Source organism: Diplocloster hominis (genome assembly GCF_032380655.1).
In the GTDB taxonomy this organism is placed as follows: domain Bacteria; phylum Bacillota; class Clostridia; order Lachnospirales; family Lachnospiraceae; genus Diplocloster; species Diplocloster hominis.
Genome location: NZ_JAWDIY010000016.1, coordinates 1 through 57,671 on the forward strand (window position 1 = coordinate 1; position 57,671 = coordinate 57,671).

Genomic DNA, 57,671 nt, shown 5'->3' on the forward strand with positions numbered 1-57,671 from the left:
CCCCGGATAAGCCAACATCCGGGGACAGGCCCCTTTCTCCACGCAGTTACTTGAAGATTTAGCTTTCCTACCGAAAGGTGCCAGTCCCCTCTCAAAATCCCCATTTACCAAAGATGGCCATGAATCGTAACGCCCCTGATTTACCGCCCGCTTCCGCCCCTAAAAATATTTTACATTTCACAGCGATTAGGTTATAATAAATATACAACAAGGAGCGGCTTTAACATTGGTAATCAGACATCCTTCGGGAAAGAAGATGCCGAAGCCCAAAAGGAGAGTGAATCGTATGGGTAATACTATAATTACGATCGGAAGGCAGTACGGCAGCGGTGGCCGTGAGATTGGAAGAAAAGTAGCGGAAAAGCTCGGAATCAAATGTTACGATAAAGAATTGCTGGCAGTTGCAGCCAAAGAGAGTGGGATCTGTGAAGAATTATTTGAAAATCATGACGAAAAACCCACCAACAGCTTCTTATATTCCCTGGTTATGGATACATATTCCTTGGGATATTCTTCCGCGGCATTCTCAGATATGCCCATCAACCACAAGGTATTCCTGGCACAATTCGATGCCATTAAAAAAATCGCTGACGAAGGTCCCTGTGTATTAGTTGGCCGCTGTGCGGATTACGCGCTGGCGGATTATCCGAATATGGTAAGTGTATTTGTTCACGCGGACATTCAGGCTCGAATCCGTCGTATTGCGCGAATCTATGATCTGACGGATGCGAAGGCAAAAGATATCATCCATAAGACCGACAAAAAGAGAGCCAGCTATTATAATTACTATTCCAGTAAAAAATGGGGCGAGGCCACCGGATATAACCTGGGTATCGACAGCGGAGTCCTGGGTATCGACGGAGCGGTCAAAATGATCCTCGACTTCGTAGAAGTCAAAGAATCCACTCCAGACCCCAAACTATAGCGAGGAGCAAAATTTTCAAATAGATGATAGAACCGCCGGGTCAGCTTTTGTATATGCTGACGGCGGTTCTATTTTGCTTGGGACTGGGGGGCTAATATCAAATCTATTGGTAATTTTATGAAAGAGGTGTTATAATAGTTGGGAAGTGCGCTTGCGCTTTATCAAGTAACGGAGGCTGTTAATTCATGGCAAAAGACAATAGAGATACTGAAAACAGAGAAGTGAGTATAGGGAGGGAGATCTTAAGCTGGGTTGGAGTTATCGTATTTGCAGTGGCGCTGGCGTTGTTTTTGAACGCGTTTATTCTGGTTAATGCGGAAGTCCCTACCAAATCGATGGAGAATACGATCAAGGCCGGAGACCATATTATGGGCCTGAGAGTGTCTTATTGGTTCAAAGGACCGGAACGGGGGGACATCGTTGTGTTTAAGTTCCCGGATGACGAGTCTCAGAACTTTGTGAAAAGAGTGATTGGGCTTCCCGGGGATTCTATTGAGATTGTGGACGGAAAAGTCTATATCAATGGCAGCGATACACCTTTGGATGAACCTTATCTGAAAGAGACTCCTTATGGGTCTTTTGGTACCTTTACCGTACCGGAGGGGTGCTATTTCATGATGGGGGATAACCGGAATGATTCCCATGACTCTAGATTCTGGAATCATACTTATGTGACCGAGGATGAGCTGATCGGGAAAGCTTATTTTAAGTATTATCCGGGCTTTCAGATGCTGCATTGACGGAGGGATGAGATGGCTACCTGGAATTCAAGAGGCTTAAGGGGTTCTACCCTGGAGGAGCTTATTAACCGAACCAATGATATGTACCGGGAGAAGGGGCTGGCTTTGATTCAAAAGGTTCCGACTCCTATTACCCCGATTAAGATTGATAAGGATAACAGGCATATTACCCTGGCGTATTTTGAACAGAAAAGTACAGTGGATTATATTGGGGCTGTTCAGGGGATACCGGTCTGCTTCGACGCGAAAGAGTGCACGACCCAGACATTTCCGCTTCAGAATATTCATGCGCATCAGATGCAATTTATGAACGAGTTTGAACATCAGGGAGGAATCGCATTTCTCCTTCTTTTTTATACTTCTGAGAACTTTTTTTATTATCTTACTTTTCGGCAGCTGCAGAAGTTCTGGAACAGGGCTGAAAACGGGGGCCGTAAGAGCTTTCGCATGGAGGAACTGGAACCGGGGTTTCAGATACATCCGGGAAAGGGAGTTATGGTCCCGTATCTGGAAACACTGCAGAAAGATCTGGATCAAAGGGATTGACAAGTGTGCGGATTGTCTATTATAATAAATGGGATTTATTTAGCTACCAAATTAGAGAATTACCACTTTAAAGCAATAAAGTAAAGCCGGATGTATCGGGTGGCAAGGGTCAGGAAACGGAGGCAGTTATGAGACAGCAATTATTACATACGCCGGAGGGAGTCCGGGATATTTATAATGAAGAATGTGCCAGGAAGAATGTGCTGCAGGAAAATCTGCACCAGGTTATGCAGTTATACGGATACCGGGATATTCAGACGCCTACCATTGAATTTTTCGATGTGTTCAGTAAGGAGATCGGGACCACGCCGTCCAGGGAGTTGTACAAATTCTTTGACCGGGAAGGGAACACTCTGGTTCTGCGGCCGGATATCACGCCGTCCGTGGCCCGTTCCGCGGCCAAATATTTTATGGATGAGAAGCTTCCGCTGCGCATGTGCTATATGGGAAATACATTCATTAATCATTCCAGCTATCAGGGCAGGTTAAAAGAGACCACCCAGATGGGCGCGGAGCTGATCGGGGACGGAAGTGTGGATGCTGACGCTGAGGTGATCGCGCTGGTGGTGGAAGCGCTGCTGAAGGCAGGGTTAAAAGATTTCCAGGTAAGTATCGGACAGATTGATTTCTTCAAAGGTCTTTTGGATCAGGCCGGAATCGAGGAAGATACCGAGGAAATGCTGCGGGAACTGATCTCCAATAAAAATCATTTCGGAATCGAGGAGCTGGTGGAGGAACAGCAGCTCAGTGAGGAACTGAAAAAAGTATTCCTGAAAATGCCGGAGCTGTTCGGCGGCGCTGCCGTGCTGGATGAGGCGAAAGAATTGACCCGCAATGACAGATCCTTACAGGCGCTGGAACGGCTGCGGGAGCTGTATGAGGTATTGTGCTGTTATGGCTATGAACCGTATATTTCCTTTGATCTGGGGATGATCAGTAAATATCATTATTATACCGGGGTGATTTTTAGGGCTTATACCTATGGAACCGGAGACGCGATTGTGAAAGGCGGCAGGTATGATAATCTGCTGGGGCATTTTGGCAAGGAAGCACCCTCCATCGGCTTTGCGATTGTGATTGACCAGCTGATGATGGCATTGTCCAGGCAGAAGATCGATATTCCCCTTTCGAACAGCACGACTCTTTTGCTCTACGAAGAACCGCTGCGGCAGGCGGCGATTCCGTTGGCTGTGGGGCTTAGAAAGACGGGGGCTCAGGTGGAAATGATACGGAAAAGCCCGGACCATGGGATGCATGAATATCTGGAGTACGCAAGGCAGAACCGGATCGGGGGAATACTGGTCCTAAGGCCTGATGGGCAGATTGAAATGATACATATGTCGGATGGAAGCAGGCAGACCGTGAACCTGAAAGATCTGATTGAAGGAGTGTAAGAATGAGATATTTGACATTTGCATTGGGCAAAGGACGGCTTGCCAGCAAAACGCTGGAGATGTTTGAAAAAATCGGCATTACCTGTGAAGAGATGAAGGACAAGGGTTCCAGAAAGCTGATCTTTGTCAACGAGGAGCTGAAACTTAAGTTTTTCCTGTCCAAGGGACCGGATGTACCCACTTATGTGGAGTACGGCGCTGCGGATATCGGGATCGTAGGCAAGGACACCATACTGGAAGAGGGCCGGAGAATGTACGAAGTACTGGATCTGGGCTTTGGAAAATGTACGATGTGTGTGTGCGGACCGGAATCTGCCCGGGAGTTATTAAAACATCATGAGCTGATCCGGGTGGCAACAAAGTATCCGAATATCGCAAAGGATTATTTTTATAATAAGAAACATCAGACGGTGGAAATTATTAAGCTGAACGGCTCCATCGAGCTGGCGCCGATCGTGGGGCTGTCGGAAGTGATCGTGGACATAGTGGAGACCGGCTCCACGCTTAAGGAAAACGGCCTGAAGGTATTAGAAGAGGTATGTCCGCTGTCCGCGCGGATGGTGGTGAATCAGGTCAGCATGAAGATGGAAAATGAGCGGATCAGCCGGATGATTCAGGAGTTGAAGAGTATCCTGTAACGTAAATGCGGCATACAGAAGAATGCGCATGTGAAAATAATTCAATAATACAGAAGCACGGCAATAAGAAGCGCAGCAATTCAGAAATGAAACAATACAGAAATGAAACAATACAGAAAGTACTATATACAGGAGGCAAGGTTACCATGAAGACCATACAGATTACGGAAGAATCCAGAAAAAACCTTCAGGAACAGCTGCTCAAAAGAAGCCCTTCCAGCTACGGAGAGTTTGAGGAGCGGGTGGCGCAGATCGTAGACGATGTAAAGCAAAAGAAGGATCAGGCATTATTTTCCTTTACTGAAAAGTTTGACCATACTGTAGTTACGGCTGATAATATTCTGGTTACAAAAGAGGAGATCGAGGAAGCCTATACGCTGGTCGATCCGGAGCTGGTAGAGATCATCCAGAAGGCCAAGGCCAATATCGTGGAATACCACGAGAAACAGCGCCAGTACAGCTGGTTCGACAGCAAGCCCAACGGTTCCATGCTGGGACAGAAGGTGACTCCGTTAAAGCGGGTCGGCGTCTATGTACCCGGAGGGAAAGCGGCATATCCTTCTTCCGTGCTGATGAATGTGCTTCCGGCCAAGGTCGCGGGTGTGGATGAGCTGATTATGACGACTCCTCCGATGAAAGATGGAAAAATCTATCCCGTTACCCTGGTAGCGGCTAATGAGGCAGGCATCGACCGGATTTACCGTGTGGGGGGAGCGCAGGCGATAGCCGCACTGGCTTTTGGAACGGAAAGCGTACCGAAGGTAGATAAAATCGTAGGGCCCGGAAACATCTATGTAGCTTTGGCCAAGAAGGCCGTATACGGTCATGTAAGCATTGATTCTATCGCGGGTCCCAGTGAAATCCTGGTATTGGCGGATGAGACGGCCAATCCCCGTTATGTGGCGGCAGATCTGCTGTCCCAGGCGGAGCATGATGAGATGGCGTCCGCCATCCTGGTAACGACCAGCAGGGAGCTGGCCGAACAGGTGTCCAAAGAGGTGGAGACCTTCACAGCGGAGCTTTCCCGAACGGAAATCATGCAGGAATCGCTGGATAATTACGGCTATATTCTGCTGGCGAAGGATATGGAAGAAGCTGTCGAGACGGCAAATGAGATCGCATCGGAACATCTGGAGATCATCACAGCCAATCCCTTTGAGGTAATGACAAAGATCCGGAACGCGGGAGCGATATTTATCGGTGAATATAGCAGTGAACCGCTGGGCGATTATTTCGCGGGACCGAACCATGTGCTTCCCACCAACGGGACGGCTAAGTTCTTCTCCCCCTTAAGCGTAGATGATTTTATCAAGAAATCCAGTATCATCTACTATTCCAGAGAGGCGTTAGAACCGGTTCATGAGGATATTATCAAATTCGCTGCGGCGGAACGTCTGACGGCCCATGCCAATTCCATCAGAGTCCGCTTTGAAGATTAACTATTTGGGAATACCCCTTTGAAAGAATAGGAGAGTGTCATGCAGCAGAGAATCGGAAGAGTTGAGAGAAATACCAGTGAGACAAAGATAAAAATGGAGCTGAATCTGGATGGGAGCGGTAAAGCCCAGATCGATACCGGGATCGGTTTCTTCGACCATATGTTAAACGGCTTTGCCCGGCATGGATTGTTTGACCTGGATGTGAAAGCGGAGGGCGATCTGATCGTGGACTGTCACCACACAGTGGAAGATACGGGGATCGTGCTGGGGAACGCGATTCGCAAAGCTGTGGGGAACAAACAGGGGATCAAACGGTATGGAAGCCTTATGCTTCCCATGGACGAGTCGTTGGTCCTGTGCGCGGTAGATTTGTCCGGGCGGCCGTATCTGGTCTATGACGCAGAATTTACGTCGGACAGAGTCGGTTATCTGGATACGGAGATGGTACGGGAGTTTTTCTATGCCGTCAGCTATGCGGCCGGAATGAACCTGCATCTGAAGCTGATGTACGGCAGCAACAACCATCATATCATTGAGGCTATGTTTAAGGCTTTCGCCAAAGCATTGGATGAGGCAACCGTGTATGACAGAAGAATACAGAATGTACTGTCTACAAAAGGAAGTCTGTAAATAAATAGACTGTAGATAGAAAGTCTGTAAAATAGAAAGCCTGTAAATTGATAGCCCGTAAAATAGAAAGTCTGTAAATAAATAGACTGTAGATAGAAAGTCTGTAAATTGATAGCCCGTAAATAGAAAGCCTGTTAATAGAAAGCCCGTATATAAAAAGCACGTAAAAATTATCACATATAAAAGAATTTATAAAAAAGGTCAACTGTAAGGAGTGTAAGGCAAATCTTATGAATAAGAAGAAACTCATACCATATATAAGAATCCACGACCGTTCGGACAATGCGCTTGCGCAGGCTCAGAGCTTCGCAGACCGGGGAGCCGACGCGCTGCTGATCCTGGACTGTTCCGCAGACGATATCCGTCACGATGAAGTGATCGGGGAAATAAAAGAGATCTATCGGAAGGTGGATCTGCCCATCATCGCGGGTGGGAATATCAAACGGCTGGAGGATGTGAAGAAACTTCTCTACGCCGGCTGTGATAAAGCGCTGCTGGAGCTGTCCAATGAAGCACACACGGCACTTCTTAAGGATGCTTCCAAACGTTTCGGGAAAGATAAAATCGCTGTGTCGGCAGATGATCTGGAATCTCTGATGAAACAGCGGGCCGATATTCAGGAAAACGCCTCTCTGGTCGTCTATTATGGTTCGGAAGACGCTGGCTTAGTGGAACGGAATATGGTGGTGCCCTGGATTATTTTCCTGACAGTGGACGTGGAGGCTGCGATCCCTGCTTATCTGGAACAGTCCGGGCTGACCGGTGTATCCAGCGTGTCATTGAGTCGGGATACGGTGGATTATATGGAATTAAAGGAACAGTTCCGGGCCAAAGGATATCCGATGGATGTCATGGAGAGCGCAATAGCCTGGGAGGAGTTTCAGTTAAACAGTGACGGCCTGATTCCTGTGGTGGTTCAGGATTACCGCACGGACCAGGTCCTGATGCTGGCCTACATGAATGAAGAAGCATTCCGGATGACTCTGCGGACAGGACGAATGACTTATTGGAGCAGAAGCCGCAGGGAACTGTGGGTGAAGGGCCTGACATCCGGACATTTCCAGTATGTCCGCTCACTGAGCGCGGACTGCGATAAGGACACGATTCTGGCAAGGGTATCTCAGGTGGGAGCGGCATGCCATACGGGAGCGGTTTCCTGCTTTTTCAACGAACTGGTTAAAAAGCAGTATGATGAGACAAATCCCCGGAAAGTGTTCGAGGATGTCTATGGCGTTATCATGGACCGCAAAGAACATCCGAAGGAGGGTTCCTACACGAACTATCTGTTCGATAAGGGAATCGACAAGATCCTGAAGAAGGTGGGGGAAGAAGCGACGGAGATCATTATCGCCGCTAAGAATCCCGATCCGGAAGAGATAAAATATGAAATATCAGATTTCCTGTATCATGTTATGGTTTTGATGGCGCAGCGGGGCGTGACCTGGGAAGATATCATGAGAGAACTGGCCAGAAGATAGAAACGAAAGGCAGATATTACCAGTCGGGCGGCATAAACCTCATATTTCTCACATATAGTATACAAAAGGATGGATAAGTTATTCCGAATGAACGGGATGCGCTGTCCAAAGTGAGAATAAGGAGGAAATAAGATGCCCAAAAACCCGATGGAATACCGGCAGCAGCTGTTGGCAGAAGCCAGAGCAACCATGTCTTCCAGCCACGGGGAGTCTGCGTTTCGCAATCCCGGCCTGATTCATCCCAGATACGCAAGAACGCAGGAACAGCAGGAGACAGAAGGAAAGGTTAGCTTTTTCAAAGTGCGCTGTGTCATTGCAGTTGTTCTTTTCCTGGGATTCCTCGTATTATACACGACGGGGGCTTCTGTGTTTCAGTATGACAGCCAGAAAATTGTTTCCACGTTTTCTGATACGATTGAAGCAGAAGATGTATCCGCTTATATCCAGGATGTGAAAAATCAATTATTCCCGGAGGATTCCTGATCCTTCGGGAATTACTTTTTTCAACCGTGCCAGTTCTCTGTGCAGCTGGTTATCATTTAAAAAACTCCGTAATTTTATCCAGGCGGGAAGTCATACTCTGGAACAACATATCGATCAGAGTAACAGCGGCCATAGATTCCACCACCACTACGGCCCTGGGGACGATAATCGGATCGTGACGCCCTTTGATGCAGATTTCCTGAGTCTCCTGACTGCGGTTGACCGTCATCTGCGGGGCTGCGATCGATGGTGTCGGCTTGACCGCGGCCCGGAAAATAATGTCGGAACCGTCGCTGATACCGCCCAGAATCCCTCCGGCGTGATTTGTTGCTTTCGTGATATTGCCGGAAGCGTCGATACTGTATGGGTCATTATTGTCCAGTCCGGTAGAGCGGGCAGCAGCAAAGCCGTCACCGATCTCAAACCCTTTCACGGCGCCAATGGACATAATAGCTTTGGCCAGGTTAGCATCCAGTTTTTCAAAAACAGGTTCACCGGCTCCCTGGGGGAAATTCCGGATCACACATTCGATGACGCCGCCGGAAGAATTCTGATTATGCATACATTCCTGCAGATAGGCGGCAGCCTCCCCGGCAGCGACCGGGTCAGGCATATGAAACGGGTTTCGGTTGATTTCTTCCGGGTCAAAACGCTCGGGTTTTACATCCACCGGTCCGATGGACTTCGTGTAAGTTGTCAAAGTGACACCCAGCGTCTGGAGAAGCTTACATGCAACGGCGCCTGCGGCCACCCGGGCGATCGTCTCCCTCCCGGAAGAACGTCCGCCGCCGCGGTAATCCCGGAAGCCATATTTTACGTCAAAATTCAGGTCTGCGTGACCCGGACGGTAATAATTGGCGATCTCACTGTAATCCCTGGAACGCTGATCCGTATTACGCACCAGCATAGCGATGGGCGTCCCGGTAGTACGGCCCTCAAAAACTCCGGAGATAATCTCGACCTGATCCCCTTCCTTGCGCTGTGTAGCGAATTTGGACGTTCCCGGTTTACGCCGGTCCAAATACACCTGAATATCTTCTTCCGTCAGCAAAAGGCCGCTGGGGCAGCCATCCACCACCACGCCGATACCGTTACCATGAGATTCGCCCCAGGTAGCTATTTTAAATACTGTTCCATATGTAGATCCGGACATTTGAAGTCAACTCCTTATCGTATTCGAATATTTTTTCACATAAGTTCAGGCATAAGAGTTCCGCAAGCCTATGCATAGAGGACGAGAGCAACCACCACCATATCCCGGCTTCCGGTATTCATAAGTCCATGATACTGACCGGGCCGGATCAGTCCGGCTTCCCCGGCCTGAATAGGCTTCTCCTCCTCCTGATCCTGAAAGATCCCTTCTCCGGAGAGAATATAATAAACCTCGAAGTTCCCTAAATGCTGGTGATAACCGATAGACGATCCAGGCGGCAGTACCATGCGCAGCATGACCTCGCCTTTTCCCATCAGATCCTCCTCATTCAACACCGGATACAATTCGATCTCGCCTTTTCCGCCAAAACGGTTCGAAACGCGTCTGCCTTTTTCCCGCCGAATCATGTTATTTTCCCCCTGCTTAATCAGAATAAACCGCGCCGCAAAAAGCGCCTCTTATTATTTTTAATCCCTGCATGTATGCGGACTCATAGTAACCCCTGAGTGTATAATATCGTACACTTTCCGATTCCTGCTGTCAATAAAAAACACTGGAAAGTTGTGATTCAGGAGCAATTATAGGAGGGGACAGGCCCCCTTCTCCACACGGTTGCTTGAAAGCCTGGATCTACAGCCGAAAGGGGTGTCCCCCTCTCTTTTCAGCCTTCACGAAACGCCTATGGAAGAACCTTCGGAGCAGCAGAGTTCTGCCGTTTCCGATTACGGAAGTAAGCAGTAATTTTCCGGTACAACCGTTTCCCATAATTCAAAATCTCATAAATGGTATCTATCAAATGCGGAGTAAAGAGCACCAGCCCCAAAACCACGATGATCTCCCGGAACTTAATGTCCACCATATTTAACATATCCGGAACCAGGAGCAGGCTGACCAGGAAAAGGAAAAACATTACATAATAAATGACTTTCCGAATAACCGATTCCAGCGGATACACCTTTCGGATCATATACAGGCTTGTGATGCCGGTAGTAAGGACACACATGGTAGAACGCACGGACACAGGGGTGTCAAACAGCCGGCAGAACGCGGTGATGCAGATAATCTCCAGTACGATAGTCAGTGCGCCGGTCAGAGCATTTTGCAATACGTTCTTTAAAAAGCTTCCGCTGACCCGGTTGAAATTCGGTTCCAATGACAGCACAAAGGTGGGGATACCGACGGCCCACATACTGATAATCGACAGCTGGATGGGAATGAATGGATAGGAGGCGCTGATCAGTAATGACATAATGGTCAGGATCAGGGAAAAGATCGTCTTGACCAGAAAAAGGGATGCGGCGCTCTGGATATTGTTGATGACGCGGCGGCCTTCCCGTACGATATAGGGCATGGACCCGAAGTTGGAATCCAGCAGTACCAGATTGGAACAGTTTTTGGCGGCATCGCTTCCGGCCGCCATGGCGATACTGCAGTCGGCCTCCTTTAACGCCAGTACATCATTGACGCCGTCGCCGGTCATGGCAACGGTATGTTTGGCTTTTTTCAGAGCAAGCACAATCTCTTTTTTTTGCTCCGGTGTGACCCGGCCGAATACCTGGTATTTTTCAACAGCTTCCTGAATCTCTTTTTTTGTTTTTAGTTTCGTGGCATCCACATAAGCATCCGCCCCGGTAAGACCTGCCTTTCTCGCTATATTGGCTACGGTGGCGGGATTATCCCCGGAGATGACCATCAGCCGGACATCGCGCTCGGCAAAATAGCGAAGTGTGTCTTTGGCATCGCTGCGGATGACATCGCTTAACAGGATGATAGCGCAGGCTTTTAAGCCCTCCGGCAGACCGGTACCATCGGTCATAGCGGGACTGTGGGCCAGTACAAGGACCCGGATTCCTTTGGAGGTGTGCATATCTATTTTCTGGCGAAGGAATGAATCCTCCTGGGGGAACATAAACTCATAAGCGCCCATGATATATGTCCCTTTCCCCTCAAAGGAGACACCGCTGTACTTCCTGGCCGAAGAGAAGGGGATCGTATGGACAGCCCGGTAGTTCTGATATTCCGGGAAATGTTCCTTCATCGCCATAAAGGTGGCATTGTCATCCTGAAGGCTGTACATGATATTTCCGATGATTTCTTCCGCGGGGACATTTTCCTCAAGCAAAATCAAGTCCTCCACCTTCATGGTACCTTCTGTCAGCGTACCGGTTTTGTCCAGGCACAGAACATCCACCCGGGCCAATGTCTCGATACAGAACAGCTCGTGCACCAGAACCTGGCGTTTACCCAGATGAATGACACCGACGGCCAGCGCGATACTGGTCAGCAGCACCAGACCCTCCGGTATCATCCCCAGAACGGCCGCCACCATATTGACGATGGAGTCGGCAAACGTGGCTTTGCTGATGAAATACTGGCTGGCAAACAGGCCGGCGCCCAGCGGAACGATCAGGATACTGATGATCTTCAGGATAATATTGATGGAACGCTGCAGCTCGGAGGAGTGTTTTTTTAATTTACGTGCTTCGGACATGATTTTAAAAGCGAAATTGTCTTCCCCCACATGCTCCACCTGGACAGCCGCCTGGCCGGATACCACGAAACTGCCGGAAAACAGATGATCTCCCGGACGCTTCACAATGATATCGGATTCCCCGCTGATCAGGGATTCATTCACCTCAAGGGTTCCCTGGCGGACTACAGAGTCGGCGCAGATCTGATTGCCGGTAGTGAGCAGCATGATATCGTCCAGCACCACGTCATCGATGGAAATCTTCTCGGATTTGTGATTCCTGCGGACGGTCACTTTGGAAGCGGTGATTAAGGATAGTTTGTCCAGTGTTTTTTTTGCACGGATTTCCTGGAATATCCCGATCGCGGTGTTGCAGATCACGATTCCCAGAAAGAACAGGTTCTTAAAGGAACCGACGAATATAATCAGGCCCGCTAAGACCGCATTGATTAAGTTGAAAAACGTCAGGAGGTTGTCTCTTATGATCTGTTTGATACTCTTTGCGTTCGCATCCTCCTGATAATTAAAACGGCCGTCATTCAGCCGCTGTTCGACCTCCTCAGAGGTCAGGCCGCCGCGGATATCAATCCCTTTTTCCAGTTGTGTATTCATTTGGATAATCTCCATTTTTCGTATTGTTCCTATCTTCTATGTAATCTATTATAACGCTATTTCACATATTGTCATTTAAAAAAGTATAAAATTTCTCTTATAATATTCTAAATATTACAAGAGGTACAAGAGGGGACTGGCATCTTTCGGCAGTAAAGAGAAACCTTCCGGCGACTGCGTGGAGAAAGGGGCCTGTCCCCGGACGCCGGCCTGTATGAGGAAAAAAGACGCCTGCCCCCCTGGATGCCTGTCTATTCGAGTCAACATCCGGGGACAGGCCCCTTTCTCCACGCAGTTGCCGGAAGGTTTCCCTTTACTGCCGAAAGATGCCAGTCCCCTCCCAAAATTTTCTGCACATACATTGACAATCGTATTATACACTTGTATAATATGATTATAATTATACATGTGTATAAATAGAAATTCTGCCGGAAAAGGAGGGACTATATCGGTATGGGAACCAAAGAATCAAATCATAACAGGGTATGCGGGAAGCATCTGCCGGAAGCGGAGCTGGAGATTATGCAGGTCGTGTGGAAATGTAAGGAACCGGTAAGCGCAAGCTATATCCTGTCTAAGCAGACGGGCCGGGCCTGGGCGCTTCCCACATTGATGACCGTGCTGTCCCGGCTGACACAGAAAGGGTTCCTGATCTGTGATAAACAGGGGCGCAATAATTATTACCGCCCAGCCGTATCAGAAGAAGCGTATAAGGCGGCAGAGGGGAAAACCATGCTGAAAAAGCTGTACCGAAACTCCTTTCCGGATATGGTAGCATCCTTATACAATGGCAGAGCGATACAAAAAGAGGATCTGCTGGAACTCAGAAAGATGATCGATGAGCTGGCGGGAGAGGAGGATATCCATGACTGAACTTTTTCTGAACATGGCGGCTGTGTCTGTTACCGCTGGAGCACTCCTTCTGCCGCTGCTGCTGTTTTCCGGATTCCTGAACCAGCGGATCCGCATGAGCTGGAAAAAAGGAATCTGGTTCATGCTGGCCGTCCGCCTGCTGATTCCGATTCCGTTTCCGGAGGCGGTATTTCACGTGCGGATTCCGGATGGAGAAATGCGGACCGCCGCCGCGGCAGTCCCGGAAAGGGAACCGGCAGGCCAGGTTATGAAGGGAGACGGAATCGGGCTGTATCAGGCTGGCGAAAGGGAAGCGGAAGGATCGGCCGGCAAACCGGGAAAAGACGCGGCAGCAGCAGGTGACTCCAATATGCTTACAGTTCTGATGTGGATATGGGCGCTGACGGCCATTGTTTTTATCCTGTTCTGCCTGACCGGATATCTCTCGTTCTCACAGAAATTAAAGAAGAGTGCCGGAGAGGTCACCGACCCTGTGGTCCGGAACACTTTTTTAAAACTTTGTGGGCAGCTGGGCTTAGAGCCTGACCGGATCGCGCTGGTTTGGAGCAGCGAAATAAGCCTTCCCTGTGCCTATGGATACATCCGGCCCCGGATCTGCCTGCCGGAACGGAAGATGGAAGAACAGGAGCTGAGCTGCCTGTTAAAACACGAATTGTATCATATCAGGCAGCATGATCTCTGGTATAAGCTTCTGTTCCTGATTGTAAACGCGCTCTACTGGTTCCATCCCCTGGTGTATCTGATGCGCCGGGAGGCGTACAAGGATATGGAGTGCCGCTGCGATGAGCTGGTCATAAAAGATACCGGCCCCTACGGGAAAAAAACGTATGCGCAGGTTCTCCTTTCTGCGGTCTCTTACGCAGAACAGCCGGGCGGTGTGTTTCCTACCGGATTTTCAGAAAACAGGAAATCGCTGGAAGGACGCCTGAGAAATGTGATGAACGGACGGAAAAAACGGCTTGGCACAGCGGTGGCGGCAGCGATAACGGCAGCGCTCCTCCTGCTTTTGACAGGCAGTCTGTTCAAGCTGCAGCAGCCAGGAGCCGGCCGGGATCTTTTGACAAGGCTCGACCTGACGCAGGAGGAAGAAAATGAAATCACCAACAGGGAAATGAGCGGTACTGCCGCCAAATATTCCTATGAAATCGATGGATCATACCGCAGAGTAACGCTGCAGCTGGAGATGTGGGAAAAAGGGGAACTACAGGACATCCTGGGTGAGCAGACGCTGCCCTTAAGGGAGACAAAAGGGGAACTTACAGCTGCCTTTGACTCCGACGCAATCTTTCAGGAAAACCAGGAGATCGGATGGCGCGCCGGTATCCGCCAGATACCGGAGGGATTCTTCCGAAAACGCACGAATCCGGAAGCAGCGGTTACAACCAAGTGGAGTATAAGGCTGCCCCGGGAACCCGAATTTATCGGGGCAGCCTACGGCTGCCTTGGAGAACTACCCACAGAAAAAGAAACGGTCATAGAAGAAGGCCGGCCGATCGTACTGGCCCAGCTGATTATGGATGCAGATAACCGGCTGGAACTAATCTCCATAGATCCCACGGACAAAGAGACACTGCGCACCTACGATCTCGTCTATCTGCTTACCTGCCGTTTTTCGAAAGAGGAAGCGGTATGAGCCGGCAACCCTCTCTATTGAATCTTGACCAGGTATATGGTACACTCTAACAGAATATTAGGAAACACTACAACTTATAAATCATGGAGAATAAAATGTACCGATTACTAAAACAGGACGAAAAAGCAAAAAGAGGGGAGTTCCACACCGTTCACGGCGTGATTCAGACCCCTGTATTTATGAATGTCGGAACCGCGGCGGCTATTAAAGGAGCCGTATCCACGGAAGATCTGAACGCCATCGGCACCCAGGTGGAATTATCCAATACCTATCATCTGCACGTCAGGCCCGGAGATGATGTCGTCTATAAAATGGGCGGCCTGCACAAATTTATGGTCTGGGACAAACCGATCTTGACCGACTCCGGCGGATTCCAGGTGTTTTCCCTGGCAGGGCTTCGGAAAATCAAGGAGGAGGGGGTCTACTTCCATTCACATATCGATGGCCGCAAGATCTTCATGGGCCCGGAACAGAGCATGCAGATCCAATCCCACCTGGCTTCCACCATCGCGATGGCCTTCGACGAGTGTCCGTCCAGTGTGGCGGAGCGCAAATACGTGGAAGATTCCGTAGCCCGGACTACCCGATGGCTTCTGCGCTGCAAAGAGGAGATGGCGAGACTGAATTCCCTGCCCGAGACCATTAATCCCCATCAAATGCTGTTTGGAATCAATCAGGGAGCCATCTTCGAGGATATCCGCATCGCCCATGCGAAAGAGATCGCTGCCCTTGATCTGGATGGTTATGCGATCGGCGGTCTGGCCGTAGGAGAGAGCCACGAAGAGATGTACCGGATTCTGGACGCGACGGTCCCCCATCTGCCGGTGGATAAGCCTACCTATCTGATGGGAGTCGGAACTCCGGAAAATATCTTGGAAGGCGTGGACCGGGGTGTGGACTTCTTCGACTGTGTATATCCCACCCGAAACGGTCGGCACGGCCATGTATATACGAACCGCGGCAAGTTAAATCTGTTCAATGCCAAATACGAACTGGATTCCCGCCCGCTGGAAGAGGGGTGCCAGTGTCCTGCCTGCCGCAGATACAGCCGGGCCTACATCCGGCACCTGCTGAAGGCCAAAGAGATGCTGGGCATGCGCCTATGTGTCCTCCATAATCTCTATTTCTATAACACGATGATGGCTGAAATACGCGACGCGATTGATGCCGGGCGTTACCAGGAATATAAGAGGGAGAAAATAGCCCGCATGCGTGCGGGAGAGTAAATGGGCGGTTCTCAGGGGAGAGTTGTCTTTCTTACCGAAAAGGTGCCTGTCCCTCCCATATATTAAAAAAATATAAAATCTAAGAAAGTACTTGATGAATCTTTGGCAATTGTGTAGAATGGACGTAATGGGTAAAAATACCAGGAGAGATTATAGTGAGATTAGGAGGAACTATTATGTTATTAGCAACACAAAGCGGAGGCAGTCCCTGGGTGCTGTTGATTTTTTATGTTGTTGTATTTGGCGGTCTGATGTATTTCATCGCGATCCGTCCTCAGAAAAAAGAGCAAAAGAGAATGGCCGCACTGCTGTCCTCTGTTGAAATCGGCGACAGCGTCATCACTACCAGCGGATTTTATGGCGTCATTATCGATATTACCGACGAAGATGTGATCGTAGAATTCGGCAGTAACAAAAACTGCAGGATTCCAATGAAAAAATCCGCGATCGCAGATGTGGAAAAAGCGGAAATCGAATAAGATTGTTTTAAAAACAGACAGGCTGCTGCCGCGTCTGCGATGGAATCATCGCAGACGCGGCAGCGTTTTTATATCATAGAAATTTTGTGTAGGATGTAGTTTTTCCGGCTAAAACCGTAGTTATATAGTGAAGCCGGAAAGGAGGAGATATGATTGGCAGGAGATGAAATAATCATTAAATTGTTTTTCGAGCGTTCAGAACAGGCTATACGAGAGCTGGATATAAAATACGGCAAAGTTTGCCATAGGCTCTCACACAATATTTTGAATAGCTGGCCGGACGCGGAAGAATGTGTGAACGACGCTTATTTAGGCGCATGGAATGCAATACCGCCGGCAAAACCGAATCCTTTACAAGCATACATCTGCAAAATCGTTCGGAACATTTCTTTGAAACTCTATTACCGAAAGGAAGCGGCGAAAAGGAACAGCACCTATGATATTGCGATGGAAGAACTGAACTTCCAGCTATCCTCACCGAACACAGTTGAAATGGAGATTGAAGCAAGGGAATTAGCCCGTATCATTGAAAGTTTTCTAGATACGCTTACAGTAGAAAACCGCGTGATCTTCATGCGCCGCTATTGGTTTTCCGATAGTTACAAGGACATAGCCAAACGTGTAGGACTGACCGAAAAAAACATATCTGTCCGGCTTGCCCGTACCCGTCAGAAGCTGAAACAATATCTGATTGAAAGAGAGGTGTTCGTATGAACACAAAGATTTTTTCTTACGCTATGAGCGAGATTGACGACAAGTATATTGAAGAAGCCATATCTTACGGCAAGAACCGCTCCGCAATAAAATATCCCAGTCCCCAAAAAATAATTATCCTGGCTGCTGCTTTTATCGCATTATTAGCTCTTTGCGGTTTTGCCGCTTATGAACTTGGGCTGTTTGACCCGTGGCTGCAAAAGCCGTCTGCCAATCCAACCGAAACCGTTCAAAGTGCGATTGAAAATCAAATCGGCAAGGAGTATACGATCAGTGTGCGCGTTGAGGAGATTAAGGTGGATTATAATGAAACAGCGCGTGTAACGGCTATGTATTCCGGCAGCGAGCTCGCAGAAGCCCGGGGGTGGACAAACGGGTATCTTGCAGAAAACTTTGTCGTTGTGTGGGCTAAATATTATGTGGAGTACGACCACACAAAGACTTTTATTGATGACGGTTACACGGAACAGTATTTTTACTTAACCCAGGACACAGAAACCGGCGAGTGGACGATTATCGACAACACTTCACCGAATACGGGTACCGAGGAATGAATGTAAGCGCCACGGAACAATCTTCAGGGATGAACGGGAGGGTGATCAATATGGGCACGGTTATAAATGGCCTGCATTTCACCCGGCAGTTTATCCGGCAGCATTTCGTTCAGACGGTCCTCGTTGCCGTCTTTTAGTGCCTGTTCGTAGTACCAGCATTTGAACCGGAGCATATCCAGCACTTTTTCCAGTCTCCTTATTTCAGCTTCCACCACTTCTTTTTGGTTAAGGAAAAGCTCCAGCCGCTGTGGGTAAGTCCGGCTTCCCTCGGAGCACCATTCCATAAATTTTTTAATATCTTTTATTTCCATGCCGGATTTTTTCAGGCATTCGATTACCCGAAGGGCTTCCAGTTCCTTCTCAGAGAATTTGCGGATACCTGAAGAACGCTTTATGTCGGGAAACAGGCCCTCTTTGTCATAGTAGCGGAGGGTGGAAACCGGCAGCTGGAACATCGTCGATACTTGTCCTATCGTATACATAAGATTTACCTCACAGAAACAGATTTAATAGTTTAAAAATAGGTTAATAGTTAATAGATCAAAAACACAAAAATGAAAAAATGGAAAAATGCAAAAATAGATCTTGACCTGAAGTTAGGTTTAGGTATTATCATGATAATATCACAGATTGGTAAAAAGATCAATCTGACATTTAAGGAGGATATACATGACCAGGAAAGTTCTTGTTATCAGCACCAGCTTAAGAAATCACAGCAACTCGGAGATACTGGCAGATTCTTTCATAGAGGGGGCGAAAGCGGCAGGGAATGATGTGGAAAAAATAACGTTAAAGGACAAGTCCATCGCTTTTTGTAAAGGCTGTCTGAACTGTCTGACGCTGCACCGCTGTGTCATAAAAGATGATGCGGTTGAGATCGCGGAGAAAATGAAAACAGCAGATGTAATCGTATTTGTCACTCCGATTTACTATTATGAAATGAGCGGACAGATGAAAACATTGCTCGACCGTGCGAATGCGCTCTACTCGGCAGACTATGCGTTTCGGGATATTTATTTCCTGTCCTCGGCGGCGGAGGATGAGGAGGGTGTGGACGAAAGAGCGGTCCAGGGCCTGGAAGGCTGGATCGCCTGTTATGACAAATGCCATTTATCCGGCAAGGTATTCGCCGGAGGGGTAAATGATGCGGGTGAAATAAAAGACCATCCGTCACTGAAAAAGGCCTATGACATGGGAGCATCCATCAAATAATGGAAGAGGATAAAAATGGAAGAGAAATATCCTGAAAAAATAGGTATTATCGGTATCTGCGGCTGGGGAGGGATGGCGTTAAATGCGGCCGCCATCGATACGAGAATTAAAGCAGTGGCTGCATCTACCATGTATGATATGTGCCGGGTAAACGCAAAAGGGTATTTTGATTCCGAGGACAGCGAAGAGGCCCGTTATGAGAAACGGAAAGCCCTGAACGCGCAAAGAACCAGCGATTACAAAACTGGAGAATATGCAAGGGGAGGCGGTGTTGTGGACCCTCTGCCGGCGGACGCGCCGTTCTATGTAAAAGACTATCATGATTATTATAAGACAAGCCGCGGTTACCACGAGAGATCCTTGAATTCCAATGACGGCTGGAATATAACATCCGCTTTGCCGTTCTTAAATATGCCTATTCTGCAGTATAGCAGCGAAATCCGCAGTGCAGTTCTCCTGATCCATGGTGAAAAGGCCCATTCCTGCTATTTTAGTAAGGATGCCTTTAAAAAACTGAAGGGTGACAACAAGGAACTTCTTATTATCCCCGGGGCCGTCCATACAGACCTCTACGATCAGATGGATATCATCCCATTTGAACAGATGACGGAGTTTTTCAGGGCCAGATTGCAATAAAATGTAAATTATCGATGAGAAAACGGGAGGATACGATTATGGAAAAACAAACAGCGGGCAGAGATGCCTTAAATGACTTCGCACCGAAATTTGCCGAATTAAATGATGATGTGCTATTTGGGGAAGTCTGGGCCAGGGAGGATAAGCTATCCCTGAAGATGCGCTCCATTGTAACAATGACAGCGCTCATCAGTAAAGGAATCGTGGACAGCTCCCTGAACTATCATTTGTCAGCGGCCCGTAAAAATGGTGTTACGAGGACGGAAATGGCGGAAATTCTGACACATCTTGCTTTCTATGCCGGTTGGCCTAATGCATGGGCGGCATTTCGCATGGCAAAGGAGGTGTATGAGGAGGGCCCGGATACCGGGGAGCATGGAGGTTTTTTCGGATTGGGTGAGCCGAATACCGCATACGCCCGGTATTTCATTGGCAACAGTTATCTGAAACCACTGACTGATCCAAAGAAAACCGTATTTGTTGCGAACGTGACCTTTGAACCGGGCTGCCGGAACAACTGGCATATCCATCATGCAAAAACGGGCGGCGGCCAGCTGCTCATCTGTGTGGATGGCGAAGGCTGGTATCAGGAGGAGGGGAAGGACGCACAGTGTTTAAAACCGGGAAGCGTCGTTACGATCCCCGCGGGAGTAAAACACTGGCACGGAGCGAAAGCGGACACTTGGTTCAGCCATCTGGCCGTAGAATGTCCGGGTGTGGATACTTCCAATGAGTGGCTGGAGCCTGTGACGGATGAGCTTTACCACAGCCTTTATACCTCTCAAGCTTAGATGCTTGGGAGGTGTTTTTTGGTTGGGGAAATAAGTACCCTGTCGGATAAAAAAGCCTGCAAAGGGTCTCACAGCAGCGTATTCCTATGACGCTGCTGCATATATAATAGGAAGTTATTAAGTACGGGATTAGAAGATAATAATCTATACTAAGATGATAATAACTTTATTGTAAGAAGATAATAACTCTATTGTAAGAAAATAATAACACTAAACTAAGAAGATAGTAAATCCCGGATATGAATATAGTAAATCATGGATATGAATGTAGTTAATCCTGGAACGAAACGATCTGCGGCAATACCTGCTTTTTCGGGAATAGGAGCATACTGTAACATACCCAACAATCCCAATACCGGCTCGTGACCCTGGTTAATTGAAGAATGTTGGACCCGGTTGGCCCCGGTTATATTGAAGAAATAGTTGAAATCTCGAAAGAAATAGGCTATCATGATACTAATATCGCTTTTTTTCAATAGGTAAGTGTTCCTAATGAATAAAGAGCGCCACCGGGGGGATCGCACTGCGGGAACGGAAAAAGCCGCTTGCACGGCCCGCCGCTGGCAAAGAGTTTCGCAGGCGGAACTCTATTTAGGTGAAAGAAACAAAGGAGAGAGGACAATGAACTATCATATTGCGTTGATTCCGGGAGACGGGATTGGCCCCGAGATTGTAGCTGAGGCCAGGAAGGTATTGGACCGGATTGCTGAAAAATATGGGCATGAGTTTGAATATCAGGAATTGCTGTTAGGAGGCGCCTCCATCGATGCCACCGGAGTCCCGCTGACAGATGAGACTGTAGCCGCCGCGAAGAAGAGTGACGCGGTTTTGATGGGCTCCATAGGGGGGGATACGACCACCTCGCCCTGGTATAAGCTGGCACCGGAGCTGCGCCCGGAAGCCGGACTGCTGAAAATCAGAAAAGAATTAAATCTATTTGCAAATCTAAGACCGGCTGTTCTGTATGATGAATTAAAAGCCGCCTGCCCGCTTCGGGACGAAATCATCGGCGACGGATTCGACATGTTGATTATGAGGGAACTGACCGGAGGTCTATATTTCGGAGAACGTAAAACATTTGAAGAAAATGGTCTCACGACAGCTGTCGATACGCTTACATATAACGAAAACGAAATCAGAAGAATTGCCATAAGAGGATTTGACGTAGCCAGAAAAAGACGCAGGAAAGTGACCAGCGTGGACAAGGCCAATGTGCTGGATTCCTCCAGATTGTGGAGAAAAGTGGTTCAGGAAGTGGCTGCGGATTATCCGGATGTGACTTTGGAGCATATGCTGGTGGACAACTGCGCCATGCAGCTGGTGAAGAATCCGGGCCAGTTTGATGTGATCCTGACGGAGAATATGTTCGGGGATATTCTTTCCGATGAGGCCAGCATGGTGACCGGTTCCATCGGTATGCTGTCATCCGCCAGCTTAAATGATACGAAGCTTGGACTGTATGAGCCCAGCCATGGATCGGCTCCGGATATCGCCGGTAAAGGAATCGCCAATCCGATCGCCACGATTCTGTCCGCGGCGATGCTGCTCCGATACTCCCTGGATCTGGACCAGGAGGCGGATGCGGTGGAAGCGGCCGTGAAGCAGGTGCTGAAGGAAGGATACCGGACGGTGGATATCGCATCGGAAGGCTGCGCTCAGGTTGGGACTGCGCAGATGGGAGATCTGATCGTGCAGAGGATCTGAATGAAACAGGAGGACTGATCGCGCAGAGAATCTGGCTGAAAACAGATGACAAATAGGTATATATGTGCAAAAGAATTGATGTACAAGAAAACAGGTACAGTAAAGGGGAATGGATATGAGAAGTGATTCAGTAAAAACAGGTATGCAGCAAGCCCCGCACCGGTCTTTGTTTAACGCGCTGGGACTTACGAAGGAAGAGCTGGAACGGCCGCTGGTGGGGATTGTCAGCTCGTATAATGAGATCGTCCCGGGACATATGAACCTGGATAAGATTGTGGAAGCGGTAAAAATTGGAGTGGCTATGGCCGGAGGAACGCCCATCGTATTTCCGGCGATCGCGGTTTGTGACGGAATCGCCATGGGCCACACCGGTATGAAATATTCTCTGGTTACCAGGGACCTGATCGCGGATTCCACGGAGTCCATGGCCCTGGCCCATCAGTTTGACGCTCTGGTGATGGTGCCAAACTGCGATAAGAATGTACCCGGACTATTGATGGCGGCCGCCCGGATCAACGTACCCACTGTGTTCGTAAGCGGCGGGCCGATGTTAGCCGGCAAGGTGAGCGGGCAGAAGAGAAGTCTCTCCAGCATGTTCGAAGCCGTTGGCTCCTACAGTGCCGGGAAGATGACGGAGGAAGAGGTGACGGAGTACGAGAACAAGGTATGTCCCACCTGCGGTTCCTGCTCCGGTATGTATACGGCCAACAGTATGAACTGCTTAACCGAAGCGATCGGCATGGGGCTTAAGGGCAACGGTACGATCCCGGCGGTGTATTCCGAGCGGATTAAGCTGGCGAAACACGCCGGAATGAAAGTGATGGAGCTTCTTGAGAAAAATATAAAACCCAGGGATATCATGACGGAAAAAGCGTTCTTAAATGCCCTGACTGTAGATATGGCTCTGGGATGCAGCACGAATTCCATGCTGCACCTGCCGGCGATCGCCCATGAGGCCGGTGTGGACTTAAATGTGGATATTGCCAATGAGATCAGCGCAAAGACCCCGAACCTGTGCCATCTGGCGCCGGCCGGCCCGACTTATATGGAAGATTTGAATGAAGCGGGCGGAGTCTATGCGGTTATGAATGAGCTGGACAAAAAAGGCCTGCTCTATACGGATCTGATGACCGTAACCGGCAAGACCATAGCGGAAAATATTAAGGGATGTGAAAATAAAGATCCCGAGACAATCCGGCCGATCGATCACCCTTACAGCGAAACCGGCGGTATCGCCGTACTGAAGGGAAATCTGGCTCCGGACTCCGGCGTGGTCAAACGCTCGGCGGTGGCTCCGGAGATGTGGGTTCATGAAGGGCCCGCCAGAGTCTTTGACTGTGAAGAGGACGCGATCGACGCGATCAAGGGCGGAAAGATCAACCCCGGTGACGTGGTGGTCATCCGCTATGAAGGCCCTAAGGGGGGACCCGGCATGAGAGAGATGCTTAACCCCACATCTGCGATTATGGGGATGGGACTGGGCTCCTCCGTCGCACTGATTACCGACGGCCGTTTCTCAGGGGCGTCCAGGGGCGCCTGTGTGGGCCATGTATCACCGGAAGCTGCTGTGGGCGGTAACATCGCGCTGGTGGAAGAAGGGGATAGGATCCGGATCGATATCCCGAATAATACGCTGAACTTTGAGGTTTCCGAGGAAGAGCTGGAAGCCAGACGGGCAAAATGGCAGCCCAGAGAGCCGAAGATAACCACCGGATACCTGGCCAGATATATGGCGATGGTAACCAGCGGTAACCGCGGCGCGGTCCTGGAAGTCCCGGGACAGAAGAAATAGAAAGAGAGGTTTCGTCTATGCAGTTAAATGGATCAGAAATCGTCATAGAGTGTCTGAAAGAACAGGGAGTAGACACCGTTTTCGGTTATCCGGGCGGTACGATACTGAATATCTATGATGAATTATATAAGCATCAAAGTGAAATCCGCCATATCCTGACATCCCATGAGCAGGGAGCTGCCCATGCGGCGGACGGATATGCCAGATCCACCGGCAAAGTGGGCGTGTGCTTCGCCACTTCAGGACCGGGCGCCACGAACCTGGTGACCGGTATCGCTACGGCGTATATGGACTCTGTGCCGCTGATCGCCATCACCGCCAATGTGGCGGTACCCCTTCTGGGCAGGGATACCTTCCAGGAGATCGATATCGCCGGCGTGACTATGCCGATTACCAAGCACAACTATATTGTAAAAGATGTAACCAAGCTGGCGGATACGATCCGCAAAGCATTTACCATAGCCAAATCCGGCCGGCCCGGCCCGGTGCTTATCGATATTACAAAGGATGTGACGGCAGCCGTCACGGAGTATGAGCCTGCGGTTCCGGCCCCCATCCACAGGGTTACGGATACGATCGTCCAGGCGCATCTGGAAGAGGCGGTCGACATGATCAACCGCTCCAAACGGCCGTACATCTTTGTGGGCGGCGGCGCGATTATTTCCGGCGCCAGCGGGGAAGTGGAAGAATTCGCGCATAAGATCCACGCGCCGGTAACGGATTCCCTGATGGGCAAAGGGGCATTTCCCGGAACCGATCCGTTATATACCGGTATGCTGGGAATGCATGGAACCAAGACTTCGAATCTGGGCGTAACCGAATGCGATCTGCTGATCGCTCTGGGCGTGCGGTTCAGCGACCGGGTTACGGGCAATATCAAGCGGTTTGCCAGAAACGCCAAGGTGCTGCAGATCGATGTGGATCCGGCGGAGATCAACAAGAATGTGATGACGTCCCTCAGCATCATCGGTGACTTAAAAGAAGTGCTGAAACGGCTGAATGCCCTGATTGAACAGAACCAGAGGCACACCTGGGTATCCCACATTTTGGAATTAAAAGAAAAATACCCTTTAAAATATAACGAAAATGGTTTATCCTGTCCTTATATTATAGAAGAGCTGTATCGGATCACAAAGGGGGAAGCTGTCATTACCACGGATGTGGGGCAGCATCAGATGTGGGCCGCCCAATATTATCAGTATACGAAGCCACGGACGTTCCTGACCTCCGGAGGGCTCGGTACGATGGGATACGGCCTGGGAGCCTGCATCGGAGCCAAGGTGGGGTGCCCGGATAAGCTGGTAGTCAATATCGCCGGCGACGGCTGTTTCCGGATGAATATGAATGAGCTGGCCACAGCGACCAGATATAATATTCCGATTATCCAGATGGTGATCAATAACCATGTGCTGGGTATGGTCCGCCAGTGGCAGACCCTGTTCTATGGGCAGCGGTATTCCTATACGGTCTTAAACGACCCGGTGGATTTTGTGAAGCTGGCGGAAGCCATGGGAGCGGAAGGAATCCGGGTGAGTAAAAAGGAAGAGGTGGCTCCTGCCATCGAGAGGGCGATCGCTTTGAACAAGCCGGTTGTCATTGATTTCCAGATCGACTGTGATGATAAAGTATTCCCGATGGTATCGCCCGGAGCTTCGATTGAAGAATCCTTTGACCAGCAGGATTTGGAAAATAGAGGATAATGCTTGTTTCTGAGTCATATATATTGTGTGGGGGACAGATATCTAAATATCTAAAAAAACCAGAGAGGAGTTTATGAAAAAAAGATAGCAGATTATGGAAGAAAACAAAACCCGAAGAGTGAATAATACCAAGAGAGAAAAAAAAATAAAGACACCCAAAGATCCGGCTGGCGAAACCGCGTCAACTGCGGAAGCGGTCATCCTGGATCTGACTGACCAGGCCAACCGGAGAGTAAAACCAAAGAAGTCGCATAAGAAACTGGTTTTGGGCATAGGAATTCCTTTAGGGGTATTGCTGCTTGCCTATATTGGCATATCCGTTTTTTTCATGAATTCTTTCCTATATGGAACCACGATAAACGGAGTGGACTGCTTCGGCAGTTCTCCGGAGAAGGTTTCACAGCTTTTGGCTGCGAAGTCATCCGAATATCAGTTGACGCTTAAGGAACGCTCCGGTCAGACGGAGACGATCAGCGGTCCTGATATCGGGCTTACCTGGGATTATTCTGCAGAAGTGCAGGAGTTCCTGGATGCACAGAGCGCGTTCGCCTGGCCGGCGCTGCTGATGGACCATAAAAATTTTACCATAGAGCCCAAGGTGCAGTTTGAGGAAGAAAAGCTGGATGAGGTGCTGGATTCGCTTTCCTGCTTTGATCCTTCCAACGTGACCGGGCCGGAGGACGCCTATATCGAGCACACGGATACCGGTTTTGTCTTCGTGGAAGAAGTGCAGGGGAACAAACTGGTAAAAAGCCAGGTGAAAGAGCAGGTCATAGCCGCTGTCAACGCGAATGATACACAGTTATCCCTGGAAGAAACGGACTGCTATGTCAAACCGGAGATTACCATGGAATCCGAAAAGATCAGCAAGCCGAAGGCACAGATTGAGAAATATCTGGAGACGGAGATCACCTATGAATTCGGTTCGGACAAAGAGGTGCTGGATAAAGATACGATACACCAGTGGATCAGCATTGACGAGCAGAATGAAGCGGTTTTAAGCGAGGACGAGGTGGCTTCCTATGTAAAAAAACTGGCCGTCAATTACGATACCGTGGGTAAAAAACGGGAATTCAAGACCAGCGGGGGCTATGTCCAGGAGGTCAGCGGGGGCCCCTACGGCTGGAAGATCAATCGGGCGGAAGAAAGGGAAGCTCTCTATGAACTGATCCAAAAAGGAGCCCGTGAGACCAGAGAACCGATTTATTCCCAGACGGCGGCGTTAAGAGGCGCCAATGATATCGGGAATACGTATGTGGAAGTCAATCTGACCACGCAGCATATGTGGTTTTATAAAAACGGAACCCTGATAAAAGATACCGATATCGTCAGCGGAATGATGACCGAAAAACGGGCTACTCCGCCGTTGGTGGGCTTTATCCATTATAAGCAGCGCAATGCGGTGCTGCGGGGGGAAGACTATGAGACGCCGGTGAAGATGTGGATGCCTGTGGCCGGAGATATCGGGATTCATGACGCCAGCTGGAGAAAATCTTTCGGCGGGCAGATTTATGTGAAAAATGGTTCCCATGGCTGTATTAACACGCCGTATAGCGCGGTAAAAGTTATCTTTGAGAACATTGAGACGGGAACGCCCTGTGTCTTTTACTACGGACCTGAAAATGTCACCCCTCCGGAAGAAGCGCCGGTTCAGGAGACAGGGGAAGAACCAGAGAGCTGATAATAGTTCAGCCGTCCGGGAGCAGGTGAATCTGACTCCCCGGGCGGACATGCGGCGTCATCCGGTGGACAAAACGCCGCGTGAAAAGCCACAACTATTCAGATAAATGAAAATGCAAGGAGGAAATGAAAGTGAGCAGAGTGTATAATTTTTCAGCAGGGCCGGCGGTATTGCCGGAAGCGGTGCTGAAAGAAGCGGCAGAGGAGATGCTGGATTATAAGGGGACCGGCATGTCCGTGATGGAGATGAGCCATCGTTCCAAAGCTTACGAAGAGATCATCAATGAGGCGGAGGCGGACCTGCGGGATCTGATCGGGATTCCGGATCAGTACAAGGTGCTGTTTTTACAGGGAGGCGCATCGACCCAGTTCGCTATGATTCCCATGAACCTGATGAAAAATAAGGTGGCCGATTATATCATAACCGGACAGTGGGCAAAGAAAGCGTTCAAAGAGGCGCAGTTGTATGGAAAAGCCAATGCCATCGCATCTTCCGAGGACAAAGTGTTCTCCTATATTCCGGACTGTTCCGATCTGCCGGTCAGCGAAGACGCCGACTATGTGTACATATGTGAAAATAACACGATCTATGGCACCAAATTCAAAACCCTTCCCAATACCAAAGGAAAAACCCTGGTAGCGGATGTGTCCTCCTGTTTCCTTTCCGAACCGGTGGATATCACAAAATACGGGATTATGTACGGCGGCGTGCAGAAAAATATCGGACCGGCCGGCGTAGCCATCGCGATCGTGCGGGAAGACCTGATCACAGAAGATGTTCTCCCGGGAACACCCACCATGCTCAGATATAAGATTCATGCAGATAACAAATCCCTTTATAATACTCCTCCTTGTTACGGTATTTATATCTGCGGTAAAGTTTTCAAATGGATTAAGTCCATGGGCGGCCTGGAGGCCATGAAAGCCCACAATGAAAAGAAAGCCGCGATCCTGTACGATTTCCTGGACCAGAGCAAGCTGTTCCAGGGCACGGTGCGCAAAGAGGACCGTTCCCTGATGAATGTGCCCTTCATAACCGGAAAGGAAGAGCTGGACGCCAAGTTTGTGAAAGAAGCCAAAGCGGCCGGATTCGAGAACCTGAAAGGCCACAGAAGCGTTGGCGGTATGCGTGCCAGCATCTATAACGCCATGCCGATCGAGGGTGTGGAGAAGCTGGTTGCCTTCATGAAGGAATTTGAAGGAAAGAATCTGTAATCCGAATTTGTCGTTTTAATAGGACAGGTAATGTCCATAGATAAAAGACAGTTTGGATAAAAAACTGATTAGACAGGAGGAACAAAAAAATGTTCAAATATAAGTGTCTGAATCCCATCGCCAAGGTAGGATTGGATTTGTTCAGTGATGATTATGAGAGAGTAGAAGAATTCGCGGAAGCGGATGCCGTTCTCGTCAGAAGCGCAAGCGTACATGACCTGGAGCTTCCGGATACGCTGGAAGCGATCGCAAGAGCCGGAGCGGGTGTCAATAATATCCCGCTGGATAAATGCGCGGAAAAAGGGATCGTAGTCTTTAACACGCCCGGAGCGAATGCCAATGGTGTGAAGGAACTGGTGATCGCCAGTATGCTCCTGGCGGCCAGAGATGTCATCGGCGGCATCAACTGGGTGCAGAAAGAAAAAGAAAATCCGGATATCGCCAAAGCGACGGAAAAAGCGAAAAAAGCGTTTGCCGGAAAGGAAATCGAGGGAAAGACGCTGGGTATTATCGGCCTGGGCGCCATCGGTGTCAAAGTGGCCAATGCGGCGACTCATTTGGGAATGAACGTGTTGGGATATGATCCTTACATTTCCGTAGATGCTGCCTGGAATCTTTCCAGAAGTATCAAGCACATCAAAAAAGTGGAGGACATCTACAGCGAGTGCGACTATATCACGATCCATGTGCCTTTGACCGACGGAACGAGGCAGATGATCAACCAGGATGCCATCGATATGATGAAGGACGACGTTGTCATACTGAATTTTTCCAGGGATGTCCTTGTAGACGAGGACGCAATGCTGTCTGCGCTTGAAAACGGAAAGGTGAAAAAATATATCACCGATTTCCCGAATCCCAAGGTAGCCAACGCAAAGGGCGTGCTGGTCATTCCCCATCTGGGCGCTTCCACAGAGGAAGCCGAGGACAACTGCGCGGTTATGGCGGTCAAGGAACTGGTCGATTATATGGAGAACGGGAATATCAACAATTCCGTAAACTATCCGTCCTGTAACATGGGCGTATGCAACAGTGTGTCCCGTGTGGCGATCAATCACAGAAATGTAAAAAATATGCTGGGACAGTTTACCAACATGCTGGCTGAGGCTGATGTCAATATCACCAACATGGTAAATAAGAGCAAAGGCGACTACGCTTACACGCTTCTGGATCTGGAGACCGCAGTGAACAAAGAGGTCATCGAAAAATTAAGGGCGGTTGACGGCGTGTTAAAGGTCCGTGTAATCAAAAAATAGTGTGTTAATGAAAGATTCATAGTAACAAAGAAAAGACTCATAGTAACGCAAGGTGCATAGAGACGGAAGGGTATCTGCTTTCCGTCTCTTCCCATTCAGCAGGAAATCACGTTGAAAAAGAGCGTTCTATCATGAACAAGGGAGGAAATCGTATGGCAGCTGTGAAACCATTTTGCTGTATCCGCCCCAGATCTGATCTGGCGGACCGGATAGCGGCATTGCCCTATGACGTATATAACCGGGAAGAGGCTTTGGAAGAGGTAAAGCGGGAACCGATGTCCTTTTTAAAGATCGACCGGGCCGAAACTCAGTTCGGGCCGGAGGTGGACACCTATGATCCGAAAGTGTATCAAAAGGCGCGTACCACCCTGCAGAAAATGATCGAAGACGGATATTTTTTGAGAGACTGTGACGAGTGTTATTTTATATATGAACTGACCATGGACGGACGGTCCCAGACCGGAATCGCCGCCTGTTCCTCCATAGATGACTATTTAAGCGGTGTGATTAAGAAGCATGAGAATACAAGGGCGGATAAGGAAGAAGACCGAATCCGGCATGTGGACGCCTGCAGTGCCCAGACAGGTCCCATTTTCCTGGCCTATCGTTCAGATGACCGGATTAATATGATTGTCAAATGGAAAAAGAGGGAAGAACCGATTTATGACTTCGTTTCACCGGACGGGGTGGGACACCGTGTCTGGCGTATCTGTGAGCGGAAACTGGTAGAGGGCCTGCGGGAAGCGTTCGCGGATCAAGACCGGATCTACATCGCGGACGGGCACCATAGGGCGGCATCGGCGGTGAAAGTGGGTTTAATGCGCAGAGAAGCGCATCCGAATTACAATGGGACGGAAGAATTCAATTATTTTCTCTCCGTGTTATTTCCGGATGACCAGCTGATGATCCTGGACTATAACCGGGTGATCAAAGATCTGAATGGTCTGAGCGTGCCGGAATTCCTGCTGAAAGTAAAAGAGACGTTTGAGCTGGAAGAAGTGGGGGCAGAGCCTTATCGCCCAGCCTGCAAGGGCGAGATCGGAATGTATCTGGACAAGAGCTGGTATAAGCTGACCGTCAGGCAGGAGCTTCGTTCCAGGCATCCGGTAGACGGGCTGGATGTGTCTATCCTGCAGCGGGAGCTGCTGCATCCGGTTTTAAATATCCAGGACCCGAAAACTGATAAGAGGATCGACTTCGTCGGCGGTATCCGCGGGTTAAAAGAACTGGAACGGCGTGTAGCGGCCGACAGCCAGGTGGCTTTTGCCATGTATCCCACCTCTATTCAGGAGCTTTTCGCTGTGGCGGACGCAGATCTTTTGATGCCTCCGAAATCCACCTGGTTTGAGCCAAAGCTGCGCAGCGGTTTGTTTATTCATCAGATCTGACGCGTTAGGGAGGAGCCAGTCCCCTCTATACAGAACTTCCTGTCATATCAAAACCCCTTCCATCATATATTGTAACAGCACATATGGAAGGGGTTACTTTTATGGACAGCTTTAACGTATATAAAGACATCCAGGCCCGGACGAACGGAGAAATATATCTTGGGGTCGTAGGGCCGGTACGCACCGGAAAATCCACATTTATCAAACGTTTCATGGACCTGATGGTATTACCGAACATGGAAGATGAGCATGCCAAGAACCGCACACGGGATGAACTGCCGCAGTCCGCAGCAGGAAAGACCATCATGACAACGGAACCGAAATTTATCCCGAAAGAGGCGGCGCAGATCTCCCTGGGTGAAGATGTACAGGTGAAAGTGCGGCTGATCGACTGTGTCGGCTATATGGTCGATGGCGCCACCGGACACATCGAGGGGGACACGGAGCGAATGGTCAAAACCCCCTGGTTCGACTATGAAATCCCGTTTACACAGGCGGCGGAGCTCGGAACGAAGAAGGTCATCAACGATCATTCCACCATCGGTATCGTGATCACCTGTGACGGCTCCTTTGGTGATCTGAACCGGGAAAGCTATCTGGCCCCGGAAGAAAAGACGATCCTGGAGCTTAAGAAACTGGGCAAACCGTTCCTGGTGCTGGTGAATTCGGAGAAGCCCTACAGCGAGGATGCCCAGAGGGTTGCTTCGGAGATCGAAGGGAAATATGGCGTCATCGCCATGCCGGTAAACTGCGAGCAGCTTCGAAAAGACGACATACATAAAATCATGGAAAGCATCTTATATGAATTCCCGGTCGCCCAGATGGAATTTTTTATGCCCAAATGGGTGGAAATGCTGCCGCCTGACCACAAAGTAAAGGCAGACATGATCGCCAATGTCAGGGAGCTTCTGAAGAAAATAAACACGATCCGGGATGTGACCAATGAGAACATCCAGTTCACCGGAGACTTTGCGAAAAAAACAAAACTGGATAAGATCGATATGGCAACCGGCTGTATCCGGATCACCATCGATGTGGATGACAGCTTCTACTATGAGATATTAAGTGAACTGACCGGTACCCCGATCTCCGGGGAATACCAGCTGATCGCCACCATCAAAGAGCTGTCCGCCATGAAGAGGGAGTACGCCAAAGTGCTGGAAGCCGTATCCGATGTGCGCTACAAGGGTTACGGAGTCGTTACGCCGAATCTGGAAGAGATCGTGCTGGATGAACCGACCGTTATCAAGCAGGGGAACAAGTTCGGCGTGAAGATCAAATCCGAATCCCCGTCCATTCATATGATCAAAGCCAACATAGAGACCGAGATCGCGCCGATCGTCGGCAGTGAACAGCAGGCCCAGGATCTGATCACATACATTAAGGCCAACAGCGAGGGCGAGAATGGGATCTGGGATACGAATATATTCGGCAAATCCGTACAGCAGCTGGTGGAAGACGGAATCCGCACGAAGATTTCACAGATCAGCAATGAAAGCCAGGTGAAGCTACAGGAGACGATGCAGAAGATCGTGAACGATAGTAATGGCGGAATCGTCTGCATTATTATTTGAGGCGGAGGCGTTTCTGGGAACCGGGTTTGAGGGATTCCAGGGGTTTTTGCTTATGTGCCAGAAAGAAGTAAAAGAAGTATAAAAAAATTTGCCGTTCCTATCCGGCGTTCAGCTATTACGCCGGATAGTGCGGGCTATTTTTCCGGCAAATTTTTCTTTCTTATTTCTTCGGACTCATTATCTTCTTCATCAAGTTCTTGAACCACCTGTGCATCACCTGTTCCCGAAAGAGCTTCAAGCAGCTCGCGTATCTTATATTGGGCCAGGGAACCCGAACTCAAGGATAGACTCACCATTAGAATGAGAAATAATTTATAAATCTTTTCTTTCAATTATAGTCCTCCATTTCAATCTCTGATTAGCTTCACTCTCATAATAAGTGAGTGGCTGATATCCGCTGTCTGTTTGCATACAAAAAGGAAGCCATTGTTTGATTCGAAAAATGGCTTACAACCATCAGCACACTTGCAATGATTTGAAAAGGAGTTGATTCAATCGTCCAGACGTACCTTTTGATTAATTAATGTCCACTCATCAGGCAACAATATAAAGAAGGCCGAAAAGGAAAACAGAAAAACTATGATAAGAAAAAGAAGCAGGCTGAATCCATTGGGGATCGCTGCAATCATAGGTATGGGACATATATTCTTCGTTATAGTTTCAGTATGAGAATTATTTTTGCCCAAAAAGGAAGCCTTAAAATGGGGAGTATCGTCACCGCCTTCATTGGAAACAATACTTTCCGAATTTGCCCACGTCTCAATTACAGCTGTCTTATCTAATAATCCATAAAGATTATAATTACTGCATAAGAACACATTCATAGTTAAGCCCATAACAAAAAGAAGCATAATGAAAAAGAACAACATACGAGACAGATGATTTTTCTTATTATTTATTTTCATTACAATTCCCTTCTAAGCTACCGCTATGTTCCATGTGGTCCATTTAAGCTACATAGATTTAAATTCCATATATTGAGAAGCCGTAAAATTCCAATTAATAATATGATTTTAACGAAATAAGTGAGAATTCTCCCACCTCTGCAGGTGGCGAGATGAATCACCCAAAACAAGATTAACGGCAGTGGTGGGCGGAGAGAAATCGGTATCCCCCACTGACATGAGGTCAAGGCACGCAGCAATAAAAGTCGTATTCTGTGAAATTACCGAGCGTGGATTGAAACAATCTATTCTATTTTATCATATCAACATTAACTTTTCTATGAAATTTCCTTATATTATACGGAATAAAGGGATAAGACTGCCTGTAAAATAATAGTGTTACAATATAATACACGAGCATTAACCCATTTCCTGTCCGGCCATTTTTCGCAGGACACCACACACTGACCGTCAAGGCCCAGAGTGTCGTCCCGCAAAATAGCATCCCGCAAAAAAGGCCCGGGCGGTCATGAGTAAAATCCCCTGGAATCCATCACCCCAGCATTGGAACAGGCTTCGTAAAGTATGCTAGATTGTGGGTGATGTTAAATAAAATCATTCCACGAGTGTGTTTATAATGCTTTGATGGGGTGGCGGATTACAGTTTTCAAATTCTGAGGATTGCATCTGCGCACATCACTGAGATAGATCTCATGATGGAAACGTTCATCTGTGATATCGATCTGATAACCATTTTCCTGTGCGTATTCATCCATCAGACGTATGGTCTGTGGTTCATCGTCATATGGTCCGATGTGCATACATTGGACAGACAAGCCCTCCGTATAATTAAAAAATTCTACTTTAGAATAGTCTGCTTTTTTCTTTTGGGTAGCTTCCATTACCGCCCAGTCGAAATCTTTACGCTGTATAAAATCAGGGAGCCTGATAACGGATATCCACTGAAAATGTTCTTTCCGGCTATAATCGATTCCCTTCATTCCGTCCATCCACCAGAATCCCTCCAAGGGAGGAACTTTATAATCAAAATAACCGTCAATTTTATAATCCCCCTTTGGACTCATTTTCAGGGTAAAGGCGATGCCATAGAGGAGGCCGATGGATGCTTTATAATCCCCCTCCGGTTCATTCGGATCCCCCTGTCCCCTGACTGCGATAAAATTCATGGAAGGAATCTCTATGATTTCCGGTTTGTTTTTTGGCAGATAAAATTCTTTATATTCCTTTTTATAGTCAAATGCCATATACATTCCCCTTTCTGGTTTTGAAACATTATACCATTTAAAATATGACAACTATGCGTCAAGTTAAAAACATTTTTATCACCAAAGCAGGAGTGTGCAGGCGCGAAGGCGGGTTCCGGGAGGGGGTGCAAAGGTAACAGGAGCCGAATCGCTTGAGGCCGGGCCTTAGAACGGGTTACGCAGAAGAGGAAGAAACCTGGCAGGACCCGGGGCACTGTCTGAGCCGTATTATGGCGAGTTTGCCCCGGGTCCTGCGAATCAGGGGTTTCTTCCTCTTCGGAGTTACCCGTTCTTAGGCCCGGCCGATGCGATTCGGCTCCTGTTGCCTTTGCGCCCCCTCCCGGAACCCGCCTTCGCGCCTGCACACTCCGGCCCTCAGTAAATATATCCATCTACAAAGTCAGCTTCCGAAGATCAGAATAAAATTCCGGATAGGAGATCTTTACACAGTCACTGCCCAGGATCTGTGTGGTTCCGTCACTGGCCAGTCCTGCTATGGCAAAGGACATGGCGATCCGATGGTCCAGCCGGCTGTCGATGACCGCTCCATGAAGGGGAAATCCGCCCTCGATGATCATGCCGTCCTCCGTTCCGCGTATACGGGCGCCCATGGCGGTAAGGTTTTTTACCATCACGTCGATCCGGTTGGACTCTTTGACCTTCAGCTCCTGGGCATCGCGAATGACCGTTGTACCTTCGGCAAAGCAGGCTAGTACGGCCAAAATGGGCAGTTCATCGATCAGAGCGGGTATGATGGAACCGCCGATGACTGTCCCGTGCAGCCTGCTGTGGCGGACGATCAGATCAGCTGCAGGTTCTCCATCCGTGTCGATGACATTTTCCAGTGTTATATCAGCGCCCATATCCCGGCAGACTCTCAGCACTCCATCCCGGGTAGGATTGATACCCACATTTCTTATCCGGACTTCGGAACCCGGGACCAGGAGGGCAGCTGCGATAAAATAGGCGGCGGATGAGATATCACCGGGCACCTGGATCGGACGTCCGGCCAGTTCCGGTTCCGGCTGTATGGAAACGGTAGTACCCTGGGATGTGACTCGGGCGCCGAGCATCCGAAGCATCAGTTCCGAATGATTGCGGGAGAGCTGTGGTTCTGTTATGGCAGTAGGCCCGTTTGCGTAGAGACCCGCCAGCAGGACCGCGGACTTGACCTGTGCGGAAGCGACCTTTGAGTGATAATGAATGCCGGTAAGCCTGCCGCCGGTAATCTGAAGCGGAGCGCAGCCGTTGCCCGGGATACTGATGATTCCGGCCCCCATCTGGGAGAGGGGTTCGATGACCCGTCCCATCGGCCTTTGCTGTATCGAAGCATCCCCCGTGAGTACGGATTCGAATTCCTGTCCGGCCAGGATACCGGACAGCAGCCGCATGGTAGTCCCGCTGTTCCCGACATCCAGCGGCTGCTGCGCCCTGGTCAGGCCGTGCAGGCCTTTTCCGTGGATGCGCACTTCGTTTCCGTTATTTTCAATCGGAATTCCCATCTGCTGAAAGCAGGAGATGGTTGACAGGCAATCCGCGCCCTGCAGGAAATTCGTGACGGCAGTGGTGCCTTTCGCCAGTGCTCCGAACATGACGGCGCGGTGAGAGATTGATTTATCCCCCGGAACCTGAACCTGGCCCTTTATATGATGTACTTTATGAAAATTCATAGTTAAAACTCCAATCTGTCGATATAGAATACCCGTCTGGGTGTGAAAAAGAGTTTCGCTCCCATTTTATCGTTCATAAACCGTATAGTGGTACTTGCGCAGAAGCTCTGCCGCAAGGCGGGAGGCCTCTTCCTCATAGAATTCAATGCGCAGGACGCCTTCTTCAAATTCCCGGTTATGAATAATCCCTATGTTTTTGATACTGATATGATTACTGGCCAGAATCGTGGCGATGGTGGCGATGCCTCCTGCCTCATCGATAATATCGCAATAGACAGCATACGCTTTTTTGATCGGTCCCAGCGACGATTCCGGCATGGAATTGCGGTAATCCCTGGCGGTATCAAAAAGCTGATAAAGTGAATCCTCATCGGATCGGCTGATTTCCTCCCGGGCCGTCTCTAACGTACGGATATAATCATCCAGCGTTTTTAAAATATTTTCCCGGTTTTCCAGACAGATCTGCTGCCACATAACCGGAGACGAAGAAGCGATTCGGGTAATGTCCCGGAAGCCGCCGGCGGCGATGGCCTTCATAGTACCTTCCGCAGAGTCCGAATCCCTCACCAGATTCACCAGGCTGGACGCGATAATATGAGGAAGATGACTGATCACCGCGGTGATATAATCATGATCCTGATGATCAAGGATTAGGGGGATCGCCCCCAGGGATTGGACCAGCTCGCTGTAGGCCGCCACCTTTTCAGGGCTGACCGACGCGGTGGGAGTCAGTATATAATAGGCATTTTCAATCAGGTGATCATTCGAGTTCCCGTACCCGGATTTTTCAGAACCGGCCATGGGATGTCCGCCGATAAAATTCGCTTCCATACCGGCGGCAGCGATCTCCCGGTGAATCCCTGTTTTTACGCTTCCCACATCCGTCAATATCGTATCTTTCGAAAGATAAGGCTTAAGGGCCGATAAGCAGGAAGAATTACTGGCAACCGGCGCGCACAGGAAAATATAGCGGCAGCCGGCGAACTGACTGTCAATGCTGGTACAGGCCAGATCCATGGTGCCGTCCTTTAGAGCGGCGGACAAGGTGGTGCGGTTGGTATCATAAGCCAGCATCTCACTGTCCGGATAAAACTTCCGGACAGCCTTTGCGATAGAGCCTCCGATCAGACCCAGGCCAATAAAACCGATGCGCAGCTGTTCCATTACAGTGTCCTCCCGGAAAGCGCCGCATAAGCTTTCAGCTCACCGGCCAAAACCTCAAACTGTTCAAAGGTAAGGGACTGAGGGCCGTCGGAGAGCGCACATTCCGGATTATTATGTACCTCCATAATCAATCCGTCCGCACCCACCGCAACGGCCGCTTTCGCCAATGCCGGTACATAAGCCCGGACTCCGCAGGCATGGCTTGGATCTATAATAACCGGCAGCTGCGTTCTGGACTTCAGGGCCGGAACCGCGCTGATATCCAGCGTATTACGGGTAGCGGTTTCAAAGGTCCGGATACCGCGCTCGCACAGAATCACATTTTCATTGCCCATAGACATAATGTACTCGGCCGCATTCAGCCATTCCTCCAGCGTCGCAGACAACCCGCGTTTGAGTATCACCGGAAGCCCGCATTTCCCGGCCTCCTTCAGCAGATAGAAGTTCTGCATATTCCGGGCGCCGATCTGGATCAGGTCCACGTACTTAACCGCCGCATTGATCGCCTCCAGGCTGGTCACCTCGCACACGGTATAAAGCCCTGTGGCCCTGCCCGCCTCCTGCATATACTTAAGCCCTTCTTCTTCAAGCCCCTGAAATGCATAAGGAGAAGTCCTGGGTTTATAAGCGCCGCCTCTTAAAAAATTAGCGCCCGCTTTTTTCACAGCCTGAGCGATCAGCATAATCTGATCCTCGCTCTCAACCGCGCAGGGACCGGCCATGAGAGCCAGTGTATCCGGGCCGATCTCAGCCTTGCCCACCCTGATTCTGGACGGCTGCGCATGGAACTTACGGTTTGCCAGTTTATAGCTCTCCGTAACCGGAACGATCTTATCCACATAAGGCGCCAGTTCCAGATTCCGGTTATTCAATCTGGATTTATCGCCGATCACGCCAATAATCGTCAGCTGGCTTCCTTCCGACAGATGGGGCGTCAGTCCGTTATCTTCAATCGTTTTTACCACATTATTGACCGCTTCTTTCGGAGCGCCGGGTTTCATTACAATAATCATATCTACAATTCCTCCAACACCGTTTCGCTTTTACAACGGCAATTTTTTCTGTATCCATTGTACGTTTGCCGGTTTGGATTGTCAACACTTTTTCGCTTTAAAGTGAAGAAATTGATTGCTGGTATTAGGGGGGATTGCTATGGGCCGGGAAGAACCCTGGGAGACGCTTTTCCTGTTAGGGGCTGCGGGGGCGGGTATCGGTCCTTTGGCTGGCGACGGGCTGGATGCCGGCAGCAGCTAAGTGAATTCAGACGGCAGACTCAGGAACACTGTCCGAGCCGCCCGCTCCCCCGTCCTCCGCCGTTTCCCTCCCTTCCCGGACCCCCATATACCAGACCCACTCATTCAGATTACTTTGTATAATATGAATAAAACACTTGTAAATATAGTTGATTTTTAGTAGAATATACCCATGGACATTTCCAGCATGCAGCGGGGCGGTTTACCGCTGTAAATCTAACAGTATCGGAGGAATTCATATGAACGTTTATACCACGGACAAAATTCGAAATGTCGTTTTATTAGGCCACGGCGGTTCAGGAAAGACTACTTTGGCAGAGGCTATGTCATATTTAGCTGGTATTACAAGCCGGATGGGAAGAGTCGAGGACGGAAACACCATAAGTGATTATGACAAAGAAGAGATCAAGAGAAAGTTTTCAATTTCTACTTCCGTGATCCCTCTGGAATGGGAAGGCGTGAAGGTTAATATATTGGATTCTCCCGGATATTTTGATTTTGTGGGCGAAGTGGAAGAAGCGGTTGCGGCAGCTGACGCGGCGATTATCGTCGTTTCAGGCAAAGCAGGCGTGGAAGTCGGTACGGAAAAAGCCTGGGATCTCTGCGAAAAATACAATCTGCCCAGAATGTTTTACGTAAGCGACATGGACGTGGACAATGCCAGTTTCCGTGAAGTAGTGGAAACTTTAACCAATATGTATGGAAAGAAAATAGCACCTTTGTTCCAGCCGATCCGTGAAAATGAAAAGTTTGTCGGTTATGTCAATGTTGTTAAGATGGCGGGCCGCCGTTTTATAGACAAAGGAAAAAGGGAAGAGTGTGAGATCCCGGATTATTGTAAAGAGTACCTGGATATTTACCGTGAGGCATTGATGGATTCTGTAGCTGAGACCAGCGATGAATTCATGGAGCGGTATTTCTCAGGAGATGAATTCTCCGTGGATGAGATTCGCGCAGCCCTTCGGTTTAATATTGATGACTGCTCGATCGTACCGGTGGAGATGGGTTCCGCTGTGGAACTGAGGAACATCCATAATCTGCTGACCGATATCGTAAAATATTTCCCCAGCCCGGACAAACGCCAGTGCGTCGGCCTGAATAAGAAGACCAATGAGATATTTGAAGGAAATTATGATTTCCAGAAAGCAAAATCTGCTTATATCTTTAAGACAATCGTAGACCCGTTCATCGGTAAGTATTCGCTGATCAAAGTGGTTTCCGGTGTAATCAAGAATGACGATGTGCTGTACAATACAGATAAAGATACAGAAGAGAAACTGAACAAGCTCTATGTACTCCAGGGGAACAAACCCATCGAGGTAAAAGAGCTTCATGCCGGTGATATCGGTGCGATTGGCAAGCTCTCAGCCGCCAGAACCGGTGATACCCTGGCAACGAAAGCGATTCCGATCGCCTACGGCAAGACGGAGATGTCCGTACCTTATACATACAAGAGATACAAAGCCAAGAATAAGGGCGACGAGGATAAGATATCCCAGGCACTGAATAAGCTGATGATCGAAGATCTGACCATTAAGGCAGTCAATGACGGGGAAAACCGTCAGACCCTGTTATACGGAATGGGAGACCAGCATCTGGATATCATTACCAGCAAACTGCAGGATGAGTATAAAGTAGAAATTGAGCTGACCAAGCCGAAGATGGCATTCCGCGAGACGATCCGGAAGAAATCCGATGTGGAAGGAAAACATAAGAAGCAGTCCGGCGGCCATGGCCAGTATGGTCATGTGAAGATGACCTTTGAACCTTCCGGTGATCTGGAGAAATCTTTCATTTTTGAACAGATCGTTGTGGGCGGTGCCGTACCGAAGAACTATTTCCCGGCGGTGGAAAAAGGACTTGCGGACTCCATGCAGAAGGGCCCTCTCGCCGGTTATCCGGTAGTGGGCGTGAAAGCCACCTTATATGATGGTTCCTTCCATCCGGTGGATTCATCGGAAATGGCCTTCAAGATGGCGACGATTCTGGCCTTCAAGAAAGGCTTTATGGATGCTTCCCCCGTATTGTTAGAGCCGATCGCTTCCCTGAAGGTAACGGTTCCGGATAAATTTACCGGTGATGTAATGGGTGACCTGAACAAACGACGGGGCCGTGTGCTCGGTATGAATCCTACAGCCGGCGGTAAACAGGTGATCGAGGCAGATATCCCGATGATGGAATTATATGGATACTCCACCGACCTTCGTTCCATGACCGGAGGACGGGGTGATTACAGATACGAGTTCGCCCGTTATGAACAGGCGCCTTCCGATATCCAGGAAAAAGAAGTGGCGGCCAGAGCAGCGGCTGCGGAGAGTGGTTCTGAAGAGTCCTGATAATAAACATGAAAAAGAGTTTCGCTTGCGAAACTCTTTTTCATTTCATCGGAGCACTTTCCTATGAAATAAGAAAGAGCAGTCTTCCTGAAAATGGAGGCTGCTCTTTTTATAAACAAGAGACTGCATTTTATTTTATCCATGTAACCGGCTGAGTCAGCCCACCCCATATACTTAATCTTCCGAAAAAAATATCAGGTACAGGTCATCGACCAGTTTATCCAGATAGGATTCTTCCAGTTCCCCATATGACCGGATAATGACATCCTTAATATTTTCCAGCCGTTTAAAATAGCGTTCTTCCTCAGAAAAATCCGTATCAATCCCAGCTTCCAGTGCGTCAGCGGCGATCGTCTTTTGAAACCAGGTCAGGATTTCTTCTGTCTGCGCGTTTTCCACCGCCACCTGTTCCGATATCTTTTTCGCAGACTTCATGGAATACACCCCAAAAACCACACAGGCCACGAATAGAATCCCCATCACACTGAGCATCAGAGTATTGCTTTCCCTTCCAAAGGGGAGCGGCAGAATACCGGCGAAGCCCAGCAGATCCAGAATGAGTCCGATCCCCCCCACAATCAAAAATGTATACGCCGAAGAACGGGTCTCTTCGTATCGTTCCTCCGGTTTTTTATAAACACCCATAGCCAAACTCCTTTTTTCATGATAGACCCATTCTACCATAATCCCTCTTGAGCCGCAAATATTTTATGTACGGCAAGTCCCCTCCCAAATCGTTTATAAACATTGCAACCGGGCAAGTATTTGTGCTAGAATGGTACAAGATTGTAAGGAGCAGAGTATGAGGAAAAATGACTGGATGCTGCTGGCGGCAGTGATTGTGATAGCGGCCGGCCTTTATGTGGTAAATACCTGGATGATTCATAAGCCGGGGAAAGAAGTCGTGGTAACCGTGGAGGGAAAACTATATGGGACGTATCCCTTAAGCCAAGACACGGTCATCGATATTCAGGGGACGAACCGCCTGGAGATCCGGGACGGTAAAGCGGATATGGTCTGGGCGGACTGCCCGGATAAGCTCTGTGTGCATCAAAAGGCGATACAGCGCAACGGGGAAACCATCGTATGCCTGCCTAATCAGGTAGTGGCCGAGGTGAAAGGCGGCAAAAATCCGGATGGAGACGCGGCAGGGGTAGATGCAGTTGCGCATTAGGAGGGTGAAAGTTGAAGCATAAAATAGCGTTTCTGGGAATGTTTACCGCATTTGCCCTTATTGCCAGTTATATAGAGTCCCTGATTCCATTTTATTTTGGTATCCCGGGTGTGAAGCTGGGATTGACGAATGCTGTGATCGTACTGGTATTGTATCTGATGGGGACAAAGGAGGCACTGGCCGTATCTTTTGCCAGAATTCTGCTGGCTGGCTTTCTGTTTGGCAATCTATACAGTATTTTATACAGCCTGGCCGGAGGGATGCTGAGCTTTCTGGTCATGGTGCTGTTGAGAAGGTGGAACCGTTTCAGTGTGATTGGAGTGAGCATGGCAGGCGGAGTGTTCCACAATGTGGGCCAGATTCTGGTGGCCATGGCGGTTGTGGAGAACGTCAGCCTCGCGTATTATATGCCGCCGCTTCTGGTCTCCGGAGTGATTACCGGAATGCTGATCGGTGTAGCGGCCAGGGAGGTTTTGAAAAAACTGCCCGCCGGGAACAGGAGGATAAAATGATCGCTTATATAAAAGGAGAATTGGCCGAGGTGGAAGATAACGCCCTGATTATCGAAGCGGGGAATATCGGATACCGGGTTTTTATCAGTACACAGACATTATCGGAGCTTCCGGCTGTGGGGGCACAGATAAAGCTGCACACCTATTTTAATGTCAGGGAGGATGCCATGCAGCTCTATGGTTTTCTGACCAGGGATGATCTGGAAATATTCCAGCTGCTGCTAAATGTAAATGGGATAGGCCCCAAAGCGGCTCTGGGGGTTCTATCCGGATTGTCGGCAGACGATCTTCGTTTCGCGGTCCTGTCAGACGACGCGAAGACCATCTCCAAAGCTCCCGGGATCGGCGGAAAAACCGCCCAGAAGATTATTTTGGAATTAAAGGATAAATTAAAACTGGAGGATGCCTTTGAACGGAAACGGGAGCATAACCTGACCGGACAGCAAAAGGCTGCTTCAGATGCCAGGGACGAAGCGGTGCAGGCGCTTGTGGCACTTGGGTATTCCAGCACCGACGCGCTGCATGCGGTGAAAGCGGTTGATATCACGGACGATATGGATGTAGAGGCGATATTAAAAGGCGCGCTGAAAAAAATGTCCTTTTTATAAAGAATAGCGGGAGATTAGTATGGAGAAACGGATCATAACCACACAGACCCTGGAAGAGGATCTGAAAATCGAGCATAGTCTGCGGCCGCAGACCCTGGATGAATACATCGGCCAGGAAAAAGCCAAAAAGAATCTGAAAGTGTTTATACAGGCGGCAAAACAGCGGGGGGAAGCTTTGGACCATGTGCTGTTCTACGGCCCTCCCGGTCTGGGTAAAACCACACTGGCCGGTATTATCGCGCATGAGATGGAAGTGAATATAAAAGTCACCTCCGGGCCGGCCATCGAGAAACCGGGCGAGATGGCGGCGATCCTGAATAATCTGCAGGAAGGGGATCTGCTGTTTGTAGATGAGATTCACCGGCTGAACCGGCAGGTGGAGGAGGTGCTCTATCCGGCGATGGAGGATTACGCGATTGACATCCTGATCGGAAAAGGGGCTACCGCCCGTTCGATCCGTCTGGATCTGCCGAAATTCACGCTGGTGGGGGCGACGACCAGGGCTGGGCTTTTGACCGCTCCGCTGCGGGACCGGTTCGGGGTAGTTCATCATCTGGAATTCTACACGGTGGAGGAACTGCAGACCATCGTCATCCGTTCGGCGAAAGTGCTGAAGGTACGGATCGATGCCAAGGGAGCGGAGGAGATCGCGAGACGCTCCAGAGGCACGCCGAGACTTGCAAACCGGCTTTTGAAGAGAACCAGGGATTTCGCCCAGGTAAAATACGACGGAAATATCACAGAGGATGTGGCCAGATTCGCACTGGATCTGCTGGATGTGGACCGGATGGGGCTGGATCAGATCGACAGGACGATCTTACGCACACTGATCGAGAAGTTCAGCGGCGGTCCTGTGGGACTGGATACCCTGGCGGCGGCCATCGGCGAGGATGCCGGTACCATAGAGGATGTCTATGAGCCCTATCTGGTGCAGAACGGCTTTCTGCTCCGCACGCCCCGCGGACGGATGGCGTCCGATCTGGCTTACCGGCATCTGGGTTTGGGAAATGAGACCTTATAAAAAGGTTGTTTTTTAGACAAATTTGTTTATAATAGAAATAGGATGCTTAGGACAGAAGGGGTGGGAATGATGGCAGAGAAGAATCATACGGAAGTGCTGATCGACGGTAAGGTTTACCATCTGGCAGGGGTAGAAGGCGAAGAATACCTGCATAAGGTTGCCACTTATATCAATAACAGGCTGGAAGAATTCAACCAGGTAGAAAATTTTCGCAAGCAGTCCGGCGAGAACCGGAATCTGATGGTTCTGCTGAACATTGCCGATGATTATTTTAAAGCCAAAAAGCAGTCGGATCTCCTGTCCGAAGAGATGGAAGCAAAAGACAAAGAGATGTATGATCTGAAGCATGAAATGATCGCCGCGCAGGTACAGCTGGAGAATATGGAAAAGGCCATGAAGGAAATGCAGACTAAGACCTACGATCTCCAAAAACAGATCGTGAAGCTGGAAACCGAACTGGACGGGCGTAAAAGATGACGGATACTCAGGATAAATGGATAAGGCGGGGGCGTGAGATTGTCGAAATCCCACGTCCTTTTTCATTCAGATAGAAGAAGTCGGAAAAAAAGATGATTCCCTGTATGATAAAGATCGAAATGAATGGGAGTAGAAGATATGATAGACAGAAAAAAAATCGAACTGCTGGCTCCGGCCGGTTCTTATGACAGCTTCCGGGCGGCGGTGCAGGCGGGCGCGGATGCGGTCTATATGGGCGGAAGCAGATTCGGGGCCAGAGCCTACGCGGATAATCCACAGGAGGATTCTCTGCTGCAGGCACTTCGGGAAGCCCATTTGCGCGGAAAGAAGATCTATTTGACGGTGAATACCTTATTGAAGGAACGGGAACTGGAGACGGAACTGTACGAGTACCTGCTGCCTTATTATGAGGAAGGACTGGACGCGGTGATCGTACAGGATGTGGGGGTTTTATCCTTTGTCCGGAAGTATTTTCCGGATCTGCCTGTACATGCCAGCACCCAGATGACCATCACCGGCCCGCTGGGAGCGGGATTCCTGGAAAAAGAAGGGGTATCCCGTGTGGTTCCTGCCAGAGAACTAACGCTTGTGGAGATCCGCAGGATCCGGGAACAGACCGGCCTGGAGATCGAGACGTTTATCCATGGGGCGCTGTGCTACTGCTATTCCGGCCAGTGCCTGTTAAGCAGTATATTGGGAGGCAGAAGCGGTAACCGGGGCAGATGTGCCCAGCCCTGCCGGCTGCCTTATGAATGGAAAGGCCGGGGAAAACAAGCGGTACCGGCCTCTGCTTCACATTTGTTAAGTATGAAGGATCTGTGCACCATTGATCTCCTTCCAGACATTCTGGAAGCCGGAGTGACCTCCTTGAAGATCGAGGGAAGAATGAAGCAGCCGGAATACGTGGCGGGTGTGGTCCGGATTTACCGGAAATATCTGGATCTTTATCTGGAACAGGGGAGGAGAAACTATCGGGTTTCGGAGAAAGACCGCAGAGAACTGGAATGTCTGTTCAGCCGGGAAGGATTCACAAAAGGCTATTATCTCCAGCACAACGGCCGGAAGATGTTAAGCTTAAACAATGGGGGCGGAGAGATCCGTATGGGAGACCTCATGGAGACGCTGCGCAGAGACTATGTCGGGAACCAATCCAAAGAAAAAATTAATGGTATGTTAATACTTTCTAAAGATAATCATGCTAAACTCTGTGTAAGTACCCGGAATGCATCCGTCACTGTGACGGGGGCCCGTGCGGAGCAGGCAAAACAACGGCCTGTTCAAAAGGAACAGGTGGAAAAGCAGCTCCGGAAAACAGGAAATACCCCCTTTGTGTTCGGACAGCTCCAGATCGAAATGGAAGAGGGTCTCTTTTTCCCGTTACAGGCGGTCAATGAAATTCGAAGGAATGCCCTGGAGGCCCTGGAGCGGGAACTGTTAGCTCCTTTTAGGCGGACCGCTCCTGGTATCTGGGAGGGGGAGAACGATAAGAGAGCTGCGGATGCGGGTACCCGCGAAGAGCAGGAAGCTATTTTGCGTATCCGGGCTTATGTGGAAGAAGCAGAACAGCTGGAGGTTCTTGTTACACTGGAAGAGATATCGGATCTGTATGTGAACTACTCTCTATTTCCCTCTGTATTGGAGGAAAAAGCAGAACCGGCTGATCTGAAGCGATGGACGGAAGAGATTCACCGGCATAAGAAACAATGTTATCTGGTTCTTCCGGTCATTTTCAGGGAAAGCTTAAGACATGCATTTGATGCGAACTGGGACAGGCTGATGGAAGCCGGTCTTGACGGCATCGTCATACGAAATTACGAGGAATACGAATTCCTGGAGCGTCATTCCTTTGCAAAACCCGTGGTCGTGGATGCCAACGTATATACTTTTAACAAAAGAAGCCGCGGATTCTGGGCGGCAAAGGGCTGCGGCCGGGATACCGCGCCTGTGGAGCTGAACTTAAAAGAGTTAAGGGCAAGAGGCTGCGAAGGCAGTGAAATCATTGCCTATGGGCATCTGCCCATGATGGTATCGGCACAGTGCCTGTTAAAGACAGCGGATGCCTGTACCCATGTTCCGCAGACAAGACGGCTGAAGGACAGGTATCAGAAGTATTTTTATGTCAAGAATTTTTGTATGCCGGAAAGCTGCTATAATGTGATTTACAATTCCGTTCCTCTGGTATTGCTGGATCAGGACACGGACATCAAGTCCCTGAGGCCTGCGGCCATCCGGCTGGATTTTACCATCGAGACCGGGGCGGAGGCGTTGAAAGCGGCACGGCTTTATATAGACCGCTATATTCATGGCATTCAGACAGACATGCCCTGGAAGGAATTTACAAGAGGACATTTCAAGAGAGGCGTTGAATAATGGTTCATGTCATCGTTGAGTTATCCAAATATCTGATGATCATATTGATTGCCATGTATACGTTCCAGAGCTATACGGTATTCACGCATGGCGACCCGGTCCGGCAGAGGAATATTTTCCGGAAACAGAATACGCTGATGTTTCTCATTCATCTGACTGCTTATCTGGTGATGTATTTGCAAACAAATAATCTTCAGATCCTGTTTTTCTATGCGGAGCAGGTGATTTTGCTGGCGGCGATCCTGGCTTTTTATCATGTGGCTTACCCAAAGGCTTCGCGTCTGGTGGTCAATAATATGTGTATGCTGCTTTCCATCGGTTTTATTATTCTCACCAGGCTTTCTTTTGACAAATCCAAGCGGCAGTTTGTGATCGTGGCTGTCTCAGCCGCCGTGTCGCTTCTCGTGCCCTTCCTGGTGCGGAAGATGAAGTTCCTGCGGAATCTTACATGGCTGTATGCGGCTGCGGGGATCGGGCTGCTGGGAGTCGTGGCCGTCGCCGGCAGCAGGGTATACGGGGCAAAACTGAATATATCCTTCGGGCAGCTTTCGGTACAGCCGTCCGAGTTTGTTAAGATCAGTTTTGTGTTTTTCGTGGCGGCGCTGCTTAGCAGGTCTACGGAATTTAAGGATATTGTAAAGGCAACCGCAGTGGCGGTGGCTCATGTACTGATCCTGGTGCTTTCCAAAGATCTGGGCGGGGCGCTGATCTATTTCGTTGTCTATCTGATCATGCTTTATGTGGCATCGAGAAAACCCTTGTACCTGATGGGCGGGCTGGCCGGAGGCTGTGTCGCCGCTGTGGCCGGCTATTTCCTGTTCGGCCATGTGCGCACCAGGGTACTGGCCTGGAGTAATCCGTGGGACGTGATTGAAAAAGAGGGATATCAGATCACGCAGTCCCTGTTCGCCATAGGGACCGGAGGCTGGTTCGGCATGGGGTTATTCCAGGGATCGCCGGATAAGATTCCCGTGGTGGATCAGGATTTTATCTTTTCTGCCATTTCCGAGGAACTGGGCGGGATCTTTGCACTGTGTCTGATCCTGATCTGTGTCAGCTGTTTTTTGATGTTTATCAATATCGCGATGCAGATCAAGGATGATTTTTATAAACTGGTGGCGTTGGGTCTGGGAACCGTCTATGGTTTTCAGGTGTTTCTGACCATCGGGGGTGTCACAAAGTTCATCCCCTCCACCGGGGTTACGCTGCCGCTTGTCAGCTACGGCGGAAGCTCAATGCTCAGCACGCTGATTCTGTTTGCCATCATCCAGGGCATGTATTTATTAAGAGAAGATGAGGATGGTAAGGCCAATGTTCAAGTTCAAAAACAAAAAATCCGAAAAGGAACAGGAAATTCTGAACCTGGATCTTCAGGACGGAGAAAACGGGACGATAAGCCCGAAAAAGCGAGACGGAAAAAAGAAAAATAGAGAGCTTTTACTGGTTGCCTATCTGTTTGTAGGGATGTTTACCCTGCTGATGGCCTATTTCGTATATTTTAATACGACCCAGGCGGATGATGTGATCAACAATCCCTATAATTCGCGGCAGGATACTTTTGCGGACCGTTACATCCGGGGGAAAATCCTGGCAAATGACGGGGAAGTCCTGGCGGAAACCGCATTGTCCGGGGACGGTACGGAGACCAGGCGCTATCCCTACAAAGACCTGTTTGCCCATGTGGTGGGGTATTCCACGGTGGGAAAAACCGGAATCGAATCCCTGGGAAATTTCAGCCTTCTGTCCTCCCACGCCTTTTTCCTGGAACAGCTGGAAAATGAGTTCAAAGGGGAGAAAAACATCGGTGATAATGTGGTAACCACTCTGGATGTGGAGCTTCAAAAGACCGCTTATGACGCTATGGGCAAATATGACGGCGCCGTGGTGGCACTGGAACCGTCCACCGGAAAAGTGCTGGCCATGGTCTCCAAACCTACGTATGATCCGAATAAGATACAGGAGCAGTGGGATACGCTGACCGCAGAGGATAATGAAAGTACCGCGTTACTGAACCGGGCGACCCAGGGGCTGTATCCTCCCGGTTCCACCTTTAAAATAATCACTACGCTGGAATATGTACGGGAGAACGGGAATTACGAGCAATACAGCTATGACTGCCATGGAGAATTTACGGCTGATGACGTGACGATCAACTGCTATAAGCACAAATCCCACGGCGTTCAGAATCTGATGGAGTCCTTTGCCCACTCCTGTAATTCCTCCTATGCCAATATCGGGATGGACCTGAATATGAGGTCCTTTAACAGCCTGTGTGACAGTCTTTTGTTTAACAAGGAACTTCCGGTCTCCCTCCCTTACAGCAAGAGTAAATTCATAGCGCCTGCCCAGGATGATACGGCGCAGAAGCTGATGACGGCCATCGGCCAGGGAGAGGGCACACTGGTGTCTCCCATGCATATGGCGCTGATCACCTCAGCCATCGCCAACAACGGCGTGCTGATGAAGCCTTATTTCATCGACCGGATCGAAAATTATACCGGGGATAAGGTTAAACAGTACAAGCCGGCCGAATATGGCGCCCTGCTCTCAGAAGGGGAAGCGGCGCTTCTGAAATCTTACATGATCGATGTGGTGGAAGAGGGGACGGCCACCAAGCTTTCCGGCCAGAATTACACGGCGGCCGGGAAAACAGGCAGCGCTGAGTACAGCAGCAACAAAGCGAAAAGCCATGCCTGGTTCGTCGGCTTTTCCAATGTGGAATCTCCGGATCTGGTGGTGGCCGTTATCCTGGAGGGCGCCGGAGCAGGAAGTGATTACGCGGTACCTGTGGCGAAGAAGCTGTTTGCCGCTTATGCCGGCCGATAAGCGGCTAAAAGGCAAACCGCAGCGCCCGGAATGGGAATGGAGGGATGAATTGAGATCAATTCTATATTATCCAAATATTAACATTAAGGACCAGAACTGGCTTCGGAATGCAATCTTATATTGGGACGAAGTAAGCTCCATCGTTCCGGAAGGGGATAAGACGATTTCCCTTTCTCCTGAAATATGTGAACTCATGGAACAGGAATGCTATCGTCCCATGTATCCGTCCAGTCTGTTTCAATCAGAATTCCTGCCGGATTTTGAAAATGAAGTCATAGACCGGTTATCCGATCCTCTGAGCTTGCCGGATCAGCGGTTACATAAGTCAAGCTTCTCCAGGGGAGCGGCTGCCCGCGTCCAGGCTCAGCGGTTCCCCGACACGGACTACAGCCGCTATTACCTGCACGAGGACAATCTGCCTTGCTATGAATTACCCGTTATGCTTCATCAGGAAAAAACCACCGGGAAACTATATGATTTTATGCGCGGGCATAATCTTCTGCACTGGGACGGCATCGGCAACTGGTATGTGCTGGATGAAGAAATCGCCAGGCTCTATATGTCCCTACTTGCAAAATATCTTGCGAAGGCCGAAGGCGTACGAACCGGCCAATTTGTCGCTGTAGGTACGGATCGGCCGGTTAATCTGTCCTATGCCTATGGGAATACGCACTCTTCTTTGAAAAATGGCAGTTGGTGCCTTGACTGTGTAATGCAGAATATACTTCCGACCCCCCATAAATCTGTGCCTCTTAAAAAAATCCTTGCCTTCCGGCAGAAATACCGGGATGAGCTGCTCCAATTCCGGCATGAATTAGATTCCTATGAAAATAGTTTAAAATCATGCAAAGACGTGCAGGAAATACAAAAATCCAGTGAAAGCTTCCGGGAAAAAATAGAGCTGGAAACAGGGAAACTTACCAGAATCATGCATCAGTCCGGTATCGAGGCCGCCCTGACCACCGTCAAATCCCTGATCGAACTGGACAGTTCTTCGGTTCCGGCCCTTCTGTCCGCTTTCGCTGTAGGATCTCACTCCCGTGTCCTCAGCGCCGTAAGCTACGGTATGATAAAAGTTACCGCCAGCCGCCTGAATCTTCGGAAACAGCGAAAAGAAATCCTGTCCGATTCCGGCTTCGCTTACCTGTATCACGCGAACACGAAAAAAATCGTTTCTGTTAGAGGGTAACATAACGGGCATTTAACTTTATTGACATCCCCCTGGAAAAATCGTAAGATAAACGAAGAGAAAAATTAGTCGTATTTTGTAGAGAAGAGCGAAATGCGTCACTGGAGGAAAACATGAGGCTTTATGATGGAGCAATCGGTCAATCTTATCAGGTGGTTGATTTGGGGTTGGAGGAAAATATTACCCGCAGATTAGAAGCCCTGGGGATCAATGAAGGGACCCGGGTCGGGATTTTCAACAAAAAACGGCACGGGGCTGTGATCATCAAGGTGCGGGGGACCCGCTGGGCAATCGGAAAACAGGTGGCCAAAGGAATCGAAGTAAAGGAGATCGCGCAATGAAAGATAAGATATCCGTCGCATTTGTGGGAAATCCCAACTGTGGTAAGACGACTTTATTTAATGCCTATACCGGAGCTAATCTGAAGGTGGCCAACTGGCCGGGAGTTACGGTTGAGAAAAAGGAGGGTTCCACCACTTATAAAGGAAGCAAATTAAAGCTGATCGACCTTCCGGGCATCTACAGCCTGACTTCCTATTCGATCGAGGAAAAGGTCAGCCGCCAGTGTATTATGAGTGATGACGTGGATGTGATTATCAATATTGTGGATGCGTCCTCCCTGGAGAGAAATCTTTATCTGACCATGCAGCTGCTTGAGCTTCGCAAGCCGGTCATATTGGCCCTAAATATGATGGACATTGTGGAGGAGCGGGGGATGGAGCTGGATCTGCACCGCCTTCCGGAAATGTTAGGCGGGATTCCGGTCGTCCCGGTATCCGCCAGGAAGAGGACGGGCCTGGACGTGCTGCTGCATGCAGTAATTCATCATTATCAGGAGGGACCTGCGGAACATGTCGTAACCTATGACGACACCATTGAGGAAAAGATTGCGAAGCTGGAAGTGGTGATCAAGGCACGCTATCCGGATGCGGCAAATCTCAGGTGGCATGCGATTAAGCTTCTGGAATACGATGAGGAAGTGATGAATCATCATCCGGTGGATGTGACCGCGATCATCGACCGCAACTATGAAAAAGATATTATTAATCAGAAGTATGATTATATTGAGGAAGTAATCGAGGACTGCCTATTTTATAAGAAAGAGAAACTGGCCAGCACGGACCGGATTGATGAGGTTTTGACCCATCGGATCTGGGGGATCCCTATTTTTCTGGGAATTATGGCACTGGTCTTTTTTCTGACGTTTACGGTGGGCGATTTTCTGAAAGGCGGATTTGAAGTGGCGCTGGGCTGGTTTTCGGTTACGGTGTCGAATCTGCTCACCAGCCTGCACGCGGCCGGCTGGCTGAATTCACTGATCGTGGATGGAATCATCGCGGGAGTGGGAGGAATACTGACCTTCCTGCCGAACATCTTTATTTTGTTCCTGGCACTGGCCATATTGGAAGATAGTGGTTATATGGCCCGGGTGGCTTATGTCATGGACGGTATCATGGGAAAAGCCGGATTGTCCGGAAAAGCATTTCTGCCTATGATCCTCGGCTTTGGCTGTACGGTTCCGGCTGTCATGGCTACCAGGGCGCTGGAGCACGAGAGCGACCGGAAAAAGACGATATTGGTTACCCCTTTTATGTCATGTTCGGCAAGACTGCCGATCTATGTACTGTTCGCGGATATTTTCTTCGAGGATTATGCGATGGTGGCCGCGTTTTCCCTGTATGTGATTGGGGTTGTGCTCGCCATTTTGATCGCCCTCCTATCCAATCGGGTATTCAAAGGGAAAAGCAGCAACAGCCTGTTGATCGAACTGCCTGAATACAAATCGCCAAATGCACGTACCATTGTCATATATGTGTGGGAAAAGGTGAAAGATTACTTGAGCAAAGCGGGGACGACCATTTTCATCGCTTCCATAGTGATCTGGTTTGTTCTGAACTTCGGGCCCTCCGGGATGGTGTCGGATATCTCGATGAGCTTCGGCGCTTCGATCGGACGGTTCCTGGTGCCGGTCCTGGCTCCGGCTGGTTTGGGTCTGTGGCAGATCGCCGTAGCTCTAATTTCAGGCTTATCAGCGAAAGAAGTAGTGGTATCCAGCTTTGCCGTGCTTTTTGGAATCTCCAATGTGAATTCAGCAGCCGGTATGATGCAGATGTCTGAGGCTTTGGGCGCTTACGGATTTGGATCATTGAATGCTTACGCGCTTATGATTTTCTGCCTTTTATATACCCCTTGTATGGCTACGATCGCTACGATTCGCAAAGAAACTAATTCTACCCGGTGGACGCTGGGAATGGTAGTGTTTCAGTTAGTGGTCGCATGGCTTGGGGCGGTACTGGTTTACCAGATAGGCAGCTTGTTTTTGTAAATCAGTCACGTTGTAAACTTTGACGGGTTAAACTGGATTGGGCAAGATCCAGACTGAAACGGACATGTCCCAGACTGAAATGGACATGTCCCAGACTAAAATGGACATGTCCCAGACTGGATTGGACATGTCCCAAATTGAAATGGACATGTCCCAAATGGACTAATAGGATGAATAGGGAGAGGAAGCGGATGAAAATGAAGAAGATTAACTGGGGAATTATGGGAGCGGGCAGGATTGCGGGGGTTTTTTCTGCGGCGCTGCGTGCATGCCAGGAGGCGAACCTGTATGCGGTCGGTTCCAGGTCTTTGGAGAAAGCCGATGGGTTTGCCAGGCAGAATCAGATTCAGAAGGCGTACGGTTCCTATGAGGAATTGCTGGCGGATCGCCAGGTGGATATCGTTTATGTGGCGACTCCGGCCAGATATCATTATGAGGGAATCAAAAGCTGCCTGCTGGCCGGAAAGAATGTGCTGGCGGAAAAGCCTCTGACGATCAATGCAGTTCAGGCGGAGGAACTGATTCTTCTGGCCAGAGAAAAGAAACTGTTTTTTATGGAAGCGGTCTGGACAAAATGTCATCCCGCCTTTTTGAAACTGCAGGAGTGGATCAAGGAAGGGGTCTTAGGAGAAATCCGGATGGCGGAGGGCCGTTTTTTTACCGCGGCGCCTTCGACACACAGGCTCTATTCTTATGAGAACGGGGGAGGGGCCTTACTGGATCTGGGTATGTACCCGATCATGTATGCCCAGTCCGTTTTTCAGCAGACACCGGTAAAAGTGATCAGCCATGCATTTATGGGTGAAAGAAAGGTAGACTATACCAACAGTGTCGTGTTAGAGTATGAAAACGGCGCTTATGCACAACTGTCCAGCGGTCTGGGGCCAGAGAAATTGGTATTCTTCTATATCCAGGGTACTAAAGGGAAGGTACTGCTGAACCGGGAATTCTTTTTCCAGGCGACAAAGATTTCAGTGCTGGATTATGATAATCAGGTGATCCGTCATTTTGAAGAGCCGTTTATCTGCAATGGCTATGAATATGAGGCGATGGAGGCCATGCGCTGCCTGCGGGAGGGAAAGACCGAAAGCAGCAGGGTGCCGCTTGATGATACTCTGACCGTGATGAAAATTATGGATACCTGCCGAAAACAGTGGGATTTCCGGTTTGATTTCGAAGATTAACGGTTGGACAAAGAGCTGTATATGCAGAAAACCGCAGGCATGGAGGAAGACATGAAGGATTGGATAAAAGGACTGAAAGAGCACAGACTCTTAGGGGATGGGGCCTTCGGCACCTATTACAGCGGGCTGCAGGGCGGAACCGCGAAAATCCCCGAATGGGATAACCTGCGCCGGCCGGATCTGGTAGGGCAGGTGCACCGGGCATATATGGAAGCCGGTGCACGATTTTTGCGCTCCAATACCTTTGCGGCCAACACCAGGCGGCTGGAATGCGGCCGCAGGGAAGCGGGACAGGTCGCGGCGGCGGGATACCGGATTGCCCGGTCTGCGGCTGAGGCTTATAGCCGAGAACACGCGGATGAGCCGGCTGATACGAGTACGGTCCTGACAGCGGCGGATATCGGTCCGATTCCAATGGATATCCACCAGACGGCTGAGCATGTGATAGAAGAGTACCGCTATATCTGCGACTCTTTTTTGAGTGAGGGGGCCGATCTGTTTTTATTTGAAACCTTTGCTGATTTGAAATATATAAAGCCCGTGATCCATTGGTTAAAAGAGAAGTCCGATGCGGCCGTCTTCGTATCCTTCTGCGTCAACGGCTACGGTTATTCCAAATATGGTATCCCCGCGTCCAGACTGCTGGAAGAGGCGGCCCAGATGGAGGAGATTGACGGAATCGGCTTTAACTGCGGGATAGGTCCGGGACATCTGTGGCAGGTGATGAGAAAACTGCGGCTGCCGGAAGATAAGATTATCACCGCATTTCCGAATTCCGGTTATCCGGCCTTAAGTTCCGGACGGACTGATTTCAAAGATACAAGACAGTATTTTGGACAGAGGATGAACGATATCGCAGAGCTGGGAGTGAACCTGCTGGGAGGCTGCTGCGGTACGAATCCGTCTTATATAGAAGCGGTGGGGAAAACGGTGGATTTCCAGCATGCAGCTGTGCGGCAGATACCTGAAGATCCTCCGGTGATCCTTAAAAAAGCAGCGGCTGCCAATCCGCTTCTTCAAAAAATGCAGAGGGGGGAAAAAGTGACCGCTGTGGAGTTAGACCCTCCCTACGACGCCAATACGGACCGGATTATGGAGTATGCTAATTCCTTAAAGACCGCCCCGATTGACATAATTACATTCGCAGATTCGCCCATGGGGCGGGGACGGGTGGATTCCCTATTGATGGGAACCAAGGTACTTCATGAGACCGGCCTGCCGGTTATGCCCCACATCGCCTGCCGGGATAAGAATGCCATTGCTCTGCGGGCCGGGCTTCTGGGCGCATACGTCAATGGTATCCGTAATTTTCTCGTGGTAACCGGCGATCCGGTAGCCGGAGGGGACAGAGGGGATATCACAGGGGTCTTCGATTTTAACTCCATCACTCTGATGCAGTTTTTAAAAGAGATGAACCAGGAGCATTTCCGGGAAGAACCGATCTGCTACGGAGGTGCCCTCAATCAGGGACGTAAAAATCTGGATGCCGAGATCCGGCGTATGGAGAAAAAGATAGAGGCAGGTGCCTCCTATTTTTTGACACAGCCCATATTTTCTATAGAAGAAACGGAGCGGATCCGTAAAATTAAAAAAGAAGTGGATACCAGAATACTCTGTGGTATCATGCCGCTGGTCAGCTATCGGAACGCATGCTTTATCCGCAACGAAGTGACCGGGATACAGGTACCGGAGCAGGTGATTCAGGCGTTTGATCCCGGGATGTCGAAGGAGCAGGGAGAAGAGGCCGGAGTCAGAATTGCCCGGCAGATGATGGAAGAACTTAAGGATGCAGCGGATGGATATTACTTTATGCTGCCGTTTAACAGAGCGTATCTGGCGGCGCGCTGCTTACACGGGAGGGAAAAATGACAAGACAGGAATTCAGAGACTGGACAACAAAGAATCTGGTGCTATTGGATGGCGCCACAGGATCTAATCTCCAGAAGCGGGGGATGCCGTCCGGCGTTTGCCCGGAGGCCTGGATCGCCGGGCACAGGGACGTGATGCTTAAGCTTCAGCAGGAATATGTGGCAGCGGGCACCAATATTCTCTACGCCCCGACATTTACAGCGAATCGGGTGAAACTTAAGGAATACGGTCTGGATGACCGGATGGAGGAATTGATTCATTCCCTGGTATCCATTTCAAAGGAGGCTTCCGCCGGGCAGGCTCTGATCGCCGGTGACCTTACCATGACCGGTGAACAGCTATCACCCGTTGGGACCCTTGCGTTTGAAGAGCTGGTGGATGTGTACAAAGAACAGATCATCCTCCTTGACCAGGCAGGTGTCGATCTGCTGGTGGTCGAGACAATGATGAGCCTTCAGGAGACCAGAGCCGCCTTGTTAGCTGCCAGAGAGGTCTGCAGTCTGCCGGTCATGGCTACCATGACCTTTCATACCGACGGCAGGACTTTCTATGGGACAGATCCGGCCACTTCAGTAGTGGTGCTTCAGAGCCTGGGGGCGGACGCGGTA

Annotated in this window: 51 protein-coding genes and 1 pseudogene (1 of these 52 running past the window's edge); 41 read left to right on the forward strand and 11 right to left on the reverse strand. The window is 49.5% G+C overall.

Annotated elements, in window-relative coordinates:
• Positions 1-286: 286 nt before the first annotated feature.
• The 9 genes from ABC831_RS15080 (at position 287) to ABC831_RS15120 (ending at position 8,273) form a co-directional block, all read left to right on the forward strand.
• Positions 287-925: a cytidylate kinase-like family protein gene (locus tag ABC831_RS15080; RefSeq protein ID WP_343248932.1), complete on the forward strand. Its 639-nt coding sequence runs from the start codon at positions 287-289 to the stop codon at positions 923-925.
• A gap of 185 nt (positions 926-1,110) precedes the next feature.
• Positions 1,111-1,665 carry a signal peptidase I gene (gene lepB, locus ABC831_RS15085; protein WP_343248933.1) on the forward strand — a complete coding sequence of 185 codons (555 nt, stop codon included), beginning with the start codon at positions 1,111-1,113 and terminating at the stop codon, positions 1,663-1,665.
• Between the two features lie 12 nt (positions 1,666-1,677).
• A complete protein-coding gene (locus ABC831_RS15090) occupies positions 1,678-2,211 on the forward strand; it encodes a Holliday junction resolvase RecU (protein ID WP_343248934.1) in 534 nt (177 codons plus the stop codon).
• Between the two features lie 128 nt (positions 2,212-2,339).
• Entirely contained in the window at positions 2,340-3,605 is a 1,266-nt protein-coding gene (gene hisZ, locus ABC831_RS15095) for an ATP phosphoribosyltransferase regulatory subunit (protein ID WP_343248935.1), read from the forward strand.
• A gap of 2 nt (positions 3,606-3,607) precedes the next feature.
• Complete coding sequence (hisG, locus tag ABC831_RS15100) at positions 3,608-4,243, forward strand: ATP phosphoribosyltransferase (protein ID WP_343248936.1); 636 nt, start codon at positions 3,608-3,610, stop codon at positions 4,241-4,243.
• A gap of 146 nt (positions 4,244-4,389) precedes the next feature.
• On the forward strand, positions 4,390-5,682 hold the full coding sequence (gene hisD, locus ABC831_RS15105) for a histidinol dehydrogenase (RefSeq protein WP_343248937.1): 1,293 nt from the start codon (positions 4,390-4,392) through the stop codon (positions 5,680-5,682).
• A 39-nt stretch (positions 5,683-5,721) separates the two neighbouring features.
• On the forward strand, positions 5,722-6,312 hold the full coding sequence (gene hisB, locus ABC831_RS15110; RefSeq protein WP_343248938.1) for an imidazoleglycerol-phosphate dehydratase HisB: 591 nt from the start codon (positions 5,722-5,724) through the stop codon (positions 6,310-6,312).
• A gap of 230 nt (positions 6,313-6,542) precedes the next feature.
• Positions 6,543-7,790: a bifunctional phosphoribosyl-AMP cyclohydrolase/phosphoribosyl-ATP diphosphatase HisIE gene (gene hisIE / locus ABC831_RS15115; RefSeq protein ID WP_343248939.1), complete on the forward strand. Its 1,248-nt coding sequence runs from the start codon at positions 6,543-6,545 to the stop codon at positions 7,788-7,790.
• Positions 7,791-7,922: 132 nt separating this feature from the next.
• A complete protein-coding gene (locus ABC831_RS15120) occupies positions 7,923-8,273 on the forward strand; it encodes a hypothetical protein (protein ID WP_343248940.1) in 351 nt (116 codons plus the stop codon).
• 52 nt (positions 8,274-8,325) lie between these two features.
• Here ABC831_RS15120 and aroC read toward each other — a convergent pair whose 3' ends face one another.
• From aroC to ABC831_RS15135, 3 genes are all read right to left on the reverse strand, one after another.
• A complete protein-coding gene (gene aroC, locus ABC831_RS15125; RefSeq protein WP_343248941.1) occupies positions 8,326-9,426 on the reverse strand; it encodes a chorismate synthase in 1,101 nt (366 codons plus the stop codon).
• A gap of 68 nt (positions 9,427-9,494) precedes the next feature.
• Positions 9,495-9,833, reverse strand: a complete 339-nt coding sequence (locus ABC831_RS15130) for a cupin domain-containing protein (RefSeq protein ID WP_343248942.1) — start codon at positions 9,831-9,833, stop codon at positions 9,495-9,497.
• A gap of 272 nt (positions 9,834-10,105) precedes the next feature.
• A complete protein-coding gene (locus ABC831_RS15135; protein ID WP_343248943.1) occupies positions 10,106-12,508 on the reverse strand; it encodes a cation-translocating P-type ATPase in 2,403 nt (800 codons plus the stop codon).
• Positions 12,509-12,961: 453 nt separating this feature from the next.
• On the opposite strand from ABC831_RS15135, the gene ABC831_RS15140 reads away from it, so the two are divergent.
• The 6 genes from ABC831_RS15140 (at position 12,962) to ABC831_RS15165 (ending at position 17,987) form a co-directional block, all read left to right on the forward strand.
• Positions 12,962-13,381, forward strand: coding sequence for a BlaI/MecI/CopY family transcriptional regulator (locus tag ABC831_RS15140; protein WP_343248944.1), 420 nt, complete (start codon positions 12,962-12,964; stop codon positions 13,379-13,381).
• A complete protein-coding gene (locus ABC831_RS15145; RefSeq protein ID WP_343248945.1) occupies positions 13,374-15,014 on the forward strand; it encodes a M56 family metallopeptidase in 1,641 nt (546 codons plus the stop codon). Before ABC831_RS15140 ends, ABC831_RS15145 begins: the two co-directional genes overlap by 8 nt.
• 95 nt (positions 15,015-15,109) lie before the next feature.
• A complete protein-coding gene (gene tgt / locus ABC831_RS15150) occupies positions 15,110-16,240 on the forward strand; it encodes a tRNA guanosine(34) transglycosylase Tgt (RefSeq protein ID WP_343248946.1) in 1,131 nt (376 codons plus the stop codon).
• Between the two features lie 176 nt (positions 16,241-16,416).
• Complete coding sequence (yajC, locus tag ABC831_RS15155; protein WP_343248947.1) at positions 16,417-16,719, forward strand: preprotein translocase subunit YajC; 303 nt, start codon at positions 16,417-16,419, stop codon at positions 16,717-16,719.
• Positions 16,720-16,872: 153 nt separating this feature from the next.
• Positions 16,873-17,433: an RNA polymerase sigma factor gene (locus ABC831_RS15160; RefSeq protein ID WP_343248948.1), complete on the forward strand. Its 561-nt coding sequence runs from the start codon at positions 16,873-16,875 to the stop codon at positions 17,431-17,433.
• Complete coding sequence (locus ABC831_RS15165; protein WP_343248949.1) at positions 17,430-17,987, forward strand: hypothetical protein; 558 nt, start codon at positions 17,430-17,432, stop codon at positions 17,985-17,987. The genes ABC831_RS15160 and ABC831_RS15165 overlap by 4 nt, the downstream gene beginning before the upstream one ends.
• A 23-nt stretch (positions 17,988-18,010) precedes the next feature.
• On the opposite strand, the gene ABC831_RS15170 is transcribed toward ABC831_RS15165, so the two are convergent.
• On the reverse strand, positions 18,011-18,469 hold the full coding sequence (locus tag ABC831_RS15170; RefSeq protein WP_343248950.1) for a MerR family transcriptional regulator: 459 nt from the start codon (positions 18,467-18,469) through the stop codon (positions 18,011-18,013).
• A 187-nt stretch (positions 18,470-18,656) separates the two neighbouring features.
• On the opposite strand from ABC831_RS15170, the gene ABC831_RS15175 reads away from it, so the two are divergent.
• From ABC831_RS15175 to spoIVA, 11 genes and pseudogenes are all read left to right on the forward strand, one after another.
• Entirely contained in the window at positions 18,657-19,199 is a 543-nt protein-coding gene (locus tag ABC831_RS15175; RefSeq protein WP_343248951.1) for a flavodoxin family protein, read from the forward strand.
• Between the two features lie 30 nt (positions 19,200-19,229).
• A pseudogene (locus tag ABC831_RS15180) lies at positions 19,230-19,835 on the forward strand (alpha/beta hydrolase); the annotation flags it as partial.
• 38 nt (positions 19,836-19,873) lie between these two features.
• On the forward strand, positions 19,874-20,626 hold the full coding sequence (locus tag ABC831_RS15185) for a carboxymuconolactone decarboxylase family protein (protein WP_343248952.1): 753 nt from the start codon (positions 19,874-19,876) through the stop codon (positions 20,624-20,626).
• Between the two features lie 621 nt (positions 20,627-21,247).
• Positions 21,248-22,330, forward strand: coding sequence for a 3-isopropylmalate dehydrogenase (leuB, locus tag ABC831_RS15190; RefSeq protein ID WP_343248953.1), 1,083 nt, complete (start codon positions 21,248-21,250; stop codon positions 22,328-22,330).
• 115 nt (positions 22,331-22,445) lie between these two features.
• Complete coding sequence (gene ilvD, locus ABC831_RS15195; protein ID WP_343248954.1) at positions 22,446-24,122, forward strand: dihydroxy-acid dehydratase; 1,677 nt, start codon at positions 22,446-22,448, stop codon at positions 24,120-24,122.
• A gap of 17 nt (positions 24,123-24,139) precedes the next feature.
• The gene (gene ilvB, locus ABC831_RS15200) at positions 24,140-25,822 is read left to right on the forward strand and encodes a biosynthetic-type acetolactate synthase large subunit (RefSeq protein WP_343248955.1); all 1,683 of its coding nucleotides are present in this window, start codon (positions 24,140-24,142) and stop codon (positions 25,820-25,822) included.
• A gap of 94 nt (positions 25,823-25,916) precedes the next feature.
• The gene (locus ABC831_RS15205) at positions 25,917-27,503 is read left to right on the forward strand and encodes a L,D-transpeptidase family protein (RefSeq protein ID WP_343248956.1); all 1,587 of its coding nucleotides are present in this window, start codon (positions 25,917-25,919) and stop codon (positions 27,501-27,503) included.
• A gap of 131 nt (positions 27,504-27,634) precedes the next feature.
• Entirely contained in the window at positions 27,635-28,717 is a 1,083-nt protein-coding gene (gene serC / locus ABC831_RS15210) for a 3-phosphoserine/phosphohydroxythreonine transaminase (RefSeq protein ID WP_343248957.1), read from the forward strand.
• 89 nt (positions 28,718-28,806) lie between these two features.
• Positions 28,807-29,973: a phosphoglycerate dehydrogenase gene (locus ABC831_RS15215; RefSeq protein WP_343248958.1), complete on the forward strand. Its 1,167-nt coding sequence runs from the start codon at positions 28,807-28,809 to the stop codon at positions 29,971-29,973.
• Between the two features lie 152 nt (positions 29,974-30,125).
• On the forward strand, positions 30,126-31,361 hold the full coding sequence (locus ABC831_RS15220; protein ID WP_343248959.1) for a DUF1015 domain-containing protein: 1,236 nt from the start codon (positions 30,126-30,128) through the stop codon (positions 31,359-31,361).
• Positions 31,362-31,462: 101 nt separating this feature from the next.
• Positions 31,463-32,935 (forward strand): stage IV sporulation protein A, encoded by a 1,473-nt coding sequence (gene spoIVA, locus ABC831_RS15225; RefSeq protein ID WP_343248960.1) that lies wholly within the window; start codon positions 31,463-31,465, stop codon positions 32,933-32,935.
• A 134-nt stretch (positions 32,936-33,069) separates the two neighbouring features.
• On the opposite strand, the gene ABC831_RS15230 is transcribed toward spoIVA, so the two are convergent.
• From ABC831_RS15230 to aroF, 6 genes are all read right to left on the reverse strand, one after another.
• The gene (locus ABC831_RS15230; protein ID WP_343248961.1) at positions 33,070-33,267 is read right to left on the reverse strand and encodes a hypothetical protein; all 198 of its coding nucleotides are present in this window, start codon (positions 33,265-33,267) and stop codon (positions 33,070-33,072) included.
• 159 nt (positions 33,268-33,426) lie between these two features.
• Entirely contained in the window at positions 33,427-33,840 is a 414-nt protein-coding gene (locus ABC831_RS15235; RefSeq protein ID WP_343248963.1) for a hypothetical protein, read from the reverse strand.
• 611 nt (positions 33,841-34,451) lie between these two features.
• Positions 34,452-35,084, reverse strand: a complete 633-nt coding sequence (locus tag ABC831_RS15240; RefSeq protein ID WP_343248964.1) for a GyrI-like domain-containing protein — start codon at positions 35,082-35,084, stop codon at positions 34,452-34,454.
• 392 nt (positions 35,085-35,476) lie between these two features.
• Positions 35,477-36,754, reverse strand: a complete 1,278-nt coding sequence (aroA, locus tag ABC831_RS15245; RefSeq protein WP_343248965.1) for a 3-phosphoshikimate 1-carboxyvinyltransferase — start codon at positions 36,752-36,754, stop codon at positions 35,477-35,479.
• Between the two features lie 66 nt (positions 36,755-36,820).
• Positions 36,821-37,918, reverse strand: coding sequence for a prephenate dehydrogenase/arogenate dehydrogenase family protein (locus ABC831_RS15250; RefSeq protein WP_343248966.1), 1,098 nt, complete (start codon positions 37,916-37,918; stop codon positions 36,821-36,823).
• Positions 37,918-38,931 (reverse strand): 3-deoxy-7-phosphoheptulonate synthase, encoded by a 1,014-nt coding sequence (gene aroF / locus ABC831_RS15255; protein WP_343248967.1) that lies wholly within the window; start codon positions 38,929-38,931, stop codon positions 37,918-37,920. Before aroF ends, ABC831_RS15250 begins: the two co-directional genes overlap by 1 nt.
• Positions 38,932-39,410: 479 nt before the next feature.
• Here aroF and ABC831_RS15260 point away from each other — a divergent pair, with 479 nt between their 5' ends.
• On the forward strand, positions 39,411-41,507 hold the full coding sequence (locus ABC831_RS15260) for an elongation factor G (protein WP_343248968.1): 2,097 nt from the start codon (positions 39,411-39,413) through the stop codon (positions 41,505-41,507).
• A gap of 174 nt (positions 41,508-41,681) precedes the next feature.
• Here ABC831_RS15260 and ABC831_RS15265 read toward each other — a convergent pair whose 3' ends face one another.
• Positions 41,682-42,152 carry a hypothetical protein gene (locus ABC831_RS15265; RefSeq protein WP_343248969.1) on the reverse strand — a complete coding sequence of 157 codons (471 nt, stop codon included), beginning with the start codon at positions 42,150-42,152 and terminating at the stop codon, positions 41,682-41,684.
• A gap of 157 nt (positions 42,153-42,309) precedes the next feature.
• Here ABC831_RS15265 and ABC831_RS15270 point away from each other — a divergent pair, with 157 nt between their 5' ends.
• The 14 genes from ABC831_RS15270 to ABC831_RS15335 form a co-directional block, all read left to right on the forward strand.
• A complete protein-coding gene (locus ABC831_RS15270) occupies positions 42,310-42,681 on the forward strand; it encodes a NusG domain II-containing protein (RefSeq protein ID WP_343248970.1) in 372 nt (123 codons plus the stop codon).
• 11 nt (positions 42,682-42,692) lie between these two features.
• On the forward strand, positions 42,693-43,193 hold the full coding sequence (locus ABC831_RS15275; protein ID WP_343248971.1) for a Gx transporter family protein: 501 nt from the start codon (positions 42,693-42,695) through the stop codon (positions 43,191-43,193).
• Complete coding sequence (ruvA, locus tag ABC831_RS15280) at positions 43,190-43,801, forward strand: Holliday junction branch migration protein RuvA (RefSeq protein WP_343248972.1); 612 nt, start codon at positions 43,190-43,192, stop codon at positions 43,799-43,801. The genes ABC831_RS15275 and ruvA overlap by 4 nt, the downstream gene beginning before the upstream one ends.
• A gap of 19 nt (positions 43,802-43,820) precedes the next feature.
• Positions 43,821-44,822 carry a Holliday junction branch migration DNA helicase RuvB gene (ruvB, locus tag ABC831_RS15285; RefSeq protein ID WP_343248973.1) on the forward strand — a complete coding sequence of 334 codons (1,002 nt, stop codon included), beginning with the start codon at positions 43,821-43,823 and terminating at the stop codon, positions 44,820-44,822.
• 66 nt (positions 44,823-44,888) lie between these two features.
• Positions 44,889-45,299, forward strand: a complete 411-nt coding sequence (locus ABC831_RS15290) for a cell division protein ZapA (RefSeq protein WP_158355041.1) — start codon at positions 44,889-44,891, stop codon at positions 45,297-45,299.
• Positions 45,300-45,437: 138 nt separating this feature from the next.
• A complete protein-coding gene (locus ABC831_RS15295) occupies positions 45,438-47,669 on the forward strand; it encodes a U32 family peptidase (protein ID WP_343248974.1) in 2,232 nt (743 codons plus the stop codon).
• Positions 47,669-49,099: an FtsW/RodA/SpoVE family cell cycle protein gene (locus ABC831_RS15300; RefSeq protein ID WP_343248975.1), complete on the forward strand. Its 1,431-nt coding sequence runs from the start codon at positions 47,669-47,671 to the stop codon at positions 49,097-49,099. Before ABC831_RS15295 ends, ABC831_RS15300 begins: the two co-directional genes overlap by 1 nt.
• Positions 48,981-50,495 (forward strand): peptidoglycan D,D-transpeptidase FtsI family protein, encoded by a 1,515-nt coding sequence (locus ABC831_RS15305; RefSeq protein ID WP_343248976.1) that lies wholly within the window; start codon positions 48,981-48,983, stop codon positions 50,493-50,495. Before ABC831_RS15300 ends, ABC831_RS15305 begins: the two co-directional genes overlap by 119 nt.
• A gap of 49 nt (positions 50,496-50,544) precedes the next feature.
• Positions 50,545-51,684, forward strand: coding sequence for a DUF6236 family protein (locus ABC831_RS15310; RefSeq protein WP_343248977.1), 1,140 nt, complete (start codon positions 50,545-50,547; stop codon positions 51,682-51,684).
• 113 nt (positions 51,685-51,797) lie between these two features.
• Positions 51,798-52,025, forward strand: a complete 228-nt coding sequence (locus tag ABC831_RS15315; protein ID WP_343248978.1) for a FeoA family protein — start codon at positions 51,798-51,800, stop codon at positions 52,023-52,025.
• Positions 52,022-54,010, forward strand: coding sequence for a ferrous iron transport protein B (feoB, locus tag ABC831_RS15320; RefSeq protein ID WP_343248979.1), 1,989 nt, complete (start codon positions 52,022-52,024; stop codon positions 54,008-54,010). The genes ABC831_RS15315 and feoB overlap by 4 nt, the downstream gene beginning before the upstream one ends.
• A gap of 191 nt (positions 54,011-54,201) precedes the next feature.
• Complete coding sequence (locus ABC831_RS15325) at positions 54,202-55,194, forward strand: Gfo/Idh/MocA family protein (RefSeq protein WP_343248980.1); 993 nt, start codon at positions 54,202-54,204, stop codon at positions 55,192-55,194.
• Positions 55,195-55,245: 51 nt separating this feature from the next.
• Positions 55,246-57,063 (forward strand): bifunctional homocysteine S-methyltransferase/methylenetetrahydrofolate reductase, encoded by a 1,818-nt coding sequence (locus tag ABC831_RS15330; protein WP_343248981.1) that lies wholly within the window; start codon positions 55,246-55,248, stop codon positions 57,061-57,063.
• Positions 57,060-57,671 carry the 5' portion of a homocysteine S-methyltransferase family protein gene (locus ABC831_RS15335; protein ID WP_343248982.1) on the forward strand. It continues 1,812 nt past the right edge of the window, so the window shows 612 of its 2,424 coding nt (coding positions 1-612); it begins with the start codon at positions 57,060-57,062; the stop codon falls past the right edge of the window. Before ABC831_RS15330 ends, ABC831_RS15335 begins: the two co-directional genes overlap by 4 nt.

Bases quoted from the DNA above. Each gene is read 5' to 3' on its own strand.
- ABC831_RS15250 (WP_343248966.1), bottom strand. From the start codon at position 37,918: ATGGAACAGCTGCGCATCGGTTTTATTGGCCTGGGTCTGATCGGAGGC.
- ABC831_RS15235 (WP_343248963.1), bottom strand. From the start codon at position 33,840: ATGAAAATAAATAATAAGAAAAATCATCTGTCTCGTATGTTGTTCTTT.
- ABC831_RS15325 (WP_343248980.1), top strand. From the start codon at position 54,202: ATGAAAATGAAGAAGATTAACTGGGGAATTATGGGAGCGGGCAGGATT.
- ABC831_RS15140 (WP_343248944.1), top strand. From the start codon at position 12,962: ATGGGAACCAAAGAATCAAATCATAACAGGGTATGCGGGAAGCATCTG.
- ABC831_RS15135 (WP_343248943.1), bottom strand. From the start codon at position 12,508: ATGAATACACAACTGGAAAAAGGGATTGATATCCGCGGCGGCCTGACC.
- ABC831_RS15165 (WP_343248949.1), top strand. From the start codon at position 17,430: ATGAACACAAAGATTTTTTCTTACGCTATGAGCGAGATTGACGACAAG.
- ruvB (WP_343248973.1), top strand. From the start codon at position 43,821: ATGGAGAAACGGATCATAACCACACAGACCCTGGAAGAGGATCTGAAA.
- ABC831_RS15145 (WP_343248945.1), top strand. From the start codon at position 13,374: ATGACTGAACTTTTTCTGAACATGGCGGCTGTGTCTGTTACCGCTGGA.
- ABC831_RS15330 (WP_343248981.1), top strand. From the start codon at position 55,246: ATGAAGGATTGGATAAAAGGACTGAAAGAGCACAGACTCTTAGGGGAT.
- ruvA (WP_343248972.1), top strand. From the start codon at position 43,190: ATGATCGCTTATATAAAAGGAGAATTGGCCGAGGTGGAAGATAACGCC.
- ilvD (WP_343248954.1), top strand. From the start codon at position 22,446: ATGAGAAGTGATTCAGTAAAAACAGGTATGCAGCAAGCCCCGCACCGG.
- spoIVA (WP_343248960.1), top strand. From the start codon at position 31,463: ATGGACAGCTTTAACGTATATAAAGACATCCAGGCCCGGACGAACGGA.
- yajC (WP_343248947.1), top strand. From the start codon at position 16,417: ATGTTATTAGCAACACAAAGCGGAGGCAGTCCCTGGGTGCTGTTGATT.
- ABC831_RS15090 (WP_343248934.1), top strand. From the start codon at position 1,678: ATGGCTACCTGGAATTCAAGAGGCTTAAGGGGTTCTACCCTGGAGGAG.
- aroC (WP_343248941.1), bottom strand. From the start codon at position 9,426: ATGTCCGGATCTACATATGGAACAGTATTTAAAATAGCTACCTGGGGC.
- lepB (WP_343248933.1), top strand. From the start codon at position 1,111: ATGGCAAAAGACAATAGAGATACTGAAAACAGAGAAGTGAGTATAGGG.
- ABC831_RS15295 (WP_343248974.1), top strand. From the start codon at position 45,438: ATGATAGACAGAAAAAAAATCGAACTGCTGGCTCCGGCCGGTTCTTAT.
- ABC831_RS15215 (WP_343248958.1), top strand. From the start codon at position 28,807: ATGTTCAAATATAAGTGTCTGAATCCCATCGCCAAGGTAGGATTGGAT.
- hisD (WP_343248937.1), top strand. From the start codon at position 4,390: ATGAAGACCATACAGATTACGGAAGAATCCAGAAAAAACCTTCAGGAA.
- ABC831_RS15175 (WP_343248951.1), top strand. From the start codon at position 18,657: ATGACCAGGAAAGTTCTTGTTATCAGCACCAGCTTAAGAAATCACAGC.
- ilvB (WP_343248955.1), top strand. From the start codon at position 24,140: ATGCAGTTAAATGGATCAGAAATCGTCATAGAGTGTCTGAAAGAACAG.
- ABC831_RS15265 (WP_343248969.1), bottom strand. From the start codon at position 42,152: ATGGGTGTTTATAAAAAACCGGAGGAACGATACGAAGAGACCCGTTCT.
- ABC831_RS15170 (WP_343248950.1), bottom strand. From the start codon at position 18,469: ATGTATACGATAGGACAAGTATCGACGATGTTCCAGCTGCCGGTTTCC.
- aroA (WP_343248965.1), bottom strand. From the start codon at position 36,754: ATGAATTTTCATAAAGTACATCATATAAAGGGCCAGGTTCAGGTTCCG.
- ABC831_RS15185 (WP_343248952.1), top strand. From the start codon at position 19,874: ATGGAAAAACAAACAGCGGGCAGAGATGCCTTAAATGACTTCGCACCG.
- hisIE (WP_343248939.1), top strand. From the start codon at position 6,543: ATGAATAAGAAGAAACTCATACCATATATAAGAATCCACGACCGTTCG.
- ABC831_RS15315 (WP_343248978.1), top strand. From the start codon at position 51,798: ATGAGGCTTTATGATGGAGCAATCGGTCAATCTTATCAGGTGGTTGAT.
- ABC831_RS15305 (WP_343248976.1), top strand. From the start codon at position 48,981: ATGTTCAAGTTCAAAAACAAAAAATCCGAAAAGGAACAGGAAATTCTG.
- ABC831_RS15240 (WP_343248964.1), bottom strand. From the start codon at position 35,084: ATGGCATTTGACTATAAAAAGGAATATAAAGAATTTTATCTGCCAAAA.
- leuB (WP_343248953.1), top strand. From the start codon at position 21,248: ATGAACTATCATATTGCGTTGATTCCGGGAGACGGGATTGGCCCCGAG.
- ABC831_RS15260 (WP_343248968.1), top strand. From the start codon at position 39,411: ATGAACGTTTATACCACGGACAAAATTCGAAATGTCGTTTTATTAGGC.
- ABC831_RS15270 (WP_343248970.1), top strand. From the start codon at position 42,310: ATGAGGAAAAATGACTGGATGCTGCTGGCGGCAGTGATTGTGATAGCG.
- feoB (WP_343248979.1), top strand. From the start codon at position 52,022: ATGAAAGATAAGATATCCGTCGCATTTGTGGGAAATCCCAACTGTGGT.
- hisB (WP_343248938.1), top strand. From the start codon at position 5,722: ATGCAGCAGAGAATCGGAAGAGTTGAGAGAAATACCAGTGAGACAAAG.
- ABC831_RS15300 (WP_343248975.1), top strand. From the start codon at position 47,669: ATGGTTCATGTCATCGTTGAGTTATCCAAATATCTGATGATCATATTG.
- hisZ (WP_343248935.1), top strand. From the start codon at position 2,340: ATGAGACAGCAATTATTACATACGCCGGAGGGAGTCCGGGATATTTAT.
- ABC831_RS15220 (WP_343248959.1), top strand. From the start codon at position 30,126: ATGGCAGCTGTGAAACCATTTTGCTGTATCCGCCCCAGATCTGATCTG.
- ABC831_RS15205 (WP_343248956.1), top strand. From the start codon at position 25,917: ATGGAAGAAAACAAAACCCGAAGAGTGAATAATACCAAGAGAGAAAAA.
- ABC831_RS15130 (WP_343248942.1), bottom strand. From the start codon at position 9,833: ATGATTCGGCGGGAAAAAGGCAGACGCGTTTCGAACCGTTTTGGCGGA.
- ABC831_RS15120 (WP_343248940.1), top strand. From the start codon at position 7,923: ATGCCCAAAAACCCGATGGAATACCGGCAGCAGCTGTTGGCAGAAGCC.
- tgt (WP_343248946.1), top strand. From the start codon at position 15,110: ATGTACCGATTACTAAAACAGGACGAAAAAGCAAAAAGAGGGGAGTTC.
- ABC831_RS15290 (WP_158355041.1), top strand. From the start codon at position 44,889: ATGATGGCAGAGAAGAATCATACGGAAGTGCTGATCGACGGTAAGGTT.
- hisG (WP_343248936.1), top strand. From the start codon at position 3,608: ATGAGATATTTGACATTTGCATTGGGCAAAGGACGGCTTGCCAGCAAA.
- aroF (WP_343248967.1), bottom strand. From the start codon at position 38,931: ATGATTATTGTAATGAAACCCGGCGCTCCGAAAGAAGCGGTCAATAAT.
- ABC831_RS15080 (WP_343248932.1), top strand. From the start codon at position 287: ATGGGTAATACTATAATTACGATCGGAAGGCAGTACGGCAGCGGTGGC.